The organism is Streptomyces sp. NPDC059002 (assembly GCF_042740435.1).
GTDB lineage: Bacteria > Actinomycetota > Actinomycetes > Streptomycetales > Streptomycetaceae > Streptomyces.
Genome location: NZ_JBHYJI010000006.1, coordinates 57,672 through 114,359, shown reverse-complemented (window position 1 = coordinate 114,359; position 56,688 = coordinate 57,672). Strand labels below are relative to the sequence as shown.

Below are 56,688 nucleotides of genomic sequence, written 5' to 3'. Positions count from 1 at the left end.
GCGTTGACCGTGCCCTGGATGAGGGCGGGGATCTCGGAGGCGGCATCCAACTCGGGCGGCTCGTCGGGTCCGTAGCGTTTCCGGGTCGCCGCGGCGATCCGGCGGGCGAGGTCGTCGATGCGGGGGTCGTCGGCGTCGAGGTCGTACGCCTGGTCGTAGTCGAGGAAGAGCCGCCGCAGCGCCGGGTCGGACTGGGAGTCGGCCTGGTCGTGGAAGAGGGCGGGCGCACGGTCCGGGTGGGTGGCGAACACGAGGATCCACAGGTCGCGTTGGAGATCCACCCAACGGGCGCTGAATCCCCAGCGGGCCAGGCGCTCCAGATGGGCACCGACCTCGGCGGGCAGCGGAGCCAGCTGACCGGCGGCGAGCTGCCGCAGCCGGTCCTGCGTCGCCCGCAGGCCATGGATGCGGGCGGTGATGTCGTCGTCGATCTCGCGCAGCGCCTGCTGGAACTCCTCGTCGGTCGCCGATCGCAGGGCCCGGATGCGGGCCAGCGGGACGCCGCCCTCGGCGAGGGTGCGGATCTTGATCAGGTCGATGGCGTCGTGCGCGCCGTATCGCCGGTAGCCGGACGCGTCGCGGTCGGGCTCGGGGAGCAGCCCCTTGTCGTGATACACGCGGATGGTCTTGGTCGACACTCCGATGTACCTGGCCAGCTGCCCGATGGTGATCACCCGGCCATCGTCCCACTTGACCTTTCCCCTGGGGCAAGGTTGCAGCATGGCGTCATGGAGAACATGAACGCCGAACGGCAGACCCTGCGCGAGCTGGCCGACGCGGGCAACGAGGCCGCCCTGGACAAGCTGGCCGACCTCGCCGACGCGGCCGGTGACCTCGCGGAGCTGAGCGAGCTGTTGGACGAGGGCTGCATGCACGCCGGATCGCTGCTCACTCGACGGGCGGCCGCGACCGGTGACCTGCGCGCGCTGCAGCGCATCTCCGACGCCGGGTACGACGAGGCCGCCCGCGCCCTCGACCGGCTGCTGAGGTCACCGGCCGACCGTCAGTAGGCCCTACCGCGGTGCCTGGAAGCCGCCGATCTCCTGCTCTAGCAGTTCCGCGAGGCGCAGCGGCGTACGGTCCTCGTACATCGGGCCGATGAGCTGCACGCCCACCGGCAGCCCTTCAGCTGACAGGCCCGTCGGCACGGCGGTCGACGGCAGTCCCGGCATGGTGGCGACACCGGCCCAGACGAGCTGGTCGAGGTACGGGTACTCGACACCGTCGATGCCGAGGCGGCGGACCAGCAGGTCGGGTTCGTGGTCGTGCGGGAACGCGGCGGTGGGCGTGACGGGGCACACCACGGCGTCGAACTCGGCGAACAGCCGCCGCCAGCCGTGGCGGTGGAGTTCGCGACGGTCGTTCGCCTGGATCCAGTCGCGGTGGCTGAACACCATGCCGCGCAGCCGCGCCGCATCCAGGCTCTGGTCCTCGGGGCTCAGTCCCGCGGCGCGGGCCCGCAGCTGCTCGTACGCCTCGGCGGGGTAACGCGCCACGGCTCCCGAGAACAGCAACTGCATGTACAGCTGCGCGGCTTCGGTCAGATCGGGCAGCAGCGCGCTGTGCCGTTCGACCCGGGCGCCGCCCGCGACGAGCGCGTCGGCGACCCGGTCGACGCCCGCCCGCACCTCGGACCTGGTCCCGATGAGCGGATGCCGGTCCAGGACCAGGACCCGGAAGTCGCCGAGCCGTTCGTGACGCGCGGGCGGCAGCTTCACCTCGTGCGCCATGCCCAGGGTCAGCGGGTCGGGACCGGCCATCACGTCCAGCAGGAGCGTGAGGTCCCGGGCCGAGCGTGCCATCGGGCCGACGACGGCGAGGTCGAGGTCGACCGGCAGGGCGGGCCCGGGCGGCGGGGTCATCCCGCGGACCGCCGCGAGGTTGAGTGTCGGCTTGTGCGCGTAGACGCCGCAGAAGTGCGCGGGCGTACGCAGGGAACCGCCGATGTCGGAGCCGATGGACAACGCGCCGAATCCGCACGCGAGGGCCACCGCGGAGCCGCCGGAGGATCCGCCCGCCGTACGGGCGGGATCCCAGGGGTTGTTGGTGGTTCCGTAGATCTCGTTGAACGTCTGTATGTCCTGCAGCCCCAACGGCACATTGGTCTTGCCCAGCACCACCGCGCCCGCCGCCCTGAGCCGCGACACCTGCACCGCGTCCTCGTCCGGCACGAAGTCCCGGTGCGACGGCACCCCCCAAGTCGTGGGCAGCTCCGCGACGTTGAAGGATTCCTTGACCGTCACGGGGATGCCGAGCAGTGGCCGGTCCTCGCCACGGGCGCGGGCCTGGTCGGCGTCGCGCGCGGCGGCCCTGGCCCGGTCGAAGTCGCGTACGCAGATCGCGTTGACCGTCTTGTCGTCCCGCTCGATACGGGCGATCGCGTCATCCGTCAGCTCCGCCGAAGACACCTCACCGGCGCGCAACGCGGTCAGGAGTTCCTCGGCTGTCATCAAGTTCCAGTCCATGGAACGGGACCGTAACGACCCCCTTCGGTAGTCATAAAATGCCGCTTCGCACAACAGGGTTGGACCTCCCCGTTCCCGGGAATTCCGGCCCGCCTACAGTGAGGGCGGACCGGCGAATCTGAGCGGAGGGCCATGTCACACTTCGAGGTCACCACCGTGGTCCCCGCACCCCCGAGGCAGGTCTTCGACGCCTGTCTGGACGTCGAGGCGCACACGCGCTCCATGGCGGCCTCCAAGGAGCACGCGGTCGGCGGCACCACCCGGGGCACGCTCGCCCTGGGGCAGACGGTCACCTTCCAGGCCCGCCACTTCGGTCTGACCTGGCGGCTGACCGCCCGCATCACCGCGTACGACCCGCCGCACTCCTTCGTCGACGAGCAAGAGGCCGGGCCGTTCCGGCACTGGCGGCATGCCCACCGCTTCGAACCGTACGGCGACGGCCACACCCTGATGACCGACACCATCGACTTCGCCTCACCGCTCGGCCCCCTGGGCCGCTTCGCCGACGCGACCGTCCTGAACCGGTACATGCCCCGGCTCATCCGGTCGCGCAACGCCTACCTGGCCTCGTCCTTCTGAGCTTCGCCCGCGCTGACCAGGCCGGTCTCGTAGGCGACGATGACGGCCTGGACCCGGTCGCGCAGCCCCAGTTTGGCGAGGATGCGGGCGACGTGGGTCTTGACGGTGGCCTCGGCGAGGTGGAGGCGGGTGGCGAGTTCGGCGTTGCTCAGGCCCCGGGCCAGCAGGCCGAGGACCTCCAGTTCGCGCGGGGTGAGCGAGGCGAGGTCGCGGTGCAGGGCGGCGGTGTCGCTGCCGTGCCGGGCGAACCGCTGGACGAGACGGCGGGTGATGGCGGGCGCGAGGAGGGCGTCACCGGTACGGACCGTGCGCACGGCCGAGGCCAGGTGTTCGGGGGTGACGTCCTTCAGGAGGAAGCCGCTGGCGCCCGCGGACAGGGCCGCGTAGACGTACCGGTCGAGGTCGAAGGTGGTCAGCATGATGACCCGGGGTTCGCCGGGGGCGCCGGTGAGGATGCGGCGGGTGGCCTCCAGGCCGTCCATCTCGGGCATCCGGATGTCCATCAGGACCACGTCGGGACGTGTGCGGCGGACGGCATCGACCGCTTCGGCCCCGTTGGTCGCCTCGGCGACGACGTCGATGCCGTCGGCACCGAGGATCAACCGGAATCCGGTGCGGACCAGCGTCTGGTCGTCGGCGAGCAGCACACGGGGCGGCTCGGTCACGGTGCCTCCAAGGGGATCAGCGCCTCCACACGGTAGCCGCCGGTCAGACGCCGGCCGGTGTCCAGGGTTCCGTCGTAGACGGCGAGCCGCTCGCGCAGGCCGATCAGGCCCCGGCCGTTGCCGGTCGCCGCGGCCGTGCCCGGGCGTCCACCGGTGTCGGTGACCTCCACCCGGAGCCGCTCCCTGCCGTACTCGACGGTCACGGCGGCGGTGGCGCCGGACGCGTGCTTCACGGTGTTGGTCAGGGCTTCCTGGACGACGCGGTAGACGGCGAGTCCGACGCCGGGCGGGATCTCGCCGGGTGGTCCCGTGACGGTCAGGTCGACGGGCAGTCCGGCGTCCCGTACGCGTCCCACGAGCGTGTCCAGCTGGTCGAGGCCCGGCTGCGGGGCCAGTTCCGCCGCGGTGTCGGCCGGGTCGTCGGCCCCGCCGGTCCCCTCCCCCTCGCCGTCCATGGTGAGCAGGCCCATGACGTGCCGCAGTTCGGTCATGGCGGCCCGCCCTCCGGCCTCGACGGCGAGCAGTGCCTCGCCCGCCTGCTCGGGAGACGTCTTCATGATCTTGCGGGCGGCACCCGCCTGAATGACCATCACGCTGACGTTGTGCGTGACCACGTCGTGCAGTTCGCGGGCGATCCTCGCGCGCTCGTGCTCGACGGCACGGCGCAGCGCGTCGGCCTGTTCGCGTTCCAGGGCGGTCAGCCGGGTCCTGCCTTCGTCGGTGCGGAGTTTCCAGGTGCGCAGTCCGAGGGCGGCCACCGCCATCGGGACCAGGATCAGCAGAGCGATGTATTCGTTGGGGACGATCGGCGTCACCGAGTTCCCCGAGGTGCCGATCAGGAGGACCGACACGGGCAGCGCCGCCAGGGTCGCCGTCCGGTACGGGCTGTGCACGGCGGCGCTGTAGACGGCGATGACGAACGCGTAGAAGGTCAGCCGCAGGACGCTCTGCGGTGTCGCGAGCGTCGCGGCCGTCACGACGCACAGCACCGCGAGCGGATAGCGGCGGCGCAGCGCCAGGGCACCCGACGCGACGGCCGCGAGGGTCACCATGAGGGCCAGACCGCCGGGCCCGGACGGGCGCGGCACGACGACCTCCACGCCGGGGGCGATCTCCCGCACCACGACGTTGCCCGCGTTGTCGATGCCGTAGTAGACGGTGGCGATGCCGAGGGCCAGTGCCACCAGCGCGTCGAACTGCCAGGCACGCCGCGTGGGCCGCAGCGGCGGACCGCTCGGCAGCGCGGCGTCGCGGACCGTCCGGCGGGCGGCTTCCGGCAGTCGCTCCAGCGTCGTACGTACGTTCTTCACCGGGTCATTGTCGCCGCCGCGCCGGCCGGTGGAGTCCGCCGTGGTGGTCATTCCCGCGGCACCGGATACACCGTCCGCCTACATCGCAGGGATGACGTGCGGGGGCCTCGTCCCAGCGCGGTACCGCAAGGGGTTCGGGCGGGCGACGCGGGCGGGCCGGGCCCGCTTCTAGCGTTCACGCAGCCAACTGCCCGTACCCGCAGCCCTGTTCCGTACGCGCAGCCCACTCCCCCGTACCCAAGGAGCCCTTCATGACCATGCCGGTGATCGAACTGTGCGGGGTGAGCCGACGCTACGACGACGGCCCGCCCGCTCTGCACGAGGCGACGCTGACCGTGCACAGAGGCGAGGCCGTCGCGATCCTCGGTCCTTCCGGCAGCGGCAAGTCGACGCTGCTCAACATGGTCGCGGGCCTGGACCGGCCGGACACGGGAACCGTCACCGTGGACGGGGTGCGCGTCGACCGCCTTGCCGAGGCCGGGTCGGCGCTGTACCGGCGCTCGAAGATCGGCATGGTCTTCCAGTTCTTCAACCTGCTCGACGATCTCACCGTCGCCGACAACGTCGTGCTGCCCGCGCGGCTCGCGGGCATGGCACGTCGCGAGGCGGACCGCCGGGCGGCGGAGCTCCTGGAACTGCTCGCCATCGACCGGCACGCCCGCGCCTACCCGGGACGGTTGTCCGGCGGCGAGCGGCAACGGGTCGCGGTGGCCCGGGCGTTGATGAACCGGCCCGCGCTGCTCCTGGCCGACGAGCCGACCGGGGCCCTGGACACGGCCGCGGGGCAGGACGTCAGCAAGCTGCTCACCGGCCTCAACGCCGAGGGCCAGACCGTCGTCGTGGTCACCCACGACCTGGCGCTCGCCCGCTCCTGCACGCACCGCACGGTCCGGATCGGCGACGGCCGGATCACCGAGGACATCCGGTCGCAGCAGCTCGCCCCTCAGGCCGCCCGATGAGCGCGCTCGCCAAGGTGGTGCGCTCGGGCGTGGCACGACGCCGGGTGCAGACGCTGGTCATCGGGCTCGCCACGATGATGGCGGTCGCCGCGTCCGTCCTCGGCGGATCGCTGCTCGTGGTGTCCGGCGCACCCTTCGACGACGCCTTCGCCGAACAGCACGGCGCGCACCTGTCCGTGCAGTTCGACGCGGGCAAGGTGACCGCAGGTCAGCTGGCGGACTCCAAGGACGCCGAAGGGGTCAGCGCCGCGGCCGGACCGTTCCGTTCGACCACGGTCACCCCTCAGGCGGACGAGGCGGGCCCCGCCTGGCCGATGACCGTGATCGGCCGGGGCGATCCCGGCCACGACGTGGACGAGGTGACGCTGCTCGACGGACGCTGGCCCGCCCGTACCGGCGAGATCGCGCTGTCCGCGGAGTCCTCGCTCATCCCGGCCCTGGGCAGGAAGGTCACCTTCTCCCAGCTGCCCGGCGACCCGACGCTGACGGTCGTCGGCGTCGCCCGCTCGGTCACACGGACCGCCGACGCCTGGGTGATGCCGTCCCAGATGCGGGCGCTCACCGCACCCGGCAGCGGCGGCTACCAGATGCTCTACCGCTTCACCGACGCCGACACTGCCGCACGGATCACCGCGGGCGGCAAGGCTGTGACGCGATCCCTGCCGACCGGAGCGGCCATCGGCGAACAGTCGTGGCTCACCGTCAAGAAGAGCGCCGAGCGCGACACCGCGCTCTACGTCCCGTTCCTCATCGCGTTCGGCGCGCTCGGCCTGGTCATGTCGGTGCTCATCGTCGGCAACGTCGTCGCGTCGGCCGTCGGCACGGCGACGCGTCGCATCGGCGTCCTCAAAGCCGTCGGCTTCACCCCGGCCCAGGTCATGCGGGCCTACGTGGGCCAGGCGCTGATCCCGGCCGCCGCGGGCGCGGTCCTCGGTGTCCTCGCGGGCCACCTGCTCGCCGTCCCCGTGCTCGCCGAGGCCGAGGAGGTCTACGGCACGGCGTCGTCCCTGGCCATCGCCCCCTGGGTCGACCTGGCGGTGGTCGCCGGGTTGCTCGGCCTGGTGGCGGCGACCGCGTGGGCGAGTGCGTGGCGGGCCGGGCGGCTGCGTACGGTCGACGCGCTCGCCGTCGGGCGCACGGCTTCGGCGGGGCGTGGCCGGTGGGCGGCCCGGCTGGCGGGACGGCTGCCGTTGCCGCGGCCGGTGGCCCTGGGGCTTGCCCGTCCCTTCGCACGGCCCGCCCGCACGCTGGCCATGGGCACGGCAATCCTGTTCGGCGCCGTCGCCGTCACGTTCACCGTGGGGATGGCCGCCACGCTCGGCGAGGTGATGAAGGCCAAGGCCCACGCCGCCGCCGATGTGGTGGTGCCCGCGCCCATGCCGGACTTCGGTCCCCCTGTGTCCGGCCCCGGGAATCCCCCTGTACCCGAACCCGGGAATCCCCGGGGAGCGGACCCCGGGAATCCCCGGGGAGCCGACCCCGGGAAGCAGCCCAAGGCCGACCCCGCCGCGGTCACCGCGGCCATCAAGTCCGCCGCGGGAACCGGGAAGTACTACAGCGCCTCGACCGTACGCACCACCGTGTCCGGTCTGACCGGCACCGTCGACGTGGTGGCCTTCACCGGCGACGCCTCCTGGGGCGGCTACACGATGGTCTCCGGCCGCTGGATCGACAAGCCCGGCGAGGCGGTGGTCCCCACCCCCTTCCTGGCCGCCACCGGCACCCGTGTCGGCGACACCGTCACCCTCAGCGGGCTGGCCGAGCCGGTCACGGTCCGGATCGTCGGCGAGGTCCTCGACCCGCGCAACGACGGCATGCAGGTCTTCACCGACGCCAAGACCCTCACGGCCGCGCACCCCGACCTGACGGAGACGAGCCATCACGTCGCGGTCGCCGCGGGCACCGCCGTCCCCGCCTACGTCACCGCACTCAACGAGGACCTGGCACCGCTGGGGGTCACCGCTCGCGCGGGCGGGCTCAACGCCGGAGGGGACATGGTCGCCACGCTCAACGCGCTGTCCGCGGTCCTCACCCTGATGCTCGTCTCCGTCGCCGCGCTCGGCGTACTCAACGGCGTACTGCTCGACACCCGCGAACGCGTCCGGGAGATCGGGGTCCACAAGGCGCTCGGCATGACGCCCCGGCAGACCGTGGCGATGGTCATCACCTCGGTCGTCGTGACCGGCCTTGTCGCGGGCGCCGTGGGTGTGCCGCTCGGTGTGGCCCTGCACGGCCGGGTCCTGCCCGCCATGGGCGACAGCGTGGGACTTCGCCTGCCCGATTCGGTCATCTCCGTCTATCACGGGGCCGAACTGCTCTCGCTCGTACTCGGCGGTCTGCTCATCGCCACCGTCGGGGCGCTCCTGCCCGCGGGCTGGGCCGCCAGGGCCCGCACCGCGACGGCCCTGCGCACCGAATAGCCCGACGAGACCGAACAGACCGCAGAGACAGGCGAGAAGGAGGCCGGGTTCAGAGGCCCCCCGCACCCTTGCGCCGGACGCTGCCCGTGTAGTCCGCTGATCCGCATGAGGAAGAGGAGCATTGCCACCATCACTGCCGCCCTCGTCTCGGGGGCCCTTCTGACCGGCTTACCGAACGCGGGTGCGCAAGCCGTCGACGACGGCACCGACAGCTCGACGTCGCCGACCGGGTCACCCCTCACCCCCGGGGTCGACCTGGACACCGTGACGATCCCGCAGTTGCAGGCGCGCATGGCGGACGGTTCGCTGACCTCGTCGGCGCTCACTCGCGCCTACCTGCGGCGGATCGAGAAGGTCGATCCCAAGATCCACGCGGTGCTGCGCACCAGCCCGACGGCCCTGCACCAGGCGGCCGCCAGCGACGCCAGGCACCGGAGCGGCAAGACCCTCGGGCCGCTGGACGGCATCCCCGTCCTGCTCAAGGACAACGTGGACACCCGTGACATGCCGACCACGGCCGGGTCGCTCGCGCTCGCCGGGAGCCCGCCCCGCACCGATGCCGCGCTGGTGACCCGGCTGCGGAAGGCGGGCGCGGTGATCCTCGGCAAGACCAATCTGTCCGAGTGGGCCAACTTCCGTGCCGCCAAGCCGACTTCGGGGTGGTCGGCGGTGGGCGGGCAGACCAACAATCCGTACGTCCTCGACCGCAACCCGTGCGGTTCCTCCGCCGGTTCGGCCGCCGCGCTCGCCGCCTCCCTGTCCCAGGTGGCGATCGGCACCGAGACGGACGGCTCCATCGTGTGCCCGGCCGGGATGAACGGCGTCGTCGGCCACAAGCCCAGCCTCGGCCTGGTCAGCCAGTCGGGCGTGGTGCCGATCTCCGCCGAGCAGGACACGGCCGGGCCCATGGCACGCAATGTGACCGACACCGCGCTCACGCTGTCGGTGCTGAGCGAGGACGAGGGGCTGCGCGGCGACGTCGCCCGCGGCAGCCTGCACGGCAAGCGGATCGGCCTGTGGCGTCTGCCCTCGCTCGGATCCGACGTGGACGCGCTGATGACCCGTACGGCGACGAAACTGCGCAAGGCCGGAGCCGTCGTCGTCGAGGTCACGCCCCCGTACCAGGCGCGCATCGCCGAACTCGAATTCCCGGCGCTGCTCAGCGAGTTCCACCGGGACATCGACGCCTACCTCGGCACCCGCGAAGGGCCCAAGGACCTCGCCGGGCTGATCGAGTTCAACCGCACCCACGCCGAGGAACAGACCTGCTTCGCCGGCCAGGAACTGTTCGAGCAGGCACTCGCAGCGCCGCCCACCACCGACCCCAAGTACCGCGCGATGCGGGCCGAGTTGAAGGACCTCTCCCGGCGCTCCATCGACGAGACCATGGCCGCCCATCACCTGGACGCCATCGCCTCGCCCACGAACCCGCCCGCCTGGACGACCGACTGCGCGCGCGGCGACAACGACATCATCCCCTCCTCCACACCGGCCGCCGTCTCCGGATATCCGTCCCTCTCCGTGCCCGCCGGATCCGTGGACGAACTGCCGGTCGGCCTGCTCCTGATGGCCGGTGACCGTCAGGACGCCGACCTCCTGTCGCTGGGGGCCTCGGTGGAACACCGCCTCCATGCCTGGCGGGCACCGCGCTACCTGCCGACGTCGGGGTCCGCCGCGTCCCGGTGAACCTCCCCGTGTGACGCCCGGGGCCGCGGCGCCCTGACGCCCGCACCGGGGGCACGCCGGACCTCTGCGAGGGGGGTGCGGCCGTGACCCCGGTTGCCCGGGTCTCCCGGGCGTCCACGAAGATGGGCGCATGGATGAGCTGGGGGAAAGCGTGGACGGGCTGTGCGGGGACGACGAATTGGCGCGGGAGTGGCTCGGTGGGCTGACCATCAATCCCGCGCTGCCGTCATCGGTGCTCGCGCGACTGCTGACCGTCGAGAAACTGCCTGCCTACATCCCCTCCTGGAGTGGCCTGTGGCTTTCCCACCTCACCCTGGACGCGGAGAGCACCGCCGCGCTGGTGGCCTCCGAGCAGATCGACCACCGGCTCCAGGCCGCGGAGAACCCGGCCGCCGACGTCGACGTACTGGCGCGCCTCGCCCGTGACCCCGTGTCGCGGGTCCGGGAGGTGTACGCGTCGCTCGTGGGCGACTTCGACCGGCGCATACCGGACGGAGTGCTGGACGTCCTGGCGGCCGACAGCGAGCCGAAGGTCCGGCAGAGGGCGACCTGGTGGAACCTGCCCCTGCCGGTGCGGGCGCGGCTCGCCGAGGACGAGGAGGCGGCGGTGCGGGCCGGTGCCCTCACGGCGGAACTGTGGCCGCAACTCGCCGCCACCGTGCGCGAGCGCCTGCTCGCCGACCCCGATTCCCGGGTCCGGAACGCCATCGCCCGGCTGTCCCCGAGCGAGCCGGAACCCCTGCCCGCACCCGGCGTACGCGTCCAGGACCCCGACCCCTCCGTACGCGGCCGAGCGGCAAAGGACCCCGAGGTTCCGACGGCCCTGGCCCTGGAACTCGCCGAGGATCCCGACGACGGCGTACGACTGGCCCTCTCGATGCGCGAGGACCTCACCGAACAGCAGCGCTCCGCCATCGACTACGTAGTGCCGGGCGGCTACCACGAGCCGCCGAGCTGGGTCGTGGAACGCGGTCATGAACCGGACGTCGCCCGCCGTGCCGCCGCCTCCGGCCATGTCCTGCTGCGGCGCAGCATCGCCATGCAGCGCCACCTGCCCGCCGACGTGGTGGACCGCCTGGCCCAGGACGAGGACTTCTTCGTCCGACTCACCCTGTGCCAGTCGTGCCAGGAGGCCCCGCACGACCTCGTCCTCGAGATGTACACCTACTGGCACGGCCTCAAGTGGCCCTGGCTGCGCTCCCATCCGAACTTCGCCCGCCCCGGGCTCGCGCGCTTCGTCGACCACCCCAATCCGCGGCTGCGGCACGCCGCCCTCGACGACCCCGAGGCCGGACCCGAACTCGTCCTGCGCCTTGTGGACGACCCGGAAGTCGGCCGCTGGGCCCTGCGGGACCCGCGGCTGCCCAGCGGGGAGCTGCACCACCGCCTCGGCGTCCCCGGCTCCGCGCGGGAGGCCGCGGCCAACCCCACCCTGCCGCCCGCGACCATGCACCGGCTGCTCGATCTCGCGGGGGTGGCCGCGCTTCCGGAGAGCTGAAAGGGGCCGACACCGTTCAGCGGGACGTCGGGTCCGTTCGGACGGGAAGGGAGTCGTCCGCCGGAGGGCGTGCTCGCGGTATCGGCGAGGAACTCGCGCAGGCGCCACGGCAGTTGTCCTGCCGAACTCGCTCCCTCGAAGAGCGTCGAAGGAGCCGGAGGCAGCAACGTCCGCGAGCGCCACGAGGACGACGCTCGTGCTTGCTCCCGCCAGGGTGATCGCACGGTCCGCCCGCAGCGACGCGTGGCCCCGCGTGGCCCCTGGGCTGCGCACCCAGCACAGCACGGCCAGACAGACGCCCAGGAGTGCGCCCAGCGTCAGCCCGTAGAGGAAGAGGAAGGGGAGGTACGGACGTACCGGGTAGCCGAACGCGCCGCTCCCGCCCCGGTCGTACAGGTCCGTCGGCACACCGGCGTCGTAGCAGACGTCGACCAGCGCTCCGCAGGCCACCGCGGTGCCGACGACGGTGACGAGGGCGGCCAGCGGGAACGTGGTCTCGGACAGGTTCAGGAGGACGGCCGCCAGGGTCAGGTGGTCGCTTCCGTCACCTGCCGGGAGGCCGAAGTCGAGCAGGACCACCATGGACCGGCCAGCAGTGGGCTCCACCGGTAGACGTTCCACCACGTCCAGTCGTACGTGTTCTCACGCCGCATCCCCCGGGCGAGCTGCGACAGATGGCGCTCGGCCCGCACGGGGTCCCACGCGCGTCGCCCGGCGGGCCTGCGCTCCACGGCACGGGTGTAGAGGGCGGGAACGAAGAGCGTGAGCAGGTGCCGCTCGATGGCCGCGCCGGTGGCGAAGCGGGCCGTGTCGGTGAGTTCGGCCGGGTCGTGGCCGCCGTCGGCGTACGTCATGCGGGCCAGCGCGACGACCAGGGGGCTGGCGAGGGCCTGGGCGGCCGGGCCCTCAGGGTGCCCTTCCAGGTGATCGGCCCATGCGGTCCGGCGTTCCCCGCCGCGGCCGGGCGGCGCGGCCAGGCGGAGCAGGGCGACCGCGTCGGCCGGACTGACCTGAGCGGGCTCGATGACGGCGGCGCCCGGCAGTACGCCCGCGCGCTCCACGGCGGCGGTGTACTGGGCGGTGCGGCAGATCAGTACGAGCGGGGCGTCCACGGGGAAGGTGCGGTTCACGGCGGAGAGCACCGCACCCTGGAGGGCGGGCGGTAGTTCGTCGAGACCGTCGAGCAGGGGCAGCAGACGGCGGTCGGCCATCAGGTCCTCGACGACGGTCGGTCCGTACGTCTCCGTGTCCGCGAGGACGGGGTGGTCCGTCGTCAGCCGGTGCCTGAGCCAGTCGCCGAAGCGATCGCGCCGAGGGTCGTACGAGGCCAGGGAGAGCAGGACCGGCGTGGGAGCCTCCGCCGTACGGTCGCGCAGCAGGGCGAGTGTCAGCAGGAGCGCGAAGGTGGACTTGCCCGAGCCGGGTGGGCCGGTGACGACGAGCCTGCCGTTCGGCAGGTCGCGGAAGGCCCCGGCCAGTTCATCGAGGCGTTCCGTCGAGAAGGAGACCGGGTCTCCGATGAGCTGACGATGGTCGCTGAGGTCGGGGAGCGGGCAGCCCGACCACACGACGCGCAGCGGGGCGGGGGCGAACAGCTGCCGCAGCGCCGCCTCGTCCTCCCACTGCCGGCGCACCAGCCGTGCCAGGGTCTCCCGTGCCTCGTCCGTCTGTGCGGCGCTGCTGACGATGCCTGCCAGTAGCCGTCGCCATCACCAATGGCTACCGCGCCAATCCCCCCTGGTTTCACCGCCGTGTTCTCCGAGTGCGCAACGAGACATGGCTCAAAAGAGTCACCGAGAAAGGCGGCGGACAGCTCGGACTAGGGGGCGTCTCAGGGGCGGATCAGGGTCCGGTCAGGGTGATCACGGATGAGGAACGGCAGCTGCTCCCAGGAGAGTTGATCTTGTCGTCGAGATCCGTCAACCGTGTCCTGGAGGAACGTTGATGCGTAAACGCCTTGCCCTCACCGCCCTTGCCCTGGCCACCGCCGTCACCGCGGGCATGGCGGCACCCGCGACCGCCGCCGGACGGCCGGACCCCGTGCAGCAGGGGCTGGAGACGCTCGTGCGCTCCGACAAGGCGCCCGGTGCGCTGGCGAGCGTGAAGGACATCGACGGCAACAAGGAGAAGTTCCGTTCCTACACCGCGGGTGTGGGGGACCTGGACACGCACGCGAAGGTGCCGCGGGACGGTCAGGTGCGGATCGGCAGCGTCACCAAGACGTTCACCGCGGTGGTCGTGCTGCAACTGGTCGGCGAAGGCAAGATCAGCCTGGATGCCACCGTGGACGACTACCTGCCGGGTCTCGTGCGCGGGAAGGGGATCGACGGCAGCAAGATCACGGTGCGGCAGCTCCTCCAGCACACCAGTGGGCTTCCCGACTTCGAGGACGACGTCACCGACGACATCCTCGGACGCCGCTACCTCTCCCCCCGCGACAGCCTGGACATCGCCCTCGGCCACGAAGCCCTCTTCGAACCCGGCGAGAAGTGGTCGTACAGCAACACCAACTACCTGGTCGCCGGGCTGATCGTGCAGAAGGTCACCGGCCGCCCCCTCGCCGAACAGATCGACCGGCGCATCATCCGCCCCACCGGCCTGCGCCACACCTACTTTCCCTCCCCCGGCGAGACGACCCTCCGCGAACGCCACCCCCACGGCTACCGCCAGGACGAGCCGGGTGAGTCACCGCTGCGCGACGTCACCGAGATCGACCCCTCCGCGTCCTGGGCGGCAGGCGCGATGGTGTCCACCAACGCCGACCTCAACCGCTTCTTCTCCGCGCTGATGAAGGGCGACCTCCTCCCGGACGCCCAGCTCAAGCAGATGCTCACCACCATCCGCGTGCGGGAAGGAGAGGACCGCTACCGCATGGGGCTGGGGATCATGAAGGTGCAGCTGTCGAAGGACTGCGTCGCCTGGGGCCACAGCGGCGGCATCCCCGGCTACGGGACGTGGGCCATGGCCACCGAGGACGGCCGCGCCGCCAGCGCCACGATGACCCGCGAACCGAAGACCAACGAAGCCCTGGCGCACCTTGAGGGGGCCGTGGACGCGGCCCTGTGCCACCGCTGACCGTCCGACGCTGAAGTGGCCCCGGCTCCGGAGGGTGGAGCCGGGGTTCATCGCCACGCGACCGATCAGGGGAGTCGCAGCTCCGGCCGAGACGCGAGTGCGGTGCGGAGGGGCTCGTGCCCGGTGAAGTGGTGGCCGTGCATGCCGATGGCCTCGGCGCCCTTGACGTTGGCCTCGCGGTCGTCGACGAACAGGATGTGTTCGGGCGGGAGCCCGAAGGCGCGGGCGCACCACTGGTAGGCGGCGGGCTCGGGTTTGGCGCTGCGGATGCGGCAGGACAGACCGAGGACCTCGAACAGGCCGAGGAGATCGGGGTGGTGGCGTTCGTAGTGGGCGGCGAGGTCGTGGGAGATGTTGGAGAGCAGGCCGATGCGCACGCCGTGGGCGGTCAGGGTGTGCAGGAGACGGACCATGTGCGGGTCCACGTGGCTCCAGCTGTCCAGGTCCAGGGCGATGATCTCGCGGATGGCGCGGGCGTCGAAGGGGCGGCCGATGCGGGTGCCGACGGCGGTCCAGTAGGCGGGGCCGTCGAGATCTCCTCGGTCGTAGTCCTGGCGCAGGTCCCAGTAGGCGTCCCAGAAGGCCGGGGAGTCGTCGCCGACGGCGCCGGTGAGGCGGGCGCGTGCGGCGGGCGTCTGGTCGAGGACGAGGACGCCGAACATGTCGAAGAGGACGGCCTGCGGGGAACTGCTCATGCCCCGGGCTCCGTCCGACGGGATTCGCCCGCCTGCTGCAGGCAGTCGGCCACCGGTCCCCGGTAGGTGCGGGGCGGTGATTCGGCGCGGTCGATGTGCAGGATGCAGCCGGCGGAGTGGTCGAGGAGGGCGTCGGGGCGGGTGAGCCGGTAGCTCAGCAGGGTCGTCTCGTGGAGCAGGACGGGGTCGGAGAAGTAGAAGGCGAAGGTCTTCGTGAAGTCGCTGGGCCGTTCCTTGAAACGGCGCAGGAACTGCGACCACTCCAGCCACTCCACCCGCGCGACCTTCGGCGACATGGGTACCAGTTCGTCGTCGCTGCGGTCGGCGACCACCCCGAACAAGGTGATCAGCTCCCGGTTGAGAGCGCCGGGATGCTCGCGGTAGGTCTTCACGATGCGCAGCTCACGCTCCAGCCGTTCCAGGCGGACGGGAGTGAGCCCCAGCTCCTCCATCAGCCCGCGGCGCACCGCCTTCTCCTCGTCCAGGTCGTCCTGGTCGGTCATCTGGGTGGCCACGCTGTTGTCGTACTTGCCCGCCGCCAGGTCGACCCCGTCGGCCCGCTGCTGGATGAGGATGTCAAAGGTGCCAAGGGAGTTGGGCCGAACGACGTGAGCGTGCACCCCCCGGTGCCAGTCCCCTTCGGTGTGCACCAGATGCCGGGGCTTGTAGCCGATGTGGTTCCCGCTCACGGGGTCGAAGACGGGGAAGATGTCGTGGTGCCTGCTCAACGGAACACTCTCTGCCAGCGGGGTGGACAAGTCGGGAGCAACTTAACGGTCGCGCCCCTGTGGAAGATCCCTATGCGTCGGGCCCGCAGAGTCGGATCACCCCCTTGTCCGCGCCCGCTCGCAGCCACCGCACGGCGCCTCGCCTCGTTGCTGAAGCGATGCTGGTTCCCACAAATGAGTGAGGTCCAGGAGCTGCCGCTCCGTACACACCGGCGCGCAATACCGTCTCTGCTTAGGCATTTGCTGACGCGGATCCCTCATGAGCTCGACGAGTCTCCCGGCTCCGGGATGAACGGGCCGCCGAGTCGTGCGCGTGCGGGTGGCTGCTTGCGGTCGAGGCTTCGGCGGGCGGCGTTGACGAACGCCAACTGGGCTTCGGCCAGCCGGGTCTGCAAGCGCTGCCACTGCTCGCTGTCCTGGGTGCCCCGGTGGGCGTGTTCCCCGACCACGGCTATGGCTTGGGCCAGGTCGTTGGCCGCCATGATGACCTCGTCCTCGGCGATCAGGCTCAGGCTGGTGAGTGCCTCGCTCCATGCGGCCCAGTCGACCTCGGCCGGCCGCCGGTCGAAGTAGGCCAGCCGAAGGCCGAATTCCACCCGCGTGTACTCCCGCAACACGGCCGCGTAGGCGGTGGCCTTCGTGTCGGTCAGCCAGTGCCGGGTCTGGGTCCGCCGCCCGAGCAGGCCGCCCGCGACGACACCCAGCAGTGTCGTGGCGACACCACCCGCGGACGAGATCACGTACGCCCACGGCACACCGCCCATCACGCCTCCCCGTGAACCAACGTTCCACCCACCAGGACATCCCCCACCACTAGGACATCCCCCACTTCCGCCCCATCACCTCGACCGCCCTCGCATAGCGTTCCGGCTCCCCCGACTGTGCCCGCCCCCGCGGCCCCGAACTCTCGCTGTGCGCAACGAGCCTGAAGATCAGCGCACGGACCAGCATCTGCGGCCAGTCAGGGTGATCGCTGCCGACCGCCAGCAGGTCGGCCGGAAGGTCGAACCACAGCAGGCCGTCCGCGACCACGATGGCCTCGGCGAACACCGGAGGCCGCCAGTACGGGGAAAAGTCGATCACAGCGGGCACCTGATCCGCGGCGAACAGCACATTGCCCGTGAGATCACCGTGGATGAGCTGAGCCGTGTCCTGCTTCACCGGGCTCCTCAACTCCAGCAGCGTCGAGAACGGAGCGGCGAGGCCGTCCACCACCTCGACGTCCTGCTCACCCCACGCGACCCGGTCGGCCACAGCCCACGGATGCGTACGCCGGTCGAGGAAGTCGGGCCGGGGCAGCTGGCGCAGGGCGGCGTGGAAGGCGCGGCCCGCGCCGAGTACACCGGCCCAGTGCCCTTGTGGACCAGGTTCGCCGGTCAGGAACGCGCTGGCGGTCCAGCCGTCGACGACACTCCGCCCGTCGGTGGCACGGAGCGGGCGCGGGACGCGGAATCCGCTGCTCAATGTCAGGTTCTCGAACAGGGACACAGCCCATTCGACCTCGTCCTCAGCCGCTCCCTCAGCGGGCTTGAACACGAACCCACCGACGAGGACGCTTCTCCCTTGCCCGCCGACCAGCGGGACAGGAGTGCCCGTCACGCCGAAGGCATCGAGGACGGCGAGGGACGGGACGGCGGTGTTGCCCGGGAGGTCGGTCACGCCGGGCATCCTGCCGACACCGCCTGACCGGTGCACCTTCTTTTCACCCAAGGCTCGGCTCTCTCTCCTGCTCCTCCTCCCCCGGGAGGGAGCCTGCATACACCCCAGGACCGGGGGCTGTCCCCATTCCTGAAGACCAACAGGCATCCCTACCGTTCAACTCATGACACATGGCTACGAATTGAGCGACGACCACGCCCGGCGTGGAGGGACGACTCGCAGGGGAATGCTGTTCGGCCTCGGTCTGGCCGCGGGAGGGATGGCCGTCGGAGGGATCGCCCTCACCGCAGGCACCGCCGCGGCCTCGTCCGCCGCCGGTCCGGGGCCGGGCACGGAACGACCGTGTACGTACGTGCTCGTCCATGGCACGCACAGTCAAGGGGCGTACTGGCTGCCTGTGGCACAGGAGTTGACCCTGCTCGGTCATCGCGTGGTCGCCGTGGATCTGCCGCTGCACGGCTCACAGGCCTTCGTGCCGGAGTCCTACCAGCGACAGGACCTCGCCGCGCTGGCCACCGAGCCCTCACCCGTCGCGGCACTGAGCCTGGACGACTACGAGAAGCACGTCACCCGTGTCGTACGCCGGGCGGCGGCGCACGGTCCCGTGGTCCTGGTCGGCCACAGCCTGGGCGGTGCCACGGTCAGCCGGGTCGCCGACTCGGTGCCTCACCTTCTCCACCACATCTGCTACGTGGCGGCCTTCTGCCCCAGCCCCGTACTGCCCAGCCCCGACGCCTGCACGGCGGCCCCGGAGAACGCGGACGCCCTCATCCCGCTCGACCAGATCGTCGGCGATCCCGAGCGACTCGGCGTCATGCGGCTCAATCCCCGCACGGGCGACGCGGCCGACCTCAAGGCGCTGCGGGACATGATGTGCGCCGACTATCCGGACAACGCGTTCCGCCAACGCCTGGGCACCATGCAGACGGACGAGTCGACCACGGCCTACGCGGGGCGGGCCGTGGGCCGCACGGAAACCTGGGGGCGCCTGCCGCGCACCTATCTCCGCTTCGGGAAGGACCGCACGATCGCCACGAAGCTCCAGGACCGGATGATCGGGGAAGCGGACGCCCGCACACCCCACAACCCCTTCCAGGTCCACGACTTCCCCACCGCATCGCACCTCGGCCCGCTCGACCCCGCACCGGTCGCGCACGCACTGGCGGGTCTGGCTCCCGGCGCGTCAGCTTGAGATGCGGGCTCCGAGGCCGTCGAGGAGGAAGTCGAGGCCGATCCGGAAGGTTTCGTCGGCGTCGAGGTGGGGCCCGTCGTGGACGACCGCGGCCAGCGCGGGGAACCGGCCGGTGGCGAACGTCCGCTGCAGATAGGGCCCGTAGGTGGCCTGCCACTGCCTCTTGTCCATTCCGGAGGCCCGCTCGGCACGGCGCTCGGTGATCTCCCGGCGTACCGCGCCGATCACATACGCGTTGACCGCGGCGATCGCAGGGACGACGGTGTCCAGGTCGGCGCCGTCCATCCCCGCCGCCACGGCCTCTCCGCTGGCCAGCGTGTTCGGCCCGAGCTGGGGGCGCCCGCCGAGCAGATCGGCGAGCCATTCGTGCCGGTGGGCGGCCTGCCGGACGGCTTCGGCGAGGGAGTGCAGCACCTCGCGCCAGCCGTCCCCGGTCGGCCGGATCTCGGCGTGGACCGCATCGACCATCAGGTCGAGCAGCTCGTCCATGGTGGCGATGTAGCGGTAGAGCCGCATCGGTCCGACGTCCAGGGCCGCGGCGATCTTGCGCAGTGACACCGCGTCCAGGCCATCCGCGTCGGCCAGTTGGATCGCCGCTCCGACGATCCGCTCCCGGCTCAGCGGGGCCGGCGACGGTCGATGCGGCGGCTCCGGCCGTTCCCATACCAACATGCCGTCGACAATACATCGCATGCATCGATACAGTGCATCGATCAATGCAGTGCATCGAGTGGAGAGAGGCAGATATGGGCATCGCCATTGTCGGAGCGGGTGTGGGCGGTTTGGCCCTCGCCCGGGTCCTGCACGTGAACGGCATCGACGCCGTCGTGTACGAACGTGAGGCGTCGCGCGACGCGCGCGGTCAGGGCGGCATGCTCGACATCCATTCGGGACAGCGGGCGCTGCGCGAGGCCGGTCTGATCGAGCAGTTCTATGCGATGGCCCGTGGCGCGGGCCAGGACATGCGGCTCCTCTCGCCGGACGGCACCCTGCTGCTGCAGGAGGACACGCCCGATGACGCCCCCCTTGAGCGTCCCGAGGTGGACCGCGCCGATCTGCGCGACCTGCTGCTGGACTCTCTCCCCGAACACACGGTGCGCTGGGGGCACGCGTTCGCATCCGCCGACGAGGGGGTGCTGCACTTCGCCGACGGCAGCAGTGCGCCGTACGACCTGCTGGTCGGCGCCGACGGCGCGAACTCCCGGGTCCGCATACTGCTCACCGACGCCCGGCCGGTACACCTGGGCCAGAACGTCGTCGAGCTCCGCATCCCCGACATCGACCGCACCCACCCCGACCTCGCGGCGATGGTCGGGCGCGGCAACTACTGGGCGCTCGGCAACGGACAGTCTCTGGCGGCGCAGCGCAATGGCGACGGCTGCGTCCGCATCGGCCTCAGCTTCTACCACACCGCCGAGGACTGGTTCGCCACCAGCGGGATCCCGTTCGACGACCCGGCCGCCGCCCGGGCGCGCCTCATCGACCTGTTCACGGGCTGGGACTCGCAGTTCACCGCGCTGATCGCGGCCTGCGACGACACGATCGTGCCGCGGGCGATCACCACGCTCCCGGCCGGTCTGACCTGGCCGTCGACGCCGGGCGTCACGCTGGTCGGCGACGCCGCGCACCTGATGCCGCCGGTGGGGGAAGGCGCGAACCAGGCGCTGCTCGACGGCGCCCTGCTCGGCCTCGCGCTGGCCGCGCACCCGGACGATCATTCCGCCGCCGTCGCAGAGTACGAACGCGAGATGTTCGAGCGCACCGGCGCTGCCGCCCGGATGTCCGCGGACATCCAGGAATTGCTGATGTCGCCGGACGCCGACCAGAAGATGCTCGCGTTCTTCCAACCCGGCTGACGGTCCGGGCCGCGTACGCCCGCCCGGGAACCGCCCGTCTCGTTCGTCGCCGACCCCGCCGCGCAGTGTGTCTGAAATGCCACTCTTAGTAGGCGCGGTGTTCGGATATCGGACACCGTGTTCACCATGCGGGCAAGTTATCCAGACTTGCCCGCATGCCTTCCTCGACAAGTACCCCTCCCAAGCCATCGCTCGCCCCGGAGCCACAGCTCTCCACGGGGCTCAAGCAGCGGCACTTGTCGATGATCGCGCTCGGCGGAGTCATCGGTGCCGGGCTGTTCGTCGGATCCGGCGCGGGCATCGCCGCCGCCGGACCGTCGATCGTCCTGGCCTACGCCGCGTCCGGCCTGCTGGTGATGCTGGTCATGCGGATGCTCGGCGAGATGTCGGCGGCCCACCCGGCCTCCGGTTCCTTCTCCGTGCACGCCGAACGCGCGATCGGGCCGTGGGCGGGCTTCACCTCGGGCTGGTCGTTCTGGCTGATGCTGTGCATGGGCGTCGGCCTCGAAGGCATCGGCGCCGCGCACATCATGACGAGCTGGCTGCCCGGCACCCCGGAGTGGGCGTGGGTGGCGCTGTTCATGGCGGTGTTCTGCGGCGCGAACCTGGCGGCGGTGAAGAACTTCGGCGAATTCGAGTTCTGGTTCGCCGCGCTGAAGGTCGGCGCGATCACCCTCTTCCTGGTCATCGGCGGGCTCGCCATCGTCGGCGTACTGCCCGGCACGGACGCACCCGGCACCGCCAACCTCACCGGCCACGGCGGCTTCCTGCCCAACGGCACGGAAGGGCTGATCATCGGGCTGCTCGCCTCGGTCCTCGCGTACGGCGGTCTGGAGACCGTCACCATCGCCGCCGCCGAGTCCGACGACCCCGTCCGCGGCGTCGCCGGTGCCGTGCGCACGGCGATGTGGCGGATCGCGGTCTTCTACATCGGCTCGATGCTGGTGATCGTCGCGCTCGTGCCGTGGGACGACAAGGAACTCGTCGAGAAGGGCCCCTACGTCGCCGCCCTCGACCAGCTGGGCATCCCGGGCGCGGGCCAGATCATGAACGTGGTCGTACTGATCGCGCTGCTGTCCGCGATGAACGCCAACATCTACGGCTCCTCGCGCATGGCCTGCTCGCTGGTCGCCCGCGGCCAGGGCCCCGCCGCGCTCGGCCGCACCGTCTCCGGAGTGCCGCGCCGCTCGGTCATCGCCTCGTCCGCCTTCGGCTTCCTGTGCGTACTGCTCAGCTACTGGCGGCCCGACGACATCTTCCAGTGGCTGCTCAACATGATCGGCGCGGTGATCCTGGTCGTCTGGACGTTCACCGCCGTCTCCCAGCTGATCCTGCGCCGCCGCACCGAACAGCAGGAGCCCGAGAAACTGGCCGTACGGATGTGGGCGTATCCGTACCTCACCTGGGTCGCACTGGCCGGCATGGCGGCCGTCTTCGTCCTGATGGCGCTGGAGCCCACCACCCGCGGGCAGTTGGCGTGGACGAGCGGCCTGACCGTCGCGCTCGCCGCCGCCGGGTACGCGGTGCAACGGCAGCGGGCGGCGAGCGCACTTCGGTGAGCCTGGGGCACGGTGACCAGTGACGGTGCCGCGGGCGTCTGCGGCTAGGCAGGCACCACGGCCACCGGGCACTGGGCGTGCAGCAGGACCGCGTTGGCGGCCGAGCCGACGAGGAACGAGTCGGCGTTCACGCGGCGCCGGTGGCGGCCGACGACCAGCAGGTCGGCGGTCTGCGAGGCCACGACGAGACGGCCCGCCGCGTCGGCCGCTGTCACCACCTTCTCGACGGCCACATCGGCATACCGCCCGGTGAAAGCGCGCAGCCTCTCGTCCTGGGCCTCGGCCAGCGACTTCTCCACACGCGGGCTCTCCGGTGTCCCCACCGCGTCGGTGTATCCGCCCATGAGCGCCAGGGTGGAGAACGGCACCGGATACGTGGTGACCACCTGGAGCCCGGCGCTCCGGCGCTGGGCCTCCTCGAACGCGAACTCCACGGCGGCGTCGGCCGTCTCCTCCGGCGCGAGGCCGAGCGCGACCCGGCCGAACGTGCCTGCCGCCTCGACCGCCTCGGTCCTCGCCGCGTGCGGCACGACGACCACGGGGCAGGCGGCGCGCGCGGTGCACGCGCGGCTGACGGAACCGAGCAGCAGGCTCGCGAAGCCGCCGCGCCCCCGCGAACCGAGCACCAGGAGCTGCGCCTCGTCGGCGAGTTCGATCAGCGCGGAGGCGGGGCTCCCGTCGACCGTGGAGTAGCGCACGGGCGGCAGGCCGGTACGGCCCTCGAACGACTCCCGCACCGCGGCGAGGACCGGGACCTCGTCCACGGGTGGCATGACGGGCAGCGCGCCCGGCAGGGGAAGGGCCTTCACGTAGTCGGCCCTGATGTGGACGACGAGCAGTTCCGCGTTGCGGCGCCGTGCGGCGTCCAACGCCCATTCGAGGGCCTTGAGGCTGTGGTCGGATCCGTCGACGGCGGTGATGACCGGAAGGCTGTTCATGATCCCCATCCTGCGCTCGCCGGAGGCCGTACGGCAGGGACGAAGGGCTCGAACGGACCAGAAACAGGTCCGCGTGCCCGGCCAGGACCTTACGAAGTGCTCTCGCCGGTGCGGTCGGACAGCAGCAGGTCTGCCAGGGGCGTTCGTTCGTGGTGTACCGAGCGGCCCGTGCGGGTGGTGGTGAGGAGGCCGGCGCCGCGCAGGGCGGAGGCGTGGGCGGAGGCTGTCGCGCTGCTGACGCCGATGCGGCGGGCCAGCCCCGTGGTCGTCCGGGCCTGGTCCAAGGAGCGCAGCAGGGCGAGCCGGGTGCGTCCGAGGACTCCCGCGAGGCGTTCGTCCAAGGCGTCGCCCCCGTCCGGGAGGAGCGGCAGCCCACCGCCTGCCGGGTAGGTGAGGACCACCGGGCGGTCCGGCAGGTCCTGGATGAGCGGGCCGCTGCGCCAGTGGAAGGTCGGCCGCAGGATCAGGCCGCGACCGTCGAGGCGGACCTCCCGCACTCCCGGGGTGACCGGCAGGGGCAACTCCCAGACGGCGTCCCGTAGTTGTGCGTCGGGGAGCAGAGCGGTGAGCGCGGCGCCGAGGCCCTGTTCGGCGACGGCGAGGGCGTGGCGGGTGAACTCCGCCCGGTGCAGGTCCTGGACCTGCGGCCACACCGGCGCGAGCACCGTCTCGTACGCCGCCCGCTGCGCCTGTCCCAGCGTCCGCCGGGCCCCGGCGTCCCCGCCGTGCAGGGCCCGGATCCACGGCGGCGCCGGGCGGTGCGCGTAGATCTGCTCGATCTCGGTGCGTACGAACTCGGCGCGGGCCGCCCCGATCAGCGCGAGCCCTTCGTCCAGGGTGTCTCCGAGTACGTCGAGGAAGGCGGGCGCCACCCCGTCGGGCACCAGGTCGGCGAGCGGCTCGACCGCGCTCGGCAGGGTCCGGAGCAGCCTGTTGCGCCAGCGTCCGAACAGCAGTGCCTCGTGCGGGACGACCAGCATCATCAGGGCCGCGTGCAGTTCGGGCACGGGCGAGGGCCGCGGCGCGAACCGCACCCGGGCGAAGTCGCCCGCCGTGAAATGGATCCGGATCATGCACATCCCCCTGGTCGGCGCCAGCCTTTCGGCCCCAGCCGCACGCTTCGTCCCGGCCCGGCGCCCACCCCCAGGATGCCGTCCATGACTTCACCCTTCACACCCGGCCGCCGGACACTCGCCAAGGGCGCCCTCGCCTCCGCCGGAGCCCTGCTGCTCGGCGCCGCCCCGGCCCCCGCCGCCGCCCGCGACACGGCACCCCTCCTGCGACTGCGCCTGCCGAGGCCCGACGGGCCGCACCCCGTCGCCGCCACCACGCGCTACCTTCTCGACTCCTCCCGCAACGACCCCTGGGAGCCCAGGATCGGCGTGCGCGAGCTCATGGTCACGATCCTGCGTCCGGCCGTACCCGGACACCGTTTCCCGCGCGCCGCGCAGCTGACCCCGGCCGCCGCCGCGTCCTTCGCCCGCCTCGCCCACTGGATCCACCCACCGCTGCCGCAGGCCGGAGTCGACTGGGCGGCCACCCTCACCCACGCCCGCACCGGCCCCCGCCCCCTGCCCGGCCGGCGCCCCGTCCTGCTCTACAGCCCCGGCGGCGGCGACGCCCGCACGATGGGCAGCGCTCTCGCGGTGGACCTCGCCTCGCACGGCTGGACGGTGATCACCGTCGACCATCCCGGGGAGACCAGCGAGGTGGAGTTTCCCAACGAGCGGCCGCACCGCAAGCGGGTCCGGGAAACCACGCTGATGGGCCCGCCCGACGCGGACACCTTCCGCACCATGGTCGACACCCGCGTCGCCGACCTCCGTTTCGTCCTCGACGCCCTCGGCCTCGACCAGGTTGGCATGTACGGGCATTCCGCGGGCGGTACGGCGGTTGCCCAGGCGCTTCACGAGGACCACCGGATCGCCGCCGCCATCAACATGGAGGGATATCTCGACCAGATGGACGGCGAACTCTTCCCGGTGGCCCGGCAGGCGACCGACCGGCCGCTGCTCCTGGCCTGCACCGACGGCTTCCGCGACGCCCGCCTCGACCGCTCCTGGGCGGCGCTCATGGCACACGGCGGCCCCGTCGCACGACGGCAGCTCCGGGACGCCCACCACTGGAGCTTCACCGACTACGCGGCCCTCGTCCCCCAGCTCCACAAGGCCGCCCTGATGACCTCCGCCGACCGCGCCGCCATGGTCGGCAGGGCCGACCCGCACGTCACCGTGCCCGCCGTCCGCCGTCTCGTACGGTCGTTCTTCGCACGTCACCTGCCGACTTGAGCGTCGGCAGCAGGGTGGCACCAGCACCACCATGCCTTGGGTGGGTGAGCCCATACTCCCCGGCTTCGCGCGCTGGTTGGCTCTTGGACAGGGCCAACGGGTCCGGTCAACAAGGAGGTTCAGGGTGCAGGCGCGCGCTTTCGGGTCAACTCAGCGGCGGGGCAGGAAGGGCTGGATCGGCGCGGCCGTGGTGGGCACCGTCGTCGCCGGGATCGTGGCGGGACCGCCGGTCAGCGCCTCCGGCGCGGACGCCGACGGCGGGCCGCGCGGATACGGCCGCGGCGCGCTCGCGGCGGACGTCGACGCGGTGCGGAAGGCGGGCGGTGACGTGAGTGTCCTGGCCGAACTCGACACCGGCCGGGGCACCGTCCGCGCGAGAAGCGGGGCCGGGGCCGCCGACGGCGCGGGGCGGGTGCCCTGGGACGCCCAGTTCCGCGCGGCGAGCACGACGAAGACCTTCACCGCCGTCGTCGCGCTCCAACTGGCCGCCGAGGGCGCGTTGTCGCTGGACGACACCGTCGAGAAGTGGCTGCCGGGAGTCGTGTCGGGCAACGGCAACGACGGCTCCAAGATCACGGTCCGGGACCTGTTGCGGCAGACCAGCGGCATCTTCGACTACGTCGACGACCCCGACGTCGGCGGCGCCCTCGCCCGGGACTTCGAGGGGCACCGCTACGACACGACCCCGCCGCGCACCTGGGTGGCGACGGCCATGCGCCACCGCCCCCTGTTCACCCCCGACGCCGAGCACCCGCGCTGGGCGTACTCCAACACCAACTACCTGCTCGCCGCCATGGTCATCGAGAAGGCCGGCGGGGCCGGCTGGCGCGAGCAGGTCGAGCACCGCGTCATCGCCCGGCTCGGGCTGCGGCACACCTCCATCGGCGGGGCGAACCCCTTCATCCCCGGCCCTCATGCGCGCGTCACCCTCCGTATGCCCACGGGAGAATCGCTGGACGTCACCGAGCACAGCCTCCAGCACACCGCCGACTCGGCCGTCATCAGCACCACGAAGGACCTGAACACCTTCTTCCGCGCGCTGGTCACCGGCAAGCTGCTGCCCAAGGCCCAACTCGCCGAGATGCAGCGCACCGTGGCCCGCACCGGTGACGCGGCCGACCTCGCCGAATGGCCCAAGGGCGGCTACGGCCTCGGGCTGCGCTGGGTCCCCCTCTCCTGCGGCAGCGGCTACTGGCACCACGAGGGCGACGGCTTCGGCTCCTACACCCGCACCGGCGTCACCCCCGACGGCCGCCGCTCCATCGCCGTCTCCATCACCAGCAACGGCAGCACCCCCGACCTTGCGTCCTTCAACACCGCCACCCGCAAGCTCGTCGACCACGCCCTGTGCAAGGCCTCCTAGACCCGGGGACGTGATCGACCGGCGGACGGCCGTGGTGACTCAGGACGAGGGCGTACCGAGGACCTTGCGCGCCGCCGTCAGGGCCGAGTCGAGTCCGCCGTCGAGTTCCTCCTCGGTGAAGACGGGGGTCTGCACATGGGGAGGGATGCCGGGGCCGTCGAAGGTGTCGCCGTTGCGGTCCAGGTACTTCTCGTTGGGGAGCATGACCGCCCACTTCTCCGACAGGATCCGGGTCAGGGTGTCCGAGAACACGCCCTGGGTGTTCTCCCCGATCCGCGTCACGCCGGGCGAGCGCTCGATCAGGGCCTGGGTGAAAGACTCCGCCGCGCTGATCGAACTTCCGCTGGTCAGCACGGCGACCGGCCCGGTCCAGCGGGGGGCGTCGGAGGGACGCACGGTGATCGGCTGCGGGCGTGTGTACCGGTTCGGGTCCCGCGGATCGTTCCTGGCCACCTTGGTGTACGCCGTGTAGGCGCGGTCCGTCAGGCGGGAGGCGATCCGCAGGCCGAGCGCGTCCGAGCCGCCGTCGTTGAGGCGGACGTCGATGACCAGGCCCCGCAGGGCACGGACCCGATCCGTTCCGTCGCTGTCGCCTTTGCCGTCGCTCTTGCCGTCGCTCTTGCCGTCGCTCTTGCCGTCGCTCTTGCCGTCGCCGAGCAACGCGTCCAGGGCCCGGTCGAGTTCGGCCCGCTCCTGCTCGAACGTCCCGTCGGCGACGTATCCGCTGAAGCTGTTGATACGCAAGTAGGCGATGCCGTCGGGGAGTTCACCCACCGCGAGGTTGCCCTGCGCGAACGTCCGCACCGGTCCGACGAGCTGCCGGTCGACGGCTCGCGCGGCCCGTGCGCGCAGTTCGTCCGTGGGCAGCCGGGTGCCGGGCCGCAGGCCCCCGAAGACGGGGGTGAGCTCGTGGAAGAGCGCGGTGTGGGCGTCGTTCAGCGGCCGGATCATCCCGGTGAAGATCTGCTGCAGTTCGGCGTCGGTGGTGTGGGGCGTGACACGCGACCGGTACCGGTTCCCGAGGGCCTCCCAGTCGATGCCCTTGGCCTCGAAGAAGGGGTAGTTCTCGGCGAACGTCGCCCAGAACCGGTCGAAGACGGAGCGGGGGTCCTCCGGCGCCGCCCGCCCGCACTCCTCGGGCAGGGCGGCCAGGCGCTTCATGTGCCGTACGCCGACCGTCCCGTCCAGGTCGAGCCGCGCATGCCTGCGTCCTTGCGGCGCGAAGGTCATCGCGAGCCCGATGTCCTTGTTGGTGAACCGCGTGGCCCCATCGGGTGCCGGGCTGCCCGCCTGCCGGGCATCCATGAACCCGCGTACGCAGCTGTCACTCGTGGTGTCGTACGACGCGAGCTTCCCGTCCTTGACGGTCATCACCGTGCCGTAACCGTCCATGCGCCACACCCCGTCGAGACCCCCGCCACCCGCGGACGCGGCCTGCGCGGGACCACCCGGCACGGCGAACGCCGCCATCACCGCCATCGCGAGTCCGGCAGCAGTCCTCCGCAACGTGTTCGCCATACGCCCCCTCCTCCTCATGACCTCGGCCAGCCAGTCTTCCAGCACCTGACTTCCGGCGGAGACCTGGCATGACCGCATCCACCGGCACTGTCAGTGCCGGGTGCGACGATCACCGCATGACGGCAGAGACTTTTGACTGGCAGCCTTTCCTTGCCCGGTGGAGCCGGGAGTGGGCCGACGCGCGGCGCGACGCGGTGGGCCTGCGTCCGGCGGACGTCGAGGCGCTGCGGCGCGGCTGGCTCGGGTTCGATCCGGCAGGCCCGGCGGAGATAGCCGCGATGGAAGCCCGCCTCGGGTGTGAAATGCCGCCGTCCTACCGGGAGTTCCTGCGGGTCAGCGACGGCTGGCAGCATGCGGGCGGCTTCGTCTGGGCGCTGGCGGGCACCCGTGAGGCGCGTTGGCACGAGAATGCCAGTGAGCTCGGCGAGGACTTCGACGAGTTCTGGGGCGAGGAGGACAATCCGCCGGAGGTGCGGGCGCAGGTCGGCCTGTGGTCGCGCGCACTACAGCTGGACGTCGAGTCGGACGCCATGTACGTACTGCTCGACCCGGAGGATGTCGGGCCGGACGGCGAATGGGCGGTGCGGGTGTGGGCGAGCTGGCACGCGGACGAACCGACGCGGTATCCGTCGTTCGCGGCCTACATGGTCGCCATGCACCAGGAGTTCCACCATCTTCAGGCGGGCCGTGAGGAGGACGGCGCATCGTTCGTCAACGAGACCACGCGCACCCAGGACGCCGCCGTCGCCCTGGCCAGGACCGAGGCGCTGCGCGGCCGCCACGAGGAGGCGGCCGGGCTGCTGGTCGAGGCCCAGCGGTACGGCAGGCCGCACGCAGCCGATCTCCTGGACCAGATAGGGCAGTTGAGCATCCCGTTCGGGACGACCCGGCACCGGCCGCTGCCGGGCGGTGACCGCTACCTGGCCGAGCAGCTCCCGCTGGAGGCCGCCCACCTGCTCAGCAGCGGACGCCGCGTGGAGAACTGGCACGTCGCCGACCCCGATGTCTTCCCCGGCACCGCACGGGCCGCGGCGGACATCCTGCGCGAGATGAACGAGGGCACTTGGCGCTACGAGGCCGACGGCGCGTTCGGCGACGCGGTCGACGAGGCCCGCGAGAAGGCCCGTTGGGGCGACACCGACACCGCGTGGCGGATCCTGCGCGCCGCGATCCCGCAGTGGCAGCCGCTCGACCCGCATCACATCGCCCCGCTGGGCCTGCTCGCCGATCCCGTACTGGCTCCGGTGCTCACCTCCGAGCGGCGCGCGGAACTGCTCGCCACCCCGCGCGGCGGCGAACCGGGCCCGGTGCCGTCCCCCGCCTCCGACCAGGACCCGGGCGGCCTGTCCTGGCTCGTGCGGCCCGAAGGACTGCGGGAGGGCGCGGCCGAGCAGCCCGACTTCCGGCTGATCCTGGTCGAAGGGGTCGCCCCGGACGAACTGCCCGCCCTGCTCGGCTCCTCGGACGATGCCGCCCTGGCCCCGCCGCTGCACCACTGGAGGCTCCGCCGCCACCATCACCCCGATCAACGGCAGTTCTCCAGCCACGACGACAAACCGCTGCTGCACGTCGGACGGGCCGCGGCGGGCTGGAGCTTCGGCTTCGAGCAGGATCCGTCCACGTCGTTCTCCACGGAGCGGTTCGTCTCGCCCGCACCGGCGGCCTCGGCGGGCGGCGGCCGCGCCATCGTGCTGTGGCACCAACTCGGCCGGCACACACCGGTGTTCCATCTGTCGGTCGCCGAGGCCGGGACGCTGCTCCACTCCTGGACGGTGCGCGACGGCGCGGTCGAGGAAACCACCGGCACCCTCCCCGCCGAACTGGCCCCTTCTGCCCTCGGTTTCACCACCCCGGGTGCGGATTCCCGGACAGCCGCCGAGGAACGCGTCCTCGACGCCATCGCCGAGCGGTACGGCCTGACCCTGCCGCGCCTCGCGCTCACCGAGGGCAGGCTGCACTCCTTCGAATCGGCGTCCTGGATACGCCCGCCCGGCCCGGATGAGACGTACCTGACGATCGGCTTCCGCTGACGTCCGGATCCCGAGGTCGGGGACGGCTTGACCTTGACGCCGCGTCAACCCTCCATCCTGCTGGCAGGAGCTTCCGCGCAGTCGACCGGAACAGCTCCGCAAAGGAGGGAGAACACCATGACGGCCCAATCGATCGCCGGTCCGGCCATTCGCGTGCAGGGGCTCAAGAAGTCGTACGGCACGCTCGAAGTGCTGCGCGGCGTGGACTTCGACGTGGCCCGGGGCAGCATCTTCGCCCTGCTCGGCTCCAACGGATCGGGCAAGACCACCACCGTGCGGATCCTTGCCACGCTCCTGAAGGCCGACGCGGGGACGGCCCAGGTCAACGGATTCGACGTCGCGACGCAACCGGCGAACGTGCGGGAGTCCTTCAGCCTCACCGGACAGTTCACGGCCGTCGACGAGATCCTCAGCGGCCGCGAGAACCTCGTCCTCGTCGCCAGGCTGCTCCACCTCAAGGACCCTTCCGCGATCGCGGACGACCTGCTGAGGCGCTTCTCACTGACCGACGCGGGCGCACGGAAGGTGTCCACCTACTCGGGCGGGATGCGCCGCCGCCTCGACATCGCGATGAGCCTCATCGGGAATCCGCCGGTGATCTTCCTGGACGAGCCGACGACCGGTCTCGACCCCGAGGGGCGCATCGAGGTGTGGCAGGCCGTCAAGGAACTCACCGGGTACGGGACGACGGTGCTGCTCACCACGCAGTATCTGAACGAGGCCGAACAGCTGGCCGACCGGATCGCGATCCTCCACCAGGGCCGGATCATCGTGCACGGCACCCTCGCCGAGCTGAAGCGGCTGCTGCCGCCCGCCGACGTCGAGTACGTCGAGAAGCAGCCGACCCTGGAGGAGATCTTCCTCGCGGTCATCGGCGGCAACGACAAGAGCGACGACACGAGCGACGGCACGAGCGACGACGCCATCGCCACGAAGAACCCGCGCACAGGGAAGAACTAGGGGGCAGCCATGACCACACACTTCTTCGGCGACACCGCCGTGCTCACGGGGCGGACCCTGCGCCATGTCACACGCAGCCTGGACACCATCATCACCACCGTCCTCACGCCGGTCGCCATGATGCTGATGTTCGTCTACGTGTTCGGCGGCGCGATCGACACGGGGTCGGACGCGTACGTGGACTACATGCTGCCCGGCATCCTGCTCGTCACGGTCGCGTCGGGCATCTCGTACACCGCGTACCGGCTCTTCACCGACATGAAGAGCGGGATCTTCGAGCGGTTCCAGTCCATGCCGATCGCACGGTCGGGCGTGCTGTGGGCCCACGTCTTCACCTCGCTGGCCGCCAACCTGATCTCGCTCGTGATCGTCGTGGGCGCCGCCGTGCTCATGGGCTTCCGCTCGGGGGCGGGAGTCCTTGAGTGGCTCGCGGTCGCGGGCATCCTGCTCCTGTTCACGCTGGCCCTGACCTGGATCGCCGTGATCCCCGGACTCACCGCGACATCGGTGGAGGGCGCGGGCGCGTTCGCCTACCCGCTCATCTTCCTGCCGTTCGTCAGCTCGGCGTTCGTGCCCACACAGACCATGCCGGGACCGGTGCGCGCCTTCGCCGAACACCAGCCGGTGACGTCCATCGTCAACGCGATCCGCCACCTGTTCGACCAGCAGCCGGTCGGCGACGACATCTGGACCGCCCTCGCCTGGTGCGTCGGCATCCTCGTCGTGGCGTACGTCTCCGCGATGGCCGTCTACCGCCGGAAGATCGCCTGAGGCAGGCTGGGACCATGCTCACCATCAGCCAGCTGGCGGCGTACGCCGGGGTGACGGTGCGGGCGGTGCGCCACTACCACCAGATCGGGCTGCTGCCGGAACCCGCACGCGACCGGTCCGGATACCGGAGCTACGACGCCGCCGCGGTCGTGCGCCTGATCCGGATCCACACCCTGGCGGACGCCGGTGTGCCGCTGGCCCGCGTGCAGGAGCTCCTCGACGCCGGTCCTGAGGAGTTCGCCGACGGCGTCCAGGACATCGACAAGGAACTCCGCGCCGGGATCCGGCGGCTGCAGAACACCCGCAAACGGCTCGCCCGGCTCGCCGCCGGAGAGCATCTGGCGCTCCCGCAGAGCGTCGTGGACTATCTCGGCCGGCTGCGCGCCCTCGGTGTCGGGGAGCAGTACATCGAGATGGAACGGGATGCCTGGATCATGGTCGCCGCCCAGGTGCCGCACCTGATCGACGCCGTGATCGCCGAGAAGCACGAGCAGCTGGACGACCCCGACATGGTGCGGCTCTACAGCCTGCTCAGAGGGCCGCTCGACTGGCCGGCCGACGATCCGCGCATCGTCGAGATCGCCGACATCCTGGAGCGTCTGATGCTGCGCGCCGTGGCGGCGGGCGAGGTGGGCGGCGACGGCTTCGACGACCAGCTCGTCGACCTCCTCGACTCGACCATGCTCGAGTCCTCACCGGGCGCCGAACTGGTCCTTGCGATCCTGGCGGAGCGCGGCTGGAAGGGCTGGACCCGCATCGAGCGCGTGCCCGCCGACCGGCTCGCCACCGAGCTGCCGCCGGACTGACGGCAGCTCCCCCACCGGGTCGCCCCTGCGCCGTCTTCGGGCGTCAGGCGCCTGCGGCCCCGTCGGACACGGTCACGCCGACCGGTGTGCCCGCCTCGACGGTGCGGCTGACCGTGCAGAGCCGGTCGTGCGAGGTCTTCACGGCGCGGGGCAGGATCGTGCGGGCGCGCTCCCCCGACGGCCCGTCCGGGAACGCGACGGAGAAGGTGACTTGGAGGTCCGACATCCGGTTGCCGCTCTCGTCCTCGACCTTGTTGCCGGTCACGGTGAGGGAGAACGTGGTCGGTTCCGTGTGACGGCTCGTGGCGACCTCCACGTCGGCCGCGGTACAGCCGCCGATCGCCGCGAGGAACAACTCGACCGGCGTGAAGTCGGTGCCCTCGCCGGTGCCGAAGCTCAGCGTGCCCCCGCGGGCGTTGGTCGCGGTGAACCGGCCGGGGCCGGACCGCTCGATGGTGACGGAACGCAGCGCATTGTCAGTCATGGCGACGACAGTACGTGCCCGCTCCGCGGACCGCCCGCCGACCGCGCCCGCAGCGCACCCCGCGCGCCCCGCCCACCCGCGGCCTTTACCTGTACCGAGGCCGATCCCACGCCCTATCGTGGACGAATGCACCGTCGTCAAGAGCGGCTCCTGGTCAAGCTTTTGAATGCAGGATCGGTCGAAAAGATCGTGGCTTTGGCCGAGCGTTTTCCCGCAGTACTGACCCCGGAATTCGATCAGATGGTCGCTGACGTCGGGGAGACGGCGGTGGCCCAGGGTGACGTGCGGCTGGCGGTTGCCCTGGAGCAAGTGAGCCAGGTGTTGAGGGCGTTGCGGGGACAGACGTCCTTTGACGCCGATGTGCCGCTCATGGAGATACTGATGAGTTCGCCGCATGCGTCGATGCTGGTGAACATGGCCGACCAGGCCGACTGGAGCAGTTGGCAGACCCTCTTGGGCGGAAATCCCGTGGTCATCGAGGGGGAATTCCCGGACCAATTGGAGGGACTTCGGCCCCATGTGCGCGAGGAAGACACATGGGTCCTTGAAGCACTCGTCGCGTTCCTCAAGGAATGCCGGGCCACCGGCACGGGCGCGGCCGTCGCCCGGTGGCGCACGTCCGCGCACGTGGGCGCCGGTGCCGCGCTGCCGTCCGAGTACCAGCTCCTGGCGGCGGCCCGCCTCGCCGACCTCCTCGGTGACCGCGAGGACCTGACCGCGGCGACGGCCCTCGGCAGTCTGGGCATCCTCCTCATGCGGCGGCAGTTCGGGGACCGGCAGGAGAACCTCCGGCAGTCCGGGGAACTGCTGGCGGCGGCGGTCGAACTGGCCGCGGCGCACGGCGACGTGGCGTCCAGGGCCCAGTACCAACAAGCGCTCGCGCACGTCGTCCTGGTCGGCGAGAACGACGCCGAACGGTCGCTCGACATCTGTGCGGCGGCCCTGGAGGGCTGGCGCAGAGAAGACGACCCGCAGCTGTGGGGCCTCGTCATGACGAGCCGCGCGAACTGCCTCGTCGTACTGCATCGGTACGGCGAGGCGATCGAGGATTACCTGGCCTCGCTGACCGTCTTCGACCGTGACGCGAGCCCTAAGCGCTGGGCCATCTCCACCTACGGGCTGGGCGGCGCGTATGTGAGTCGAGGACTGCGGGGCGGCAGCACCGACGACTTCGAGCAGGGCCTGGCCGTCCTCGAGGAAGTGGCACGGCTGCGCAGCCGCGAACAGGACGAGATGCGCTGGGCGATCACCGAGGACGGACTCGGCTGGTGCCGTCTGCTCCGGCGCAGGCCCGCGGAGCGCGCCGCCGATCTCGACCGCGCCATCGGCCACTTCACCGCGGCGCTGCAGGCCTTCCCGCCGGGTCGTCCGGAGTACGCACGCAGCCAATACGGCCTGGGCCAGGCGTACTTCGCACGTCACCAGCTGGCCGGGAGCGGCGCCGACCTCTTGGCGGGCAGGGCGGCTCTGGAGGCGGCGTTGGACGTCGCCGACACGCACGAGCGGCGCGGCGTGCACCACCACCTCGCCATGGTCTGTCTGCGCCTGGGCGCCACCGACCCCGAGGCCCAGGACGCCGCCGTCGAGCACCAGAGGGCGGCGCTCTCCCTGGTGTCCGCCGACGAGGAGCCGCAGGGGTGGGCGGACGAAGCGGTGGCTCTCGCCGCGACGCTGCTCACCCACGGCAGCCTCACGCAGGCCGAGACCCACGAGCAGGCCGTCCAGTACCTGATGACCGCGCTCCCACTCCTTGGTTCGGGCGCGAAGCTCGCCCATGCGCTCGCCGTCCTCGGGACCGCCTGGGCCCAGCACCCGTTCGGTGGCTTCGACGACCTGGCGACCCAGGCGCTCGAAGGCGCGCTCACGGAGATCACCAGGGAGGACGAGCCGGAGCTGTGGCTGCACCTGCAGACCTCGCTCGCCGCATCGGCCATCGACCGGGAGTCCGGCTCGGAGATCGGTGACGAGGACCGGCAGGCGCGCTACGCCGAGGTCCTCGGCCGTCTCGACGAAGCCCTGGACACTGCCACGACTCCCCCGGGCACCGCCCACGTGAAGGCGGTCATCGGTGAGGCACATCTGACGTACGGACACCGGGAGGCCGCGATCGCGCCGCTCGAAGAGGCCAGGGACATCTTCAAAGAGCTGAGGGACGCCGACAGCTTCGCCCGTGTCCAACTGCGCCTCGCCCGCGCCTACGGCCCGGCCGACCCCCGTTCCTTCCGGGCCGCCCTGACCGCCCGCAGGCTCACCCCCATGGAGGTGTCGCCCCGCGAGTTCGGCATCGCCAGTGAGTGGCTGGGGCACGCCCGTCTGAGCCAGGGCGATCAGGAGCGGGCAGGCCGCGCCTACCACGACGCGGTCACCGCCCGCCGCTACGCGGTGCGTGCCGCGCGGCTGCCCACGGACCAGGAGATGGTGCGCGGCTGGTTCCGCGACAACGTGGCCGAGCAGGCGGGCCTGTGCTTCGCCAGGGCGGCGGAGCGGACGGCGGACGGGGGCGAACGGCAGCGCCTCCTGACGCTCGCGGTCGAAAGCCTCGACGCGGGCAGGCTGAACGGCTTCCCGGAGTACGAGGCCACGCACCTCGCTCTGCTGGCCAAGCACGACCCCGGACTGCACCAGGAGTACGCGAAGGCGGCCGCACGGTTCCAGGACGCGGGCCGTGTCGACCGCACCTCCCTGACCGGTTCGTTCGGCGGCATCGAACCGCTTGCCGTCATCCGGGATCCGGCGAACTGGCTGGACAACCGGGAGGAGGCACGCGCGGCATGGGCCCAGTACAAGGACGTCCTGGCCCGGATCCAGACCCGCACCGGTCTGGCTCTGACGGCCGAGCCGCTGACGCTCGCGGAGATCGCCGCGCTGCTCGACGAGCGGGCCTCGGTCGCGTACGTCATGTGCGACGACGACGGCTCCGCGGGGACGCAGCGTCCGCTGATCCTGCTCGTCCTGCCCGACGGCACGGTCCGCATGCGCTGGTGCTCCGGCGGTCTTTCCGAGATCTACGCCATCGGCGCCTGGCTGCCGAACCAATTCCTGCCGGGATTCGTGCCGTTGCTGCGCAAGGCGCTCGACGAGGCGTTCCCCGTCATCGGTGAGCTGGTCTGCAGGCCGCTGGCCGAGGAGCTCAGGGACGCGGGCATCGAGCGGGTGCACCTCGTCGCCTGCGGGATCCTCAACACCTTTCCCCTGCACGCCTGTGCGGTCGACGAGGCGGGACAGGTGCCCCTGAGCGAGGAGTTCGGGGTCTCCTACCTCCCGTCCGCCGCCGTGCTCCGTTCCCTGCGTGCCCGCTCGCACCGGACGGGACGCCCCCGCATGGTCACCGTCACCAACCCCCTGCCCAACCCCACGCCCCTCCCCCATGCCGCGACCCAGCGGGCCGAGGTGGCCAAGGCGGCCCGGGCCGGTGGCGCCGCCCTGGTCGAACTCCCCGAACACGCCGCGACCGGGGACGCCGTACGCACCGCCGTCGCCGAAGCCACCCATGTGGACTTCGCCTGCCACGGACAAGTGCATCACCAGTACGCCCTCGACTCCGGCATCGAACTGTCCGACGGGCCGATGGTGGTGCGCGACCTCCTCGACACCCGGCTGCTCGACGGCGTGGCCCTCGTGACGCTGACCTCGTGCCAGAGCGCCGTACCCGCCGGAAGCCCGTTCAAGGACGAACCCTTCTCGCTGGCCACGGGGTTCCTCACCGCGGGTGCCCACGCCGTGCTCGGCACTCTGTGGCGCGTGAACGACCTGGCGACCGCGCTGTACGTCGGCCGGTTCTACCACCATCTCCTGGTGGACCGGCACCCGTTGGCGACCGCGCTGGGGCAGGCCCAGCGGTGGCTGCGCGAACTCACCCTCGCCGACATCGCGGCCGAACTCGGCGACGAGACCCCACCGGCACCGCTGTGGGCGGCCGTCCGGCCGTTCGACCATTCCCTCTACTGGGCCCCTTTCGTCCTCACCGCGGACTGACCCATGATGGCCGCGTGTCCTCTCCTCGCACGGTGACCGACGCATGCGGTCCGCCCGCCCCCGTACTCACGGACGGCATGAGCCGGAGCGAAGCCCTCGGCGTGCTCTGCCCCGGTCAGTCAGCGGTGCTGGGTGACCCGGCGAAGGGCGTCATCTCGGGGGTCGTACGGTACGAACGGCTGGCCTCCCTCGGGGAGGCAGTGACTCTCGACGAGGCGGCCGAGCCTGCGCTCCTGGTGCCCGCGCACCTCACCCTGGAACAGGCCTTCCACATCCTGCTCGCCCACTCCGAGATGAGCTGGCTGGTGTCCGAGAGCGGCGGTCTGCTGGCCAGGTCCGAGCTGGTCCCGGCGCCCCTCGAACGGTTCGCGGGGGCGACGCCCGACCGCGGCGGTCTGCCCGGCGACCCGGTCTCGCCCGCCAGCGGTCTGACCTACCGCTGCCCGGCGGAGCCCGGCGCGCATGTGTTCCCGCCGTCGCGCATCGAGGTGTGGACCACCGATCTCCGGGCCCGCTGTCCGGTCGACGGCAGGCTGATGACCGCGTTCCTCCCTCCTGCCGACGATCAGGAGTGATGTGCTCGGCGCCTTCGTCAACCGCTTCGGGAGCCTGCTGGACCGCCGGTTCCTGCTGGGCAGTTGGTTCCCTTCGCTCTGCGGGGCCCTGCTGCTGTGCGGCGCCTACGCGCTCGCGCACGGCTGGCGGACGTCCGTCGCGCAGTGGCACGGTCTCGGCGCGGCCGCCCAGACCTGGCTGGGCATCGCCGGGGCCGCGGGGGTCACGCTGATCGCGTTCCTCCTCCATGTGGCCCCGGTCATCCGGTTGTTCGAGGGCTATCCGCTGCCGTCCTGGATCAAGGAATGGGGCCGGTCGCGCCAGACGCTGCGACGCGACCGGCTCCCTGAAAGCGCGTCACTGCGCGCCTACCCGCGCAACAGCCAGCTGATCCGCCCCACCCGCCTGGGCAACCTGCTCACCGCCGCCGAGGAGCACTCCTATCAGCGCTACCGGATCGACGCGGTGATCTGGTGGCCGCGATTCACTCCCGTACTGCCCCAGACGTTCCGCGACCAACTGGACGAGGCGCTCCTGCCGTTGACCTCGTTGACGAGCCTCACCCTGTCCCTCTCCGTCAGCGGCGGCACCGGCACCGTCTTCCTCGTCTCCTCCGGCCACGGGGTCGCTGCCGCGGTCCTCGGCGCCGCCACCGCACTGGTCGCCGTCGTCGCGTACCGCGCCGCGCTGGCGCAGGCCGGGCAGTACGCGGAGGCCATTCGCGCCACCTTCGACCTCTACCGCCACGACGTCCTGACGACGATGCGGATCGCGCCGCCGGACGACCTCGTGGCGGAGCGACGGCAGTGGGAGGAACTCACCCAGTGGATCTACCGCGGCGAACCGCCCGCGGATCCGCTGCGCTACACGCATCCGTCCGAGCCCTCCGCCTGAGTGCGCGCGGTCAGTCGCGGTCGGGCCGGAGGAAGCGCCTGCTGTCGGCGGGTTCCCGGATGATCTCCAAGGCCACGTCGGACACGTTCTTGCGGGAATGGCGGGCGTGATGGCGCATCAGGGCAAAGGCCTGCTCGGGGTCGATATGAAGTCGCTCGGCCAGGATCCCCTTGGCGTGCTCGATGTCGATCCGGCGCTGACTGGCCGTCGCGAGCTGTTCGGCGAACGACTCCTTCCGCTGATGCTCGGCACGCAGGCCCGCCAGCAGAACGTCGAGCATCCGTGTGGTCAGTTCTGCCCGGACGGCCGGATCAGGATGGTGGGGCGGCGCCGAGCTGATCACCATCAGCAGGTCTCGCACCGTGATGTCCGCCCGTACGTCATCGGACGCACGGGCGCGGCTGAGCAGTTGCTCCATGCCGTGCAGGAGATCGGCCAGGGCAGGTTCCTCCGTCGGCAGTCCTGCCACCGCGTCAGGGTGCAGGAGCCGACCGGAACCGCTCATCACCGCCGTCCGCACGAACTTCGCCAGTGCTTCCCCCGGCTCACTCTCCTCGTCGAGGACGTTCCGCGCCTGTTCGTTCAGGAGGGCTGCCTCTTCCTCGGCGATCTGCCGCACCAGCGCCTCCCTCCTCGGGAAGTACCGGTAGATCGTGGACACACCGATCCGGGCCCGCCGCGCGATGTCCTCCATCGGCGCGTCGTATCCCAGCGTGCCGAACACCGCGCGTGCCGCGCGAAGGATGCGCTCGACATTGCGGCGGGCAGACCCGTAGAGGGGGCCGCGCGGCCGCTCGCCCATGCCGGTGCGGGACGGCTGTTCCGCAGGAGGCGGGGTGTCGACTGCCGTGGTCGCAAGGGGACTTGAGCCGTGCGTCCGGCTGCGTCCGCTCTCCTCGGCCGACGCGGAGCGTGCTTCCCGTGCGGGCCGGGGCGCGCCGGTGGCGTGCGGGGCCGAACGGGCGGGCCTCGCCTTGAGTTCCGCGAGGCGGGCCGCCAACTCCTGCGGTGTGTACGCGATGTCCTGCGCGGCCTCCGCGAGGGCGCGAGCAACGTCGTCGTTCTCGTGGTCACTTCCGGTCTGGTCCACTCGAGCCCCCTTCCCGGTCGCGTTCCGCGTCCTCGTCGGCCAGCAGGTCGGCCAGGGCGTGGCGGGCGTCGTACAGCTGGGACTTGACCGTTCCCTCCGCCAAGCCAAGGGTACGGGCAATGACACTCACGGGCTGGTCGAGGATGTAGTGCAGGACGGTCACCTCGCGCTGCCCGATGGGGAGCCGCGCCAGCGCCCGCCGGACGTCGAGGCGCTGGTCCACCTCGCTGAAGTCCTCGCACTCCTTGACCAGTTGGGCGGGATCGGCCCGCGCCAGCAGCTCCTCCCGTCGTTCCGCGGTACGGCAGTGCTGGCGCCACATGTTGAGTGCCGTCTTGGCCACCCAGGCGATCGGGTGGTCGTACAGGCGGACTTCATGCCACTTCCGACAGGCGGTCCAGAAGGCGTCCTGGGCGAGGTCCTCCGCCGTGGCCCGGCCGGCCCCCATCAGGACCAGTGAACGCACCATGCGCGTGAAGCCCCGCTCGAACAGCTCGTCAAACGCTGCTTCCGACGAGGAGACCGGTGGCTCGGGCACTGGTTCGATCATGATCCCGTCGCGCGATCGGGCAGGGCTTCAGATGGACGGACTCGGACGACCCGGACGACCCGGATGTCGCAGTTCAACGGATCGTGGTGCACGAGCAGTTGGACCGCGTCCTCACGGGCAAGGCCGAGCACCTCGACCAGCGTCGCACGGCGCGCCCGCTCGTACACCAGGTTCTTCACGATCTGCACGACGGCGTGGCCCAGATTGAGGGCGGTCACTGTACCGATCAGGGTGATCGCAGTACTCCCCATGGCGCGGTCGTCCTTCCGGGGCGGGGCAGGGGCAGGAGCTACGACGTCGTCACCGGTAACTGTCACCACCCAGGGGCCCGGTTGGGTCCACCGAAGAATTTCTCAGGGGCGCCAGGCCGGGACGGACAGCGTCGCGCCGGTCTCGACGTACGTCTTGAGGTTCGCCAGCACGAAGTTCCAGCCGCCGGAGATCTGGCGGTGCTCCTTGTCGTCCCGCAGGTTGACATGGGTGACCGTGAGGCGCGTGGTCTCGCCGTACGGCTGCAGGTCGAAGGTGACCCGGGAGGCGCCGTGCGGACGGTCCTCGCCGGGACCGGCCCAGGTCAGGGTCAGTCGGCGCGGCTCGTCGATCTCGACCACCGTGCCCACCACGTCGTCGATGCCGGAACCGTCCGGACGGCGGTGCGCCCAGGACGATCCGGGCTGCCAGTCGGAGACGTTGTGGTGACCCCAGTAGGCCGCCGTCGCCTCCGGGTCCATGAGGCACTGCCAGATCCTTTCCGGGCTGGCGGCGATGTAGGTGGTGTGGACGAATGCGGGGCGGGGCTCGTTCTCGGCGTTGAGGCGGGGCTCGTTCTCGGCGTTCATGGGGGATTCCGCTTTCTGTTTCAGTGCGCTCAGCGCGCCCAGGCGGGGCTGGTCGAAGGCGCTGATCCACCGCTCCTGGATCTCGTGGAGCGGCACGGGGTTGAGGTAGTGCAACTTCTCGCGGCCTCTGCGGACGGTGCTGACGAGATGCGCGGCCTCCAGCACGCCCAGGTGCTGGGTCAGTGACTGCCGGGCCATCCGCACGCTTTCGCACAGTTCGCCCAGTGTCTGGCCGTTGTTCTCGCGCAGCCTGTCCAGCACGAACCGCCTGGTCGGATCGGCCAGGGCCTTGAAGACCCGGTCCATCTCGCTGCTCACACCTCAATCATGCAGGTGAATACCTGCATGTCAAACGGTACGACCTCCACGGGACGCCGACCAGGGAGCTGACCTGGGGTTATGGGAAGATTTGCCGACAGCAGGGGTGGCCGCCCCGCCGCCCTCCAGGAGACTCCATGCACCTCCCGCCGGCCGCACGCCGGATCGCTCTGTCCTGCGCGGCGCTGGCCACCACCGCGGTCCTCGGCCTGACCGGCTGCGGGGCCGGGGGCAGCGATGACACCGCGGAGGGCGGGTTCACCGCCGAGCAGCGGCGCCGGGCGGACCAGTTGGTGAGCGTCTTCGAGAACGGCACCACCAAGATCCAGTACGCGTACGCGGAGAACCTCGACGACGGCCGGGGCGTCACCGCGGGCCGGGCGGGCTTCACCACCAACGACGGCGACGCGCTGCAAGTGGTCCGCGCCTACACCGACCAGGTGCCCGGCAATCCGCTCGCCCGCTTCATCCCCGCACTGGAACGCCGGGCCGACGCGGACGGCCCCGACGCAGAGGGCTCCGACGCCGTGCCCGACGCCGACTTCATCGCCGCGTGGAAGAAGGCCGCCACCGACCCCGCCTTCCGCGAGGTGCAGGACGCCCAGGTCGACGAGCGCTACTTCGCACCCGCCGCGCGGGCCGCCGAGAAGGCCGGGCTGAGCAGCCCGCTCGCCCTCGCCGAGCTCTACGACGCCTCCATCCAGCACGGCAACGGCTCCGACGGCGACGCCCTGCCCGCCCTCATCGAGCGGACGACGGCCAAGGTCGGCACGCCCGCCGAGGCCGGCGAGAAGGACTGGCTCGACGCCTTCTTCGACGTACGCGTCCACGACCTGACCCACCCCGTGAACTCCGCCACCGCCGACGAGTGGCGCACCTCCGTCGACCGCGTCGAAGCACTGCGCCGGGTCGCAGCGAGCGGCAACCACGACCTCGAAGGGCCCTTCACCGTCAAGGCGTTCGGCAGCACATACACCATCAAGTGAGGGGCGGGGCCGTCCCGTTCCGCCGCTCCCCCGGAGCGCGGCGGCGGGGCGCTGATACGTAGCTGATACACAACCGCGCGACGGCGGAAGCTTCGCCCTGATCGCCTGGAAGCGGCCCTCCCGAAGGCTGTGGACGTACCCGATGTCCGGTGTACGCATACCTGGCCTTGGGAGGCGGTTGACGTGTCCGTACGTGCCCACTGTGCTGTCCGCACGGTGTTCGGGGGGTCTTCGCGGGCCCGTCGGCGTGTGGCGTGGGGCCTGGCCTCGGTGCTGATCGTCGGGGGCGCCGGTGGTGGTCTGCTGGCGCTCGCCGACGGCGGTGGCCCCGGCGAGGCCGTGGCGCAGGAGTCCTCGATGCCGCGGGCTGTCGCCGACCGCCTTGACCTGCCCTGGCCGAAGGAGGGCCAGGCGGCGATCGCGGTCGAGAAGGTCGGCGCCCTCGACCCCAAGGGGACGCGGCAGCCGGTACCGATCGCGAGCCTCACCAAGGTGATGACCGCGTACGTGATCCTCAAGGACCATCCGCTCAAGGACGGTGCCGCCGGACCGGAGATCAAGGTCGACGAACGGGCCGCTGCCGAGGCCCACTCGCTGAGCGAGTCCACCGCACCGGTCAGCGAGGGGCAGATGCTGTCCCAGCGCAAGCTGCTGGAGCTGATGCTGCTTCCCTCCGGGAACAACGTGGCCCGGCTCCTTGCCCGTTGGGACGCGGGCAGCCAGAAGAAGTTCCTGGCGAAGATGAACGCGGCGGCGGCCCGGCTCGGGATGGCCGACACCACGTACACCGGCGCCAGCGGCATCGAGCCCACCACCCGGTCCACCGCCGCCGACCAGCTCAAGCTGGCCCGCGAGGCCATGAAGGACCCCACGCTGCGCGCGACCGTGGCCCTGCGCAGCACCAAGGTCCCCGGCCGCCCCGAGCCGGTACGGAACACCAACAAGCTGCTCGACCGGCCCGGTGTGCTCGGCCTGAAGACCGGATCGAGCACCCCGGCGGGCGGCAACCTCATGTGGGCGGCCGAGGTTCCGGACGGCAAGAAGCACCACGTCGTGTACGGAGTCGTCCTCGCCCAGCGCGTGGGTACCTCACCGGCCGAGGGAAATCTGGCGGCCCTGGACAGCAGCGGCCGACTCCTGGACGCCCTCCAGCAGAAGCTGCCCGCCGCCCTCGCGGCGCACGGCGGCGGCGGGGACGGCCGTCGATGACTGAGAACACGGTCACCAGCACCGAACCGCCCACCTCCGAGGAGCCGGTCGGGACGTCGCGCGCAGGCGCGTGGTGCAGGGGCGCGTGGCGTACGGGCATGTGGCGCCGTGGTCGTCCCACCGCCGTTGCCGCCGTGCTCTGCGCCCTCGTCATGGCGCTCAACACCCGTATCCCGAACGGCTTCGGCAATCTCGGCAGCCTGTTGCAGACGGTGCTGCCCTGGACGGGCCTGGGTGTGGTGATGCTGCTGGCGGTCGCCGTGGCGCGCCGCTCCGCCCTCGCGGTCGTCGCCGTCCTCGTCCCCGCTGTCACCTGGTGCTCCCTGTTCGTGGGCACGCTCGCCGACAAACGTGCCGGTGGCGGGGACCTGGTGGTGGTTGGCCACAACGTGAACGAGGGGAATCCCGACCCGCGCGGGACCGCGCGGGCGCTGGCCGCCGCGGGCGCCGACGTGGTGGCCCTGGAGGAGCTCGCCGACCCCGCCGTAAAGGCGTACGAGCGCGAACTGGCGCCCGCCTACCCGTACTCCGCGGTGCGGGGCGGCGTCGGACTGTGGAGCAAGCATCCGCTCAAGGCCGTGCAACCGGTGGAGATCATGCCCTGGACGCGGGCCCTGCGCGCCACGGTCGACACCCCGAAGGGGCCCGTCGCGCTCTATGTCGCGCACCTCGCTTCCGTACGGGTCGTGCCGGGCTCCGGGTTCACCACGGAGCGCCGCAATGAGGCGGCCGGGAAGCTGGCCGTGGCCGTACGCGCGGAGCGGCTTGCCCGGGTCGTCGTGGTGGGCGACTTCAACGGCACGACCGACGACTCGGCGCTGGACCCCCTGACCTCGCAGCTGCGTTCGGCGCAGCGCGACGCGGGGGCCGGGTTCGGCTTCACGTGGCCGGCCTCGTTCCCGGTGGTCCGCCTCGACCAGATCATGGTCAAGGGGGTGACTCCGGTCTCCTCGTGGACCCTGCCCGCCACCGGCAGCGACCATCTGCCGGTCGCGGCCTCGCTGCGCTGGTGACACCGCCGCCCTGACGGAGCACGCGGCCTGCCCAGGGGCGCACCGCCGCGTGGCTACGATGCGATCACCTGTCGGCAGGAAAGTACTGGAAGGCGAGTTCTTGTCCGAATCCCCCGTCCCGAGCCAGGTCAGCGTGCTCGTGGTCGAAGACGACGCGGTGATCCGCCGCGCCGTCCAACTGGCTCTCGAACGCTATGGGTACGAGGTCGCGGTCGCCGAGGACGGACTCGGGGGTCTCGATGCGTTCCGGGCCGGGCAGCACGACCTGCTGATCCTGGACGTCATGCTGCCGGGCCTCGACGGCATCGGCCTGTGCCGGCGCATTCGCGACGAGAGTCTCGTACCGATCTTGATGATGTCCGCCCGCGGTGACGCCCTCGACGTCGTGTCCGGGCTCGAAGCCGGGGCCGACGACTATGTGGTCAAGCCCGTCGACATCGGCATCATGGTCGCCCGCATCCGGATGCTGCTGCGCCGCGCCACGTTCCATCCGGGAGCGGCGGCCGGGGCGGCGGCGCCCGGCACCGATACCGGCACCGACGGCGGGACCAACGCCGGGACCCACGCCGGGACCGATCCCGGCCTGCTCGTCTTCGGCGACCTGGCCATCGACCTGCCCGGCCTGACGGTGAGCCGGGCCGGTGCGACCGTCCCTCTGACACCCACCGAGCTGCGTCTGCTCCTGGCGTTCGCCGAGCACCCCGGCATCGTCCTCGACCGGCGCCGCCTGCTGCGCGACGTCTGGGACTACGGCTGGGAGGGCGACACCCGGGTCGTCGACCTGTGCGTGGTGCGGCTGCGCAAGAAGATCGGCGCCGACCGCATCAAGACCGTCCGCGGCTTCGGCTACAAACTCGTCCGGTCCTGAAACGGTGGCCATGGGATTCCTCAACCCCCGCGCCCTGCGCTGGAAGATCGCCGCCCTGACCGCGGCCGCCTGCTGCGCGGTCGCCACGGTCATCGGCCTGCTCGTCCACCAGTCGACGCAGGAGCACGGGCGACGGGCGGGAAGCGACCGGGCCGTCTCCCGACTGGACGTCGCGGAGCAGGAGTACGCCCGTACCGGCGAACGGCCCGCGGCGGCCGACCTCATGACGCCGGACGAGGTCCCCGAGCCGCTGGCCCGTGAACTGGCGGGCGCGCGCGGCAGCGGCGCGTACGCCCTCTGGTACGACGAGAAGCCGCCGAACTGGTACTGGATGTGGGCGGCCGTGCCTGTCGGCGACAAGGTCCTCGTCGTACGCACGGACATGAGCGCCGAGGTGCGCAGCCTCCAGCTCCTGGATCGCAGCATCGTCAAGTCCGTGCTCGCCGCCCTCGCCGTCGTCGTCCCCCTCGCCGCGCTCGCGACCGAGCCGATCAACCGGCGGCTGCGGCACGGCGCCCGGACCGCCCGCAAGATCGCCGACGGTGATCTCGACGCCCGCATCGGGCACCCCGGCCGGGCCCGCGACGAGATCACCGAGATGTCCGCGGCCATGGACGTCATGGCCGCCGCCCTGCAGCAGAAGCTGGAATCGGAGCGGCGCTTCACCGCCGACGTGGCCCATGAGCTGCGCACCCCGCTGATGGGCCTGGTCACCGCCGCCGGTCTGCTCCCCGACCATGACGAGGCCGCGGACCTGGTGCGCACCGAGGTACGCACGCTGCGCGGCCTGACCGAGGACCTCCTGGAGATCTCCCGTCTCGACGCGGGGGCCGAGCGGGCGAGGCTCGACGAGGTCCCCCTGGGCGAGTTGGTCGCCGACGTGGTCCGCCGCGGCGGTGGCGCCGACGAGGTGAGCGTCGGGGACACGGACGTGGTGCGCACCGACCCGCGCCGGGTGGAGCGCATCGTCACCAACCTCATCACCAACGCGCACCGGCACGGCGCGGCCCCCGTCCAGGTCTCCGTCGCCGGTACCCGGATCGCCGTGCGCGACCACGGCCCCGGCTTTCCCGCCGACCTGCTGGCCCACGGGCCGCAGCGCTTTCGCACGGAGGCCGCCGAACGCGGGCGGGGCCACGGCCTCGGGCTGACCATCGCACTGGGTCAGGCCGCGGTCATCGGCGCCCGGCTCACCTTCGCCAACGCGCCGGACGGAGGAGCGGTCGCCACCCTGGAACTCGACCGCTCCCCCGGCTCCGGCCCGCCGGAGGTTCCCGGACCGGGAGACGCCGCGGACCGTCCTCAGTCGTGGCAGGACGAGTCGGACTGAAGTCGTGGCAGGACGAGGCCGACTGCACGACACCGTCGGCGGACGTCACAGCCGCCGGGCACGCAGCACGCCGGTCAGCATCGGGAGGGTGAACTCTCCGGCGGAGGTCTCCGGTCGGCTCGTCAGGTAGGAGCGGGTCCGGCCCAGCAGGGCCGCGCGTTCCTGTTCCGGCATGACCAGCATTCCCGCCTTCGTCCCGAGGGTCGCGACGAGGGAGTCGACGGTCCTGCGCTGCCCGTGCGGGAACTCCGCTTGTTCCGACGAGCCGAACAGGGCGTCCCCGCCCGACTTGGGGAGGTGCATGCCGGCCGTCTCGGCCCGCCAGCTCGCGGGCACGTCCCGCGGGCCGATGCCCGCGCTCCCGCTGACCCGCGCGAGCCCGGCCACCCAGTCGACCCCGTCGTCGAAGAGGTTCCACAGGCCCGCGAGGACCCCGCCGGGGGCGAGGACCCTGGCGAGCTCGGGGCCCGCCGCGTCCATGTCGAACCAGTGCATGGCGTTGCCGGACAGCACGGCGTCGACGGACGCGTCCGGCAGCGGTATCGCCTCGGCGCTGCCCTGCAGGGCGCGCACCGCAGGGAGGCCGCGGCGCAGTTCGGCGAGCATCGCAGGGTCGGGCTCGACGGCGACGACGTCGATGCCCAGCGCGGCCAGGGTGCCGGTGAGTTTGCCGGTCCCCGCGCCGAGGTCGAGCACCCGTGGTCCCGGCGCGGGTTCGAGGGCCCAGTGCACCGCGGCCCGCGCGTAGTCCGGGCGGTGTGCGGCGTAGGCCTCCGCCGCCGCGCCGAACGACGAGCTGTGGAGCAGCCGTTCGTCCTGTCGCGACCGCTCGGTGGCCGTACGGCCCTGTGCGTCGTCCTGGCCCTGCTCCATACCGTCGTCGGTCCGCGTCATCGCAGCTCCTTCTGTCAGCGGGTGGCCGGGCAAGGGTGCCACGACCCGGATAGCCGCCGGACGGCACGGGCCATCAAGCCGAGCTTCCGGCGGCAGTTGAGCAACGCCGGTGAGTTCCCTCACGATGCCGCGCATTAAATGATTGAGTATCGGATCCCGCGAATATGTATGGATCCCTCTGCGGGTGCACACATTTCAGTGCGCATGTTCCGCGACAAATACTTTCCAGCCGAATTCACCGCACGCGGGTGATGCACCGTCACCCCTCGGCCACGGGAAGAACTGTGCGACCGCCGGTAAGGTCACCCGCGCACATTGGCCGGAAGATTTCGGTGCGCCCGGAAGTGGGGGTCCGGGTGGGAAATCGGGACATTCGCGTGGGGTAATGTCCTGGTCGCACTCCGTAGTTCCGGTGAGCCGCTCAGGACGGGAGCCCCAGGCAGGCCCGGCGCGCGGGTGCCACCCCAACCACTCAGGCGATGTGCCCCACAAGGGATTTCGCCGCCTTCGTATGCCGCAAAGCAGGAATTGATGCCCGTTCAACCATTGATGGAACTCATACGTTTCGTACGCAGCCGGTCCCCTTTCTACGCCGAGCTCTATGCGGGAGTTCCGGACCATGCAACCGACCTCACACAGCTTCCGGTCGTGCCCCAGGACGAGTTCTGGCGAGCCAACACGCCGCGCGACAATCGCCTGCTGACCGGACCGCTCGACGAAGCCGTGGTCTTCAAGAGCGGCGGCACCACAGGGTCGCCGAAGTTCTCCTTCTACACCCGTGCGGAATGGCGGGAGTTCACCGCCGCTTTCGGCGAGGGGCTCCTCGCGTCCGGGCTGCGCCCCGGGCACCGGGTCGCCGACCTGTTCTACGCCGGAGAGCTGTACGCCAGCTTCACCTTCGTCCTGGACTCGCTGCACCGCTCCCCCGTCTCCAACGTCCGGCTGCCCATCGGCGGCGCCGCACCCCTGGAGTCGACGGTGCACACCCTGGAGCAGTTCGACGTGGAGGTCGTCGCGGGCACCCCGACCACCCTGTGCGCCCTGGCCGATCACCTCGTCACCGCCGGACGGCAACTCCCCCGGGTGGAACTGCTCCTCTTCGGCGGGGAGAGCCTCTACCAGGACCAAGAGCCGCTGCTCGCCCGCGCGTTCCCCAACGCCCGCCCCCGCTCGGTGGGTTACGCCAGTGTCGACGCGGGCCTGCTGGGCCGCCCCGTGCCGGGCCCCGACCCGCGCGTGCACCGCGCCTTCACCCCGTACGCCACCGTGGAGATCCTCGACGAGGAGACCGGCGAGCCGATCACCGAAGCCGGGGTGCCCGGCAAGGTCGTCGTGAGCGACCTGCGTCGACGGCTGATGCCCGTCCTGCGCTATCCGGCGGGCGACCGCGCCGAGTGGACCGGCACGGCACCCGGGCACTTCCGCATCCTGGGCCGCTCCCAGGAAGGCGTCCGCGTCGGGCCCGTCTCGCTCTACACCCAGGACGTGCAGGATCTCGTGCGCGGCGCCGATGCCGCGGGACGGGTGACCGGGGTGCAGCTGGTGCTGCGCCACTGGGACGGGCGGGACGGCCTGCGGCTGCGGCTCGCGGGCGACGGGGATCCGGCCGGGCACCACGACCTCGCCGAGGCGATCCGCAAGCAACTCCTCGCCGACCGGCCGTCCTTCGGCGACGCGGTCGACGCCGGGCACATCCATCCGCTGGCGCTGGAGTGGGTGCGCCACGGCGAGCTGGCCGTCAACACGCGCTCGGGCAAGCTGATCCGCGTCGTGGACGAACGGATGGGGTCATGACGGCGCCCGGCACCGAGGCCACGCCCCGCACCCGCGGGCGCCTCCCCCTCGTCCTGCGCAACCCCGCCTTCGGGGCGGTCTGGACCGCTCAGGTGCTCACCCAGGCGGCGGCCAGGATGTTCCAGGTCGGCGTGGTGTGGTGGCTGGTCAGCCAGGCGGCGGGCGCCGACCGCGGCCTCGCGTCCGGGGCCTTCCTCGCGGTCTCCACGCTGCCCGCGGTGGCGCTCGTCCCGCTGGTCGCCCGGATCGTCGCCCGCTGCCCGCACCGCGGCGTACTGGCGGGCGCGGCGGCCGTGGCGGGCCTCGTCGCCACCGCCACCGCCGCCTGGACCTCCGCGGCCCAGCCGCCCGCCGGCGTGATCTACGGCGCGGCCCTCCTCCTCGCGGGCTGCCAGGCCCTGTTCGACCCGTGCCTGACCACCTCGGTCCCCGAGCTCGTCGAGGACGCCGACATCGAGGCCGCGACGGGCTTCGAACTCGCCACGCAGTCCCTGGCCGGGCTGGCCGGCGGACTCCTCGGCCCGCTGCTCGTCGACGCCTGGGACCTGGCGGGCATCGTCGCCGGATGCGCGGGCGCCTACCTCGTCGCGGCCGTGCTCGTCGCGTCGACCCGCTTTCCCCGGACCGCAGCAGTCGCCGCGGCGGACGCCTCGGATGACGCGACGGGAGCCTCGGATGGCGCGGCGGGAGCCTTGGGTGACGCGACGCGGCGCCGCACGCTCCGGCAGATCCTGGCCGAACTGCCCTTCATCCGGCAGGTGTTGCTCTGCTTCGCCGCGGCGAACGTCTTCACCACGGCCGTGTACGTCGTGATGCCGCTGTACACCCGCTCGGTGCTGCACGGGCAGGGCACGACCGTCGCCGCGCTGGAGGCGGCCCTGGGCATGGGCACGCTGCTCGGCTCCTTCACCGGAGGACGACTGCCGGGCTCCCCGACCGCGGTCGGCGGGACCTGCCTGGCGCTGATGGCGCTCGCGCTGGGCATGCCGGGACTCGCGCCGGGCCTCGCCGTGGCCCTGGTGTCGCTGGTCCTCGCGGGCTGGTGCGTCGGCGTCATCGGCGTACGCTTCGTCGCCCTGTTCCAGCGATCGGTCCCGGCCGCCGACAAGCCGGGGTTCTTCGCGGTGATGCAGGCCCTGCTGGGCGCCACCTTCCCGCTGTCCTCACTGGTCTTCGGGGTGCTCGGCGACCACCTGGGGGCGCGCTGGCTGTGCCTGGTCCAGGGCGTGGGGCTCGCACCGGTCGCGGTGGCCCTGTTCCTGCTCGGACGGCGAGGGCGCGCGACCGCGGCGGACGGGCAGGCACCCGGCGCGGCTCCGACGAGCCCCCAGGAAACCCATGCCTCCGCCGCCCTGGAAGGTGCCCGATGACCGTCACCATCGCCCCCGCCGCGCTCCAGGACATCGCGGAACTGCGGCAGTTGTACTTCGACGTGTACGGCCACGGGTACCCGGTGCCGCTCGGCAGCGACCCGGCCGTGATGCGCCGCCTGATCACCGACCCGCACACCCACTGGCTCACCGCCCGGCTGCCCGGGACCGGGGAACTCGCGGGTTCGGCGGTCGTCCAGACCGACCCGGGCAGCCGCATCGGCAAGCTCGTCGGACTCGCGGTCCACCCGGACCGGCGCGGCGGCGGCCTGGCCGGACGTCTCACCGGCGCGGTGTGCGGCGCGGCCTTCGCCGCCGGTCGTCTGGACTCGGTGTACGCCACCGTGCGGATGGTCACCGAAGGACCCCAACACGTCGTCGTCCGCAACGGGTTCAGGCCGCTCGGCCTGCTGCCCAACGCCGCCGAGGTGGCGGGCTGCGAGAGCCTCGGCCTGTTCGCCCGCTTCGCCGACGGGGTCCTTGCCCGGCGCGAGGCGGTCTCCCGTGCGCCTGCCGCACTCGGCCCGCTCCTCGCCGCCGCCGAGAACAGCACCGGCGTCCCCTACCGCGGGGTGCTGCCCTCGGACACCCTGGGCGCGGCGCGGCCCGAGGGTCCGCCCGCGCCGCCGACCGCGCACCTGGAAGTGGTCGGCGCACCCGGGTTCGTACGCCGTCGTTTCCTCGAACTCTTCCCCGATCCGGCGGGCCGCTACTACCCGCTGCACGCGCCCAACGCCGTACTGGTGCCGCCGGACGGCGCGTTCGAGGCGTACGTGGATCTCGACCCGGTCGCCGGGAGCTGTGCGCTGGTCGCCGTGCACCCCTACCCGGCGGCGGTCACCCATGCCCTGGAACCCTTGATGGCGACGGTCTCCCGGGCCGGTGCTGACTACGTCGAGACGCTCCTTCCGCTGTCCGACACGGCGAGCCTGACCGCCTTCCTGGCCGCGGGCTTCGTCCCCAGCGCCGTCTACCCCGCCATGCGCCGCATCGGCGAGCACTTCCACGACTACGTCGTGCTCTCCCGCACGAGCCGTCAGATCGACTTCCGGACCCTCGCCGTCGGCGGGCCGCTCCAGCCGTATGTGAGCGCCTACTTGACGGCCTGGACCGCCACCTATCTGCCCCGTCACGAGGTTGCCCTGTGAACACCGACACCACTGCCCCGGTCTCTCCGGTCTCCCCGGAATCCCAGAATTCCCGGGTGAACCCCTATCTCGCCCCCGTCCACGTCCCTGACCCGGAGGCGTTGGCCCACGTCCAGCGACTCTGCGACCTGACCGAGCCGTACGCCCAAGGGCCGGACGCCGACGCGCTGTTCGCGGCCGCCATGGCCGAGACGAACGACTGGCACGCGGCCCGCTCGCCGTTCTTCCGCTCGCTGCTCGCCGACGTGCCGGAGGCCCCGGCGCCGACGGTGGGTGCGGACGTCCGCACCCCGCTGGTCCACGCCACCTTCTTCAAGCGCCACGAGGTGCTGTCCGTCCCCCGCGACGACGTCTTCCTGCATCTGACGTCGTCCGGCACCACCGGCCAGAAGTCGCAGATGTTCTTCGACGAGTGGACCATCCGCGCCGCGCAGCGCATGGTGGCCCGGATCTTCGACCACTACGGCTGGATCACCCCCGACCAGCCCGTCAACTACCTGCTGTACAGCTACGAACCGGCGCCGAGCATGCGGCTCGGCACCTCCTTCACCGACAACTATCTGTGCGACTTCGCCCCGGCCAAGGGCGTCACGCACGCGCTGCGGCACACCGGTGAGGGCCACGAGTTCGATGTGCACGGCTGCATCAGCGCGCTGCGGCAGTACGCCGAGGAGGGCCTGCCGGTCCGCATCCTCGGTTTCCCCGCGTTCCTGCACTTCACCCTGGAGCGGATGCGCGCCCAGGGCATGCCGCCGATCGAGCTGCCCGCGGGGTCCCTCGTGGTCCTCGGCGGCGGCTGGAAGGGGCATGCCGACCGGCAGATCGGCAAGGCGGAGTTCTACGCGCGGGTGACCGAGCTGCTCGGCGTCGAGCCGGAGCGGATCCGGGACACCTTCGGCTCGGTGGAGCACTGCGTGCCCTACATCGAATGCTCCGAGCACCGGTTGCATGTGCCCGTGTGGTCGCGGGCCGCGGTGCGCGACACCCGCACGCTGCGGCCGCTGGGGTACGGGGAGCGCGGCTTCCTGCATCTGGTCTCGCCGTACATCACGTCCGTACCGGCGCAGAGCGTCGTGATGGGCGACCTCGCCTCGCTGCACCCCGCCGAGGAGTGCGGCTGCCCGCTGCCCACACCGTGGTTCACCGTCCACGGGCGCGCCGGGGTGAGCCGCAACCGCAGCTGCGCGGTGGCCGCGGCCGAACTTCTGAAGGGACGCGCATGAGCACCGCGACGACCATCGAGACGACGCACAAGGACAAGGAAGCGGCTTCCGCAGTGACCGGCGAACTCCATTTCTGGCAGGGCGAGTTCATCGACGGCGCCGAGGCCGCCGCCCGCCTTGCGGATCTCCCTGACCTGGTCGAGGAGGCCCTGGCCGAGCCGCTGCCCACCGAGACCGTGCTGCGCGCGTGTGACGCGCTCAGCGTCGCGCTGGGCGACTCCGGCAATGCCGTACGAGACCGGCTCCTCACCCAACTCGCCGCTTCTACCGACGACTTCACCGAGGTTGAAGCGACCCTCACCGAGCTGTCCGCCGCGCTCGCCAGGCCCGCCCTGGAACGCAAGCTCCGGCGCGAGCTGGGCGGCACGGCACCCGGCCGCCTCACCAGACCCGACGCCCGGGAGACCGTCTTCGAGGCGTGGGCCCCCGTCGGCCTCCTTACGCACATCGCCCCCGGCAACGCGGCGGCGGTCGCCCCGCTGAGCGTCGTCGAGGGACTGCTGGCCGGAAACGTCAACGTACTCAAGACCAGCAGCGGCGACACCCCGCTCGCCCTGCACCTGCTCGCCGAACTGGCGGCCGCCGACCCCACCGGCGCGCTCGCCCGCCGTGTCGTCGCCCTGCGGTTCCCGTCCGCCCGCCGCGACTGGCTGCGGCTGATGTGCGCGCCCGCGGACGCGATCGCCGTGTGGGGCGGCGAGGACGCGGTGGCCTCCGTCGGCGAACTCGCGCCGCCCGGCTGCCGGTTGATCGAGTGGGGTCACAAGATCTCCTTCGCCTATCTGACCCGCGACGCATGGCAGGACCCGGTGGCCCTTGAGGCCCTCGCCGCGGACGTCTGCCGCCTGGACCAGCAGGCGTGCTCCAGCCCGCAGGTGGTCTATCTGGACACCGAGGACGCCGAGGAGGTCTTCGCCTTCGCCGAGGACTTCGCGCCCGTCCTCGCCAAGGCATCGGCCGCCGCACTCGCCGCCGGGACCGGCACGGCCGCGGACCTGAGCGCCGCCGAGCAGGCCGAGATCACCACCGCCGAACTCCTCGCCCGCCTCGAACAGCACCTGGGCCTGACGAAGGTCGTCGCCGCCGAGGACGGCGCCTGGCGGGTCCTCGCCGACACCCGGCCCGCGCTCACCGCATCGCCGCTGCACCGCAGCGTCTGGGTCAAGCCGCTGCCCGCCCGGGACATCGGCGCCACGCTGCGGCCGATGCGCCGCTACCTCCAGACGGCCGCCGTCGGCGGCGGCTGCGCCGACTTCGCCCGGCTCTCCCGCGCCCTGCTGACCGCGGGCGCGCTGCGCGTCACCCCGGTCGGCGCGATGCTGGACAGCTACGACGGCGAGCCGCACGACGGCGTCTACGCCCTCCAGCGCTACAGCCGCCGCATCAGCGTCCAGGCCGACCACACCTTCGGGACCACCGGCTGCCTGGACGACCTCGTCGCCGCCACTCCCACCCCCGCCCCACCGACCGGCCCCCTCCTCGGCAAGGCGGACGTACAGGGGCAGTTGGCCGCCCTGGCACCCGAGCACGCCCACCTCTACTTCCGCAGCGGCGGCACCACCGGCGCCCCGGCCCTGTCCGTGTTCACCAACAACGACTACGACACCCAGATGCGGGCCGCCGCCCACGGGCTGCTCGCCGCCGGGTTCGACCCGGCCCGCGACCGCGCGGCGAACCTCTTCTACTGCGGCGGCATGTACGGCGGGTTCATCAGCTTCTTCTCCATCCTGGAGCGGCTGAACGCGACCCAGATCCCGCTGGCCGCGGGCACCGACCACGCCACGGTCGCCGAGGCCCTGGTCGCCCAGCGCGCCGACGCGGTCTTCGGCATGCCCTCCTACCTGTGGCAACTCTTCCACGCACAGGGCGAGTTGCTCCGCTCGTACGGCGGGATCCGCAAGGTCTTCTACGGCGGCGAGCACTTCACCGCCGAGCAGCGCCGGATCCTCACCGACACCTTCGGCGTCGAGGTCATCCGCTCCGCCTCCTACGGCAGCACGGACCTGGGTCCGCTCGGCCATCAGTGCACGCACGCCGAGGGCTCGGTGCACCACGTCCTGACGGATCTGCACACCCTGGAGATCCTGGACCCGCAGGAGGACCTGCCGGTGGCGACCGGTCGGCCCGGCCGCCTGGTCTTCACCAGCCGCGCCCGCTCCGGCCAGCGCCTGGAGCGCTACCAGATCGGCGACCTGGGCCGCGCGGTGGAGGGCGTCTGCCCGTGCGGCAGTCACACCCCTCGCATCGAACTCCTCGGCCGATACGGCGATGTGGTGCGCGTGGGCACCTACTTCTACAACTACCGCCGCTTCGTGGAGACCGCGCAGGAACAGCTGGGCTACCGCGGCGAGTTGCAGCTGGTCCTGAGCGGCGCAACCGCCCGCGAGCACCTGACCGTACGCATGGACCGGGCGTACGCCACGGATCCCGAGCGGGCGCGCGCCGTGTTCCTGTCGGCCGTTCCGGAGCTCGGCGCGGCGGTCGTCGAGGAGGGGCTGCTGACCTGTGCGGTCGAGATCGTCGACGGCCGTGACCTCGAACGCACCGCGGGCAGCGGCAAGTTGCGTACGGTGATCGACCTCAGGGCCGCTTCGGCGTGACCGCGCGGGGCCGGGGCCGATCGCGGTCCCGGCCCCTGACCGCCTCCGGTGACAAGAGGGGACGCCGACGGTAGCTTCCGCCTCCCACCCATCGAGAGGTGCCCCGCATGCGCAGATTCCGTCGTGCCCTGGCCGCTGCCGCCGTCCCTTCGGTGTTCGTCGTGACGGCGGCGGTGACCCTGCCCGCCGCGTCCGCCGAGGGTCAGCAGTCGACGCCTCCCGTCATCAAGGAGGTCGCCGAGGGCAAGCAGAAGGGTTCCGTGCGCGTCGACGTCGACGGTCACGTCCAGGTCAACTACCGCAAGATCACCCTCTCGCCGGGGGCGAGCACGGGCCGGCACTGTCACTACGGCCGGCTGATCGGCGTGGTGAAGTCGGGAAAGCTCACGCATTACGCGCCGGTGTATCCCGGCGGCGTACACACCTATTCGGCGGGTGAATCGATCGTCGAAGGCAGCGGATACGTCCACGAGGGCCGAAACGAAGGGAAGAAGGACGTGGTCCTCTGGGTGACCTATGTGACCCCGG

At 71.6% G+C, this 56,688-nt stretch carries 49 protein-coding genes (2 of these 49 running past the window's edge); 30 read left to right on the top strand and 19 right to left on the bottom strand.

The genetic code is table 11. The annotated features are described in order from the left end of the window. Positions 1 to 674, bottom strand: the 5' portion of a protein-coding gene (locus ACFWZ2_RS08220; RefSeq protein WP_384543589.1) for a MerR family transcriptional regulator. The gene continues 73 nt to the left of window position 1, outside the view; 674 of the gene's 747 nt are visible here — the first part of the coding sequence; its start codon is at positions 672 to 674; its stop codon lies off the left edge, out of view. A 54-nt stretch (positions 675 to 728) separates the two neighbouring features. Here ACFWZ2_RS08220 and ACFWZ2_RS08215 point away from each other — a divergent pair, with 54 nt between their 5' ends. Then, the gene (locus tag ACFWZ2_RS08215) at positions 729 to 1,010 is read left to right on the top strand and encodes a hypothetical protein (RefSeq protein WP_384543587.1); all 282 of its coding nucleotides are present in this window, start codon (positions 729 to 731) and stop codon (positions 1,008 to 1,010) included. A gap of 3 nt (positions 1,011 to 1,013) precedes the next feature. On the opposite strand, the gene ACFWZ2_RS08210 is transcribed toward ACFWZ2_RS08215, so the two are convergent. Next, positions 1,014 to 2,465 carry an amidase gene (locus tag ACFWZ2_RS08210; RefSeq protein ID WP_384543585.1) on the bottom strand — a complete coding sequence of 484 codons (1,452 nt, stop codon included), beginning with the start codon at positions 2,463 to 2,465 and terminating at the stop codon, positions 1,014 to 1,016. Between the two features lie 132 nt (positions 2,466 to 2,597). Between ACFWZ2_RS08210 and ACFWZ2_RS08205 the strand changes: the two genes are divergently transcribed. Next, positions 2,598 to 3,044 carry an SRPBCC family protein gene (locus ACFWZ2_RS08205; protein ID WP_384543583.1) on the top strand — a complete coding sequence of 149 codons (447 nt, stop codon included), beginning with the start codon at positions 2,598 to 2,600 and terminating at the stop codon, positions 3,042 to 3,044. Here ACFWZ2_RS08205 and ACFWZ2_RS08200 read toward each other — a convergent pair. Beyond that, positions 3,023 to 3,709, bottom strand: a complete 687-nt coding sequence (locus tag ACFWZ2_RS08200) for a response regulator (RefSeq protein WP_384543581.1) — start codon at positions 3,707 to 3,709, stop codon at positions 3,023 to 3,025. The genes ACFWZ2_RS08205 and ACFWZ2_RS08200 overlap by 22 nt on opposite strands. After that, on the bottom strand, positions 3,706 to 5,070 hold the full coding sequence (locus tag ACFWZ2_RS08195; RefSeq protein WP_384543579.1) for a sensor histidine kinase: 1,365 nt from the start codon (positions 5,068 to 5,070) through the stop codon (positions 3,706 to 3,708). The genes ACFWZ2_RS08200 and ACFWZ2_RS08195 overlap by 4 nt, the downstream gene beginning before the upstream one ends. Positions 5,071 to 5,270: 200 nt before the next feature. Between ACFWZ2_RS08195 and ACFWZ2_RS08190 the strand changes: the two genes are divergently transcribed. The 4 genes from ACFWZ2_RS08190 to ACFWZ2_RS08175 all read left to right on the top strand — a co-directional run bounded on the left by ACFWZ2_RS08190 (position 5,271) and on the right by ACFWZ2_RS08175 (position 11,582). Further along, on the top strand, positions 5,271 to 5,978 hold the full coding sequence (locus tag ACFWZ2_RS08190; protein WP_384543577.1) for an ABC transporter ATP-binding protein: 708 nt from the start codon (positions 5,271 to 5,273) through the stop codon (positions 5,976 to 5,978). Continuing rightward, positions 5,975 to 8,398 (top strand): FtsX-like permease family protein, encoded by a 2,424-nt coding sequence (locus ACFWZ2_RS08185; RefSeq protein WP_384543575.1) that lies wholly within the window; start codon positions 5,975 to 5,977, stop codon positions 8,396 to 8,398. The genes ACFWZ2_RS08190 and ACFWZ2_RS08185 overlap by 4 nt, the downstream gene beginning before the upstream one ends. A gap of 105 nt (positions 8,399 to 8,503) precedes the next feature. Continuing rightward, entirely contained in the window at positions 8,504 to 10,084 is a 1,581-nt protein-coding gene (locus tag ACFWZ2_RS08180) for an amidase family protein (RefSeq protein WP_384543573.1), read from the top strand. A 130-nt stretch (positions 10,085 to 10,214) separates the two neighbouring features. Continuing rightward, positions 10,215 to 11,582, top strand: a complete 1,368-nt coding sequence (locus ACFWZ2_RS08175; protein WP_384543571.1) for a hypothetical protein — start codon at positions 10,215 to 10,217, stop codon at positions 11,580 to 11,582. 527 nt (positions 11,583 to 12,109) lie between these two features. On the opposite strand, the gene ACFWZ2_RS08170 is transcribed toward ACFWZ2_RS08175, so the two are convergent. Next, on the bottom strand, positions 12,110 to 13,216 hold the full coding sequence (locus ACFWZ2_RS08170; RefSeq protein WP_384543569.1) for an NACHT domain-containing protein: 1,107 nt from the start codon (positions 13,214 to 13,216) through the stop codon (positions 12,110 to 12,112). A gap of 310 nt (positions 13,217 to 13,526) precedes the next feature. Between ACFWZ2_RS08170 and ACFWZ2_RS08165 the strand changes: the two genes are divergently transcribed. Continuing rightward, entirely contained in the window at positions 13,527 to 14,657 is a 1,131-nt protein-coding gene (locus ACFWZ2_RS08165) for a serine hydrolase domain-containing protein (RefSeq protein WP_384543567.1), read from the top strand. A gap of 65 nt (positions 14,658 to 14,722) precedes the next feature. On the opposite strand, the gene ACFWZ2_RS08160 is transcribed toward ACFWZ2_RS08165, so the two are convergent. The 4 genes from ACFWZ2_RS08160 to ACFWZ2_RS08145 all read right to left on the bottom strand — a co-directional run bounded on the left by ACFWZ2_RS08160 (position 14,723) and on the right by ACFWZ2_RS08145 (position 17,739). Beyond that, positions 14,723 to 15,352, bottom strand: a complete 630-nt coding sequence (locus ACFWZ2_RS08160; protein ID WP_384543565.1) for an HAD family hydrolase — start codon at positions 15,350 to 15,352, stop codon at positions 14,723 to 14,725. Next, a complete protein-coding gene (locus ACFWZ2_RS08155; protein WP_384543563.1) occupies positions 15,349 to 16,080 on the bottom strand; it encodes an NUDIX domain-containing protein in 732 nt (243 codons plus the stop codon). Before ACFWZ2_RS08155 ends, ACFWZ2_RS08160 begins: the two co-directional genes overlap by 4 nt. A 257-nt stretch (positions 16,081 to 16,337) precedes the next feature. After that, a complete protein-coding gene (locus tag ACFWZ2_RS08150) occupies positions 16,338 to 16,844 on the bottom strand; it encodes a hypothetical protein (RefSeq protein WP_384543561.1) in 507 nt (168 codons plus the stop codon). A 49-nt stretch (positions 16,845 to 16,893) separates the two neighbouring features. Next, entirely contained in the window at positions 16,894 to 17,739 is an 846-nt protein-coding gene (locus ACFWZ2_RS08145; protein WP_384543559.1) for an aminoglycoside phosphotransferase, read from the bottom strand. Between the two features lie 226 nt (positions 17,740 to 17,965). On the opposite strand from ACFWZ2_RS08145, the gene ACFWZ2_RS08140 reads away from it, so the two are divergent. Beyond that, positions 17,966 to 18,931 carry an alpha/beta hydrolase gene (locus ACFWZ2_RS08140; RefSeq protein ID WP_384543805.1) on the top strand — a complete coding sequence of 322 codons (966 nt, stop codon included), beginning with the start codon at positions 17,966 to 17,968 and terminating at the stop codon, positions 18,929 to 18,931. Here the strand turns inward: ACFWZ2_RS08140 and ACFWZ2_RS08135 are convergent. Further along, entirely contained in the window at positions 18,923 to 19,603 is a 681-nt protein-coding gene (locus ACFWZ2_RS08135; RefSeq protein ID WP_384543557.1) for a TetR/AcrR family transcriptional regulator, read from the bottom strand. The two genes, ACFWZ2_RS08140 and ACFWZ2_RS08135, sit on opposite strands and share 9 nt — an antisense overlap. 74 nt (positions 19,604 to 19,677) lie before the next feature. On the opposite strand from ACFWZ2_RS08135, the gene ACFWZ2_RS08130 reads away from it, so the two are divergent. Further along, positions 19,678 to 20,787: an FAD-dependent oxidoreductase gene (locus tag ACFWZ2_RS08130; RefSeq protein WP_384543555.1), complete on the top strand. Its 1,110-nt coding sequence runs from the start codon at positions 19,678 to 19,680 to the stop codon at positions 20,785 to 20,787. Positions 20,788 to 20,942: 155 nt separating this feature from the next. Further along, positions 20,943 to 22,346, top strand: coding sequence for an amino acid permease (locus ACFWZ2_RS08125; RefSeq protein ID WP_384543553.1), 1,404 nt, complete (start codon positions 20,943 to 20,945; stop codon positions 22,344 to 22,346). A 44-nt stretch (positions 22,347 to 22,390) separates the two neighbouring features. Here ACFWZ2_RS08125 and ACFWZ2_RS08120 read toward each other — a convergent pair whose 3' ends face one another. Together ACFWZ2_RS08120 and ACFWZ2_RS08115 are read right to left on the bottom strand one after the other, a co-directional pair. Then, positions 22,391 to 23,284, bottom strand: a complete 894-nt coding sequence (locus ACFWZ2_RS08120) for a universal stress protein (protein WP_384543551.1) — start codon at positions 23,282 to 23,284, stop codon at positions 22,391 to 22,393. Between the two features lie 89 nt (positions 23,285 to 23,373). After that, positions 23,374 to 24,357 carry a helix-turn-helix domain-containing protein gene (locus ACFWZ2_RS08115; RefSeq protein WP_384543549.1) on the bottom strand — a complete coding sequence of 328 codons (984 nt, stop codon included), beginning with the start codon at positions 24,355 to 24,357 and terminating at the stop codon, positions 23,374 to 23,376. Between the two features lie 84 nt (positions 24,358 to 24,441). Here ACFWZ2_RS08115 and ACFWZ2_RS08110 point away from each other — a divergent pair, with 84 nt between their 5' ends. Both ACFWZ2_RS08110 and ACFWZ2_RS08105 read left to right on the top strand, forming a co-directional pair. Continuing rightward, a complete protein-coding gene (locus ACFWZ2_RS08110; RefSeq protein ID WP_384543547.1) occupies positions 24,442 to 25,572 on the top strand; it encodes an alpha/beta fold hydrolase in 1,131 nt (376 codons plus the stop codon). Between the two features lie 124 nt (positions 25,573 to 25,696). Then, positions 25,697 to 26,935, top strand: coding sequence for a serine hydrolase domain-containing protein (locus ACFWZ2_RS08105; RefSeq protein ID WP_384543545.1), 1,239 nt, complete (start codon positions 25,697 to 25,699; stop codon positions 26,933 to 26,935). 39 nt (positions 26,936 to 26,974) lie between these two features. On the opposite strand, the gene ACFWZ2_RS08100 is transcribed toward ACFWZ2_RS08105, so the two are convergent. Next, a complete protein-coding gene (locus ACFWZ2_RS08100; protein WP_384543543.1) occupies positions 26,975 to 28,453 on the bottom strand; it encodes a S41 family peptidase in 1,479 nt (492 codons plus the stop codon). 116 nt (positions 28,454 to 28,569) lie between these two features. Between ACFWZ2_RS08100 and ACFWZ2_RS08095 the strand changes: the two genes are divergently transcribed. The 4 genes from ACFWZ2_RS08095 (at position 28,570) to ACFWZ2_RS08080 (ending at position 33,020) form a co-directional block, all read left to right on the top strand. After that, positions 28,570 to 30,483 carry an SMI1/KNR4 family protein gene (locus tag ACFWZ2_RS08095; protein ID WP_384543541.1) on the top strand — a complete coding sequence of 638 codons (1,914 nt, stop codon included), beginning with the start codon at positions 28,570 to 28,572 and terminating at the stop codon, positions 30,481 to 30,483. A 117-nt stretch (positions 30,484 to 30,600) separates the two neighbouring features. After that, positions 30,601 to 31,443 (top strand): ABC transporter ATP-binding protein, encoded by an 843-nt coding sequence (locus ACFWZ2_RS08090; RefSeq protein ID WP_384543539.1) that lies wholly within the window; start codon positions 30,601 to 30,603, stop codon positions 31,441 to 31,443. Between the two features lie 9 nt (positions 31,444 to 31,452). Continuing rightward, complete coding sequence (locus ACFWZ2_RS08085; protein ID WP_384543537.1) at positions 31,453 to 32,214, top strand: ABC transporter permease; 762 nt, start codon at positions 31,453 to 31,455, stop codon at positions 32,212 to 32,214. Between the two features lie 14 nt (positions 32,215 to 32,228). After that, entirely contained in the window at positions 32,229 to 33,020 is a 792-nt protein-coding gene (locus tag ACFWZ2_RS08080) for a MerR family transcriptional regulator (protein ID WP_384543535.1), read from the top strand. Between the two features lie 43 nt (positions 33,021 to 33,063). Here the strand turns inward: ACFWZ2_RS08080 and ACFWZ2_RS08075 are convergent, their stop codons facing one another. Next, entirely contained in the window at positions 33,064 to 33,504 is a 441-nt protein-coding gene (locus ACFWZ2_RS08075; protein WP_384543533.1) for an OsmC family protein, read from the bottom strand. A gap of 381 nt (positions 33,505 to 33,885) precedes the next feature. Between ACFWZ2_RS08075 and ACFWZ2_RS08070 the strand changes: the two genes are divergently transcribed. The 3 genes from ACFWZ2_RS08070 (at position 33,886) to ACFWZ2_RS08060 (ending at position 38,928) form a co-directional block, all read left to right on the top strand. Next, positions 33,886 to 37,479 (top strand): CHAT domain-containing protein, encoded by a 3,594-nt coding sequence (locus tag ACFWZ2_RS08070; RefSeq protein ID WP_384543531.1) that lies wholly within the window; start codon positions 33,886 to 33,888, stop codon positions 37,477 to 37,479. A gap of 77 nt (positions 37,480 to 37,556) precedes the next feature. Then, complete coding sequence (locus ACFWZ2_RS08065) at positions 37,557 to 38,054, top strand: hypothetical protein (protein ID WP_384543529.1); 498 nt, start codon at positions 37,557 to 37,559, stop codon at positions 38,052 to 38,054. Between the two features lies 1 nt (position 38,055). Beyond that, a complete protein-coding gene (locus ACFWZ2_RS08060) occupies positions 38,056 to 38,928 on the top strand; it encodes a hypothetical protein (protein ID WP_384543527.1) in 873 nt (290 codons plus the stop codon). Positions 38,929 to 38,938: 10 nt separating this feature from the next. On the opposite strand, the gene ACFWZ2_RS08055 is transcribed toward ACFWZ2_RS08060, so the two are convergent. The 4 genes from ACFWZ2_RS08055 to ACFWZ2_RS08040 form a co-directional block, all read right to left on the bottom strand. Then, entirely contained in the window at positions 38,939 to 40,018 is a 1,080-nt protein-coding gene (locus ACFWZ2_RS08055) for an ANTAR domain-containing protein (RefSeq protein WP_384543525.1), read from the bottom strand. Continuing rightward, entirely contained in the window at positions 39,999 to 40,556 is a 558-nt protein-coding gene (locus ACFWZ2_RS08050; protein ID WP_384543523.1) for an RNA polymerase sigma factor, read from the bottom strand. The genes ACFWZ2_RS08055 and ACFWZ2_RS08050 overlap by 20 nt, the downstream gene beginning before the upstream one ends. 8 nt (positions 40,557 to 40,564) lie before the next feature. Then, a complete protein-coding gene (locus ACFWZ2_RS08045) occupies positions 40,565 to 40,819 on the bottom strand; it encodes a hypothetical protein (RefSeq protein ID WP_384543521.1) in 255 nt (84 codons plus the stop codon). 102 nt (positions 40,820 to 40,921) lie between these two features. Next, positions 40,922 to 41,713 carry an ArsR/SmtB family transcription factor gene (locus ACFWZ2_RS08040; protein ID WP_384543803.1) on the bottom strand — a complete coding sequence of 264 codons (792 nt, stop codon included), beginning with the start codon at positions 41,711 to 41,713 and terminating at the stop codon, positions 40,922 to 40,924. 149 nt (positions 41,714 to 41,862) lie between these two features. On the opposite strand from ACFWZ2_RS08040, the gene ACFWZ2_RS08035 reads away from it, so the two are divergent. The 5 genes from ACFWZ2_RS08035 (at position 41,863) to ACFWZ2_RS08015 (ending at position 47,131) form a co-directional block, all read left to right on the top strand. Beyond that, positions 41,863 to 42,711 (top strand): chitosanase, encoded by an 849-nt coding sequence (locus tag ACFWZ2_RS08035; RefSeq protein WP_384543519.1) that lies wholly within the window; start codon positions 41,863 to 41,865, stop codon positions 42,709 to 42,711. Positions 42,712 to 42,960: 249 nt separating this feature from the next. Next, positions 42,961 to 43,920, top strand: coding sequence for a D-alanyl-D-alanine carboxypeptidase family protein (locus tag ACFWZ2_RS08030; protein ID WP_384543517.1), 960 nt, complete (start codon positions 42,961 to 42,963; stop codon positions 43,918 to 43,920). Between the two features lie 98 nt (positions 43,921 to 44,018). Further along, complete coding sequence (locus ACFWZ2_RS08025) at positions 44,019 to 44,933, top strand: endonuclease/exonuclease/phosphatase family protein (RefSeq protein ID WP_384543801.1); 915 nt, start codon at positions 44,019 to 44,021, stop codon at positions 44,931 to 44,933. 58 nt (positions 44,934 to 44,991) lie between these two features. Next, positions 44,992 to 45,801: a response regulator transcription factor gene (locus ACFWZ2_RS08020; RefSeq protein WP_384543515.1), complete on the top strand. Its 810-nt coding sequence runs from the start codon at positions 44,992 to 44,994 to the stop codon at positions 45,799 to 45,801. A gap of 10 nt (positions 45,802 to 45,811) precedes the next feature. Continuing rightward, positions 45,812 to 47,131 carry a sensor histidine kinase gene (locus ACFWZ2_RS08015; protein ID WP_384543513.1) on the top strand — a complete coding sequence of 440 codons (1,320 nt, stop codon included), beginning with the start codon at positions 45,812 to 45,814 and terminating at the stop codon, positions 47,129 to 47,131. A 45-nt stretch (positions 47,132 to 47,176) separates the two neighbouring features. Here ACFWZ2_RS08015 and ACFWZ2_RS08010 read toward each other — a convergent pair whose 3' ends face one another. Then, the gene (locus ACFWZ2_RS08010; protein WP_384543511.1) at positions 47,177 to 48,025 is read right to left on the bottom strand and encodes a class I SAM-dependent methyltransferase; all 849 of its coding nucleotides are present in this window, start codon (positions 48,023 to 48,025) and stop codon (positions 47,177 to 47,179) included. Between the two features lie 531 nt (positions 48,026 to 48,556). On the opposite strand from ACFWZ2_RS08010, the gene ACFWZ2_RS08005 reads away from it, so the two are divergent. From ACFWZ2_RS08005 to ACFWZ2_RS07980, 6 genes are all read left to right on the top strand, one after another. Further along, positions 48,557 to 49,819 (top strand): phenylacetate--CoA ligase family protein, encoded by a 1,263-nt coding sequence (locus ACFWZ2_RS08005; RefSeq protein WP_384543509.1) that lies wholly within the window; start codon positions 48,557 to 48,559, stop codon positions 49,817 to 49,819. Then, on the top strand, positions 49,816 to 51,189 hold the full coding sequence (locus tag ACFWZ2_RS08000; RefSeq protein WP_384543507.1) for an MFS transporter: 1,374 nt from the start codon (positions 49,816 to 49,818) through the stop codon (positions 51,187 to 51,189). The genes ACFWZ2_RS08005 and ACFWZ2_RS08000 overlap by 4 nt, the downstream gene beginning before the upstream one ends. Continuing rightward, entirely contained in the window at positions 51,186 to 52,337 is a 1,152-nt protein-coding gene (locus ACFWZ2_RS07995; protein WP_384543505.1) for a GNAT family N-acetyltransferase, read from the top strand. Before ACFWZ2_RS08000 ends, ACFWZ2_RS07995 begins: the two co-directional genes overlap by 4 nt. 56 nt (positions 52,338 to 52,393) lie before the next feature. Then, positions 52,394 to 53,560, top strand: a complete 1,167-nt coding sequence (locus ACFWZ2_RS07990; RefSeq protein ID WP_384543503.1) for an acyl-protein synthase — start codon at positions 52,394 to 52,396, stop codon at positions 53,558 to 53,560. Continuing rightward, positions 53,557 to 56,160, top strand: a complete 2,604-nt coding sequence (locus ACFWZ2_RS07985; protein ID WP_384543501.1) for an acyl-CoA reductase — start codon at positions 53,557 to 53,559, stop codon at positions 56,158 to 56,160. Before ACFWZ2_RS07990 ends, ACFWZ2_RS07985 begins: the two co-directional genes overlap by 4 nt. A 107-nt stretch (positions 56,161 to 56,267) precedes the next feature. Continuing rightward, positions 56,268 to 56,688 carry the 5' portion of a cupin domain-containing protein gene (locus ACFWZ2_RS07980; protein WP_384543499.1) on the top strand. It continues 53 nt past the right edge of the window, so 421 of the gene's 474 nt are visible here — the first part of the coding sequence; the start codon lies at positions 56,268 to 56,270; its stop codon lies off the right edge, out of view.

Excerpts from the sequence above, each read along its gene's own strand:
- ACFWZ2_RS08215 (WP_384543587.1), top strand. The coding sequence starts at position 729 with ATGGAGAACATGAACGCCGAACGGCAGACCCTGCGCGAGCTGGCCGAC.
- ACFWZ2_RS08210 (WP_384543585.1), bottom strand. The coding sequence starts at position 2,465 with ATGGACTGGAACTTGATGACAGCCGAGGAACTCCTGACCGCGTTGCGC.
- ACFWZ2_RS08205 (WP_384543583.1), top strand. The coding sequence starts at position 2,598 with ATGTCACACTTCGAGGTCACCACCGTGGTCCCCGCACCCCCGAGGCAG.
- ACFWZ2_RS08195 (WP_384543579.1), bottom strand. The coding sequence starts at position 5,070 with ATGACCACCACGGCGGACTCCACCGGCCGGCGCGGCGGCGACAATGAC.
- ACFWZ2_RS08190 (WP_384543577.1), top strand. The coding sequence starts at position 5,271 with ATGACCATGCCGGTGATCGAACTGTGCGGGGTGAGCCGACGCTACGAC.
- ACFWZ2_RS08185 (WP_384543575.1), top strand. The coding sequence starts at position 5,975 with ATGAGCGCGCTCGCCAAGGTGGTGCGCTCGGGCGTGGCACGACGCCGG.
- ACFWZ2_RS08180 (WP_384543573.1), top strand. The coding sequence starts at position 8,504 with ATGAGGAAGAGGAGCATTGCCACCATCACTGCCGCCCTCGTCTCGGGG.
- ACFWZ2_RS08175 (WP_384543571.1), top strand. The coding sequence starts at position 10,215 with ATGGATGAGCTGGGGGAAAGCGTGGACGGGCTGTGCGGGGACGACGAA.
- ACFWZ2_RS08165 (WP_384543567.1), top strand. The coding sequence starts at position 13,527 with ATGCGTAAACGCCTTGCCCTCACCGCCCTTGCCCTGGCCACCGCCGTC.
- ACFWZ2_RS08160 (WP_384543565.1), bottom strand. The coding sequence starts at position 15,352 with ATGAGCAGTTCCCCGCAGGCCGTCCTCTTCGACATGTTCGGCGTCCTC.
- ACFWZ2_RS08150 (WP_384543561.1), bottom strand. The coding sequence starts at position 16,844 with ATGGGCGGTGTGCCGTGGGCGTACGTGATCTCGTCCGCGGGTGGTGTC.
- ACFWZ2_RS08140 (WP_384543805.1), top strand. The coding sequence starts at position 17,966 with ATGCTGTTCGGCCTCGGTCTGGCCGCGGGAGGGATGGCCGTCGGAGGG.
- ACFWZ2_RS08135 (WP_384543557.1), bottom strand. The coding sequence starts at position 19,603 with ATGTTGGTATGGGAACGGCCGGAGCCGCCGCATCGACCGTCGCCGGCC.
- ACFWZ2_RS08130 (WP_384543555.1), top strand. The coding sequence starts at position 19,678 with ATGGGCATCGCCATTGTCGGAGCGGGTGTGGGCGGTTTGGCCCTCGCC.
- ACFWZ2_RS08125 (WP_384543553.1), top strand. The coding sequence starts at position 20,943 with ATGCCTTCCTCGACAAGTACCCCTCCCAAGCCATCGCTCGCCCCGGAG.
- ACFWZ2_RS08120 (WP_384543551.1), bottom strand. The coding sequence starts at position 23,284 with ATGAACAGCCTTCCGGTCATCACCGCCGTCGACGGATCCGACCACAGC.
- ACFWZ2_RS08115 (WP_384543549.1), bottom strand. The coding sequence starts at position 24,357 with ATGATCCGGATCCATTTCACGGCGGGCGACTTCGCCCGGGTGCGGTTC.
- ACFWZ2_RS08110 (WP_384543547.1), top strand. The coding sequence starts at position 24,442 with ATGACTTCACCCTTCACACCCGGCCGCCGGACACTCGCCAAGGGCGCC.
- ACFWZ2_RS08100 (WP_384543543.1), bottom strand. The coding sequence starts at position 28,453 with ATGGCGAACACGTTGCGGAGGACTGCTGCCGGACTCGCGATGGCGGTG.
- ACFWZ2_RS08095 (WP_384543541.1), top strand. The coding sequence starts at position 28,570 with ATGACGGCAGAGACTTTTGACTGGCAGCCTTTCCTTGCCCGGTGGAGC.
- ACFWZ2_RS08090 (WP_384543539.1), top strand. The coding sequence starts at position 30,601 with ATGACGGCCCAATCGATCGCCGGTCCGGCCATTCGCGTGCAGGGGCTC.
- ACFWZ2_RS08085 (WP_384543537.1), top strand. The coding sequence starts at position 31,453 with ATGACCACACACTTCTTCGGCGACACCGCCGTGCTCACGGGGCGGACC.
- ACFWZ2_RS08080 (WP_384543535.1), top strand. The coding sequence starts at position 32,229 with ATGCTCACCATCAGCCAGCTGGCGGCGTACGCCGGGGTGACGGTGCGG.
- ACFWZ2_RS08075 (WP_384543533.1), bottom strand. The coding sequence starts at position 33,504 with ATGACTGACAATGCGCTGCGTTCCGTCACCATCGAGCGGTCCGGCCCC.
- ACFWZ2_RS08070 (WP_384543531.1), top strand. The coding sequence starts at position 33,886 with ATGAGTTCGCCGCATGCGTCGATGCTGGTGAACATGGCCGACCAGGCC.
- ACFWZ2_RS08065 (WP_384543529.1), top strand. The coding sequence starts at position 37,557 with ATGAGCCGGAGCGAAGCCCTCGGCGTGCTCTGCCCCGGTCAGTCAGCG.
- ACFWZ2_RS08045 (WP_384543521.1), bottom strand. The coding sequence starts at position 40,819 with ATGGGGAGTACTGCGATCACCCTGATCGGTACAGTGACCGCCCTCAAT.
- ACFWZ2_RS08040 (WP_384543803.1), bottom strand. The coding sequence starts at position 41,713 with ATGGACCGGGTCTTCAAGGCCCTGGCCGATCCGACCAGGCGGTTCGTG.
- ACFWZ2_RS08035 (WP_384543519.1), top strand. The coding sequence starts at position 41,863 with ATGCACCTCCCGCCGGCCGCACGCCGGATCGCTCTGTCCTGCGCGGCG.
- ACFWZ2_RS08025 (WP_384543801.1), top strand. The coding sequence starts at position 44,019 with ATGTGGCGCCGTGGTCGTCCCACCGCCGTTGCCGCCGTGCTCTGCGCC.
- ACFWZ2_RS08020 (WP_384543515.1), top strand. The coding sequence starts at position 44,992 with ATGCGATCACCTGTCGGCAGGAAAGTACTGGAAGGCGAGTTCTTGTCC.
- ACFWZ2_RS08015 (WP_384543513.1), top strand. The coding sequence starts at position 45,812 with ATGGGATTCCTCAACCCCCGCGCCCTGCGCTGGAAGATCGCCGCCCTG.
- ACFWZ2_RS08010 (WP_384543511.1), bottom strand. The coding sequence starts at position 48,025 with ATGACGCGGACCGACGACGGTATGGAGCAGGGCCAGGACGACGCACAG.
- ACFWZ2_RS08005 (WP_384543509.1), top strand. The coding sequence starts at position 48,557 with ATGCCCGTTCAACCATTGATGGAACTCATACGTTTCGTACGCAGCCGG.
- ACFWZ2_RS08000 (WP_384543507.1), top strand. The coding sequence starts at position 49,816 with ATGACGGCGCCCGGCACCGAGGCCACGCCCCGCACCCGCGGGCGCCTC.
- ACFWZ2_RS07995 (WP_384543505.1), top strand. The coding sequence starts at position 51,186 with ATGACCGTCACCATCGCCCCCGCCGCGCTCCAGGACATCGCGGAACTG.
- ACFWZ2_RS07985 (WP_384543501.1), top strand. The coding sequence starts at position 53,557 with ATGAGCACCGCGACGACCATCGAGACGACGCACAAGGACAAGGAAGCG.